This is a genomic window from Nonomuraea lactucae (genome assembly GCF_003313395.1).
GTDB lineage: Bacteria > Actinomycetota > Actinomycetes > Streptosporangiales > Streptosporangiaceae > Nonomuraea > Nonomuraea lactucae.
In genome coordinates, this window is sequence record NZ_QNFZ01000288.1 from 1 (window position 1) to 51,461 (window position 51,461).

A 51,461-nucleotide genomic window follows, 5' to 3' on the forward strand; every position below is an offset into this window, starting at 1 on the left:
CGCGGCCGGGGCGGCGGCGTGGCTGGCGGCTCGCCAGGTGCTGCCGCCGCGCCGGGCCCGCGAGCTGCACACTGCGTTCACTCGCTGGTGAGGTCCGTGAGCAAGACCTCGCCACGATGAGCGGTCAGGCGACCAGGAGTGCGGCGCTCCCGTAGCTCCCGCCGAACCCGGTCACGAGCGCCACCTCGCGGCCCGCGCGCAGCTCCCGCACGGCCTGCGCCACGTTGTTGAGGCCGTGCACGTACCCCTCCGACAGCAGCCCGCCGTGCGGGTTCACCCATTCGTGCCGCCGCTCCAGCAGGTACGGGCCGAGGTCGGCCCGCTCGACCAACCCGAAGTCCTCGAGCTGCCGTGGCACCAGCCAGGAGTAGGCGTCGTACGGCAGCGCCACGTCCACGTCCGCCGGTCGCATGCCTGAGGCCTCCCAGAGCATGGGCGCGACATGCGAGGAGAAGATCGCAGTGACGTCGGGCGCGCGGTCCATCGCCGAGCAGCCCGCCCCTCCGCCGCGCACCACGGCCCGCACGCGGGGGCCGTCCAGCACCCCGCTGACCACCAGCGCGCACGCGCCGTCGGTCTCCTGGCAGCAGTCGGCCGTGCGCAGCGGCGTGCACACGAACGGCCTGGCCAGGTAGTCGGCGAGCTCCAGCGGCCCCCGGCGCTGGGCACGGGGGTTGGTCCTGGCGTTGTCGCGCGACTGGGCGACCACGGCGTGCAGGTGCCGCTCGGTGAGCCCGGTGTCGTGCAGGTAGCGGGTGGCGGCCAGGGCGAACAGCGGGATGGGCCCGGCCATGCCGTAGGTGAACCTCTCCTGCGGCCCGGTGGAGACGGTGTTCATGCGCCGCCCGGAGCGGCCGTTGAGCGCGCGGAAGACGAGGACGTGCCTGGCCAGCCCGGCGTGGACCAGCATCGCCGCGTCGCCGAGGATGGACGCGGCCTGCGTGCCGCCGCCCGCGATGTCGTTGTGCCAGCCGAGCCGCTCGACGCGCAGCGCGCCGGCCACCTGGGTGACCGGCACGGAGTCGTTCATGTGGTAGCTGAGCACCGCGTCCACCTCGGAGGGCGCGACTCCCGCGTCCGCGCACGCGGCGCGGCACGCCTCCACCGCGAGTTCCAGCACCGTGCGGCCGGACTCGCGGGTGAGCGCGGTCATCCCCACCCCGGCCACGGCGGCCCGCCCGGCGAAGGGCTGCATGGCGACCTCCCGTGGGCGCGGTCGCCCGCCGGGGCGGGGCGCGATCCATCCCGGCGGGCGACGTCTGCGGTGTTCGCCCGTCACGGTAACGCTCCGTCGCCTTGCACACAAGCGCTTGCTCGGTAATCAATCGTTCGACTATGCACTGGATAGCGCTATTATCCAATGATGCGCATCTCGGAGCTGAGCGAGCGATCCGGCGTGGCCATCGCGACGATCAAGTACTACCTGCGCGAGGGCCTCCTCCACCAGGGCGAGCAGGTCGCCGCGACCCGCGCCGCGTACGACGACTCCCACCTGCGCAGGCTCCGCCTCATCAGGGCCCTGCTGGAGGTGGGCAGGCTGCCGGTCGCCGCCATCAAGCAGGTCATCGAGGCCGTCGAGGACGAGTCGCTCCCCGTCCACCGCATGCTCGGCACCGCCCACCACGCCCTCGGCCCGGCGGTCGAGCCGGAGCCCGGCGACGACTGGGAGGCGGCCGGCGCCCAGGTCGACCGGCTCATCGGCGAGCAGGGCTGGACGATCACCCCCGAGGCCCCCACCCGCGACGAGCTCGCCCAGACCATCGTCCGGCTCCGCCAGCTCGGCCTGCCCACCGACCTGACCCGCTACGCCGAGGCGGCGCGGCGGCTCGCCGAGGCCGAGATGGACGCCATCCCGTTCGACGGCCCCCGCGAGAGCGCCGTCGAGGCCGTGGTGCTCGGCACGGTCCTGTACGGCAGGGCGCTCGACACGCTCCGCCGCCTGGCCCACGAGTCGGAGTCGGCCCGCCGCCTCGCCGGAGCCGGAGAGGACTCTCCGGGGGAGAGACCCTAGTCCCTCACGGTCACCGGGCGTTTCAGCAGCCAGAGCGCGGCGCGTTGCAGCAGTGTCCGGTGAACCTCATTGTCGTAGGACCTGGTGTCGTGGCCGAGCGCGTCGTACAGGACGCGTCCCCGCCGTACCGGGCGGGCCCAGATCACCGGCTGGCCGTTGGAAGTGGCGAGCGGCCGCACGTCGGGCAGCACCTCCAGATCGCTGTAGACCTCGTCCACCACGTCGAAGTCGCGCAGCCCCTCGACCACCGGGTGGTCGCCGCGCACCCGCACCCCGGTCCAGCCGAGCTGCGTGTGGTGCGACTTGGGCCACGCCCAGCAGCCGCCCAGCACGCGCGGCCACCCTTGCCAGTCGTCGAAGCAGATCGAGGCCGAGTGCATGGCCAGCAGCCCGCCGCCCCGGTCGAGATGGTCCAGCAGCGTCGTGCGGGCCTGGGCGGGCAGTTCGAAGCGCCACCCGCCGCGCAGGTCGGCGAAGCGGTCGTGGTGCATCTGCCAGCGCAGCGCGTTGACGGTGATGAGCTGCACCTCCGTGGGCTCGCTCAGCGCTCCCGCGATGTCCTCGGTGATCTCGGACTCGATGCCCACCTCGGAGAGCACATCGGCAAGGGCGTTCGACGTGGCGTCGAAGTCGTGGAACAGGCCTCCTGACAGGATCAGATTTCTCGCCATCCGCCAAGCCCATCACGCTTGTCCCAGCTACGCCACCCGTCACCTGTCACATCCGGAGGCGGTGTCCCGTCCTTGTCACGGAACGCCTATTTCCGAAGGAGTGACCATGCGAGTGCTCGTCGCCGGGGCCACCGGAGTCGTCGGACGCCAGCTGGTGCCGCTGCTCGCGGCCGTGGGACACGACGTGATCGCGCTGTCGCGGTCAGGCCGGAGCAGCCCCGCGCCGGCCACGGCGTCGGCCTCAGTGTCGCCCACTGTGTCGCCCACGGTGTCGCCCACTCTGTCGCCCACGGTGTCGCCCACTCTGTCGCCCACTCTGTCGCCCACGGTGTCGGCCGCGGCGCCCCCCGGCGCGGTGGCGGACGTGGTGGCCGACGCCCTCGACCGGGACGCGGTCGTCCAGGTGGTACGGCAGGCCGCCCCCGACGCGGTCGTCCACCTGCTCACCGCGATCCCCAGGACCATCGACCCCAGGAGGTTCGCCAAGCAGTTCGAGACGACCAACCGGCTGCGGGTCGAGGGCACCCGCAATCTCCTGGAGGCCGCGCCCGGCGCGAGGTTCGTCGCCCAGGGCCTGGCCTTCGCCTACCGGCCCGGGGAGGGACTCGCGGACGAGGACGTGCCGCTGTGGACGGACGGGCCCAGGCCGTTCAGGCCGGTCGTCGGGGCGGTGGCCGAGCTGGAGCGGCAGACCACGCGGGCGGGCGGCCTGGTGCTGCGCTTCGGCCACCTGACGGGGCCGGGCACGGTCTTCGCCGAGGACGGCTCCACGACCGAGGCCGTACGCGCGGGCAGGATGCCGCTCGTCGGTGACAGCGGCTCGGTGATGTCGTTCACCCACGCGCACGACGCGGCCACCGCGATCGTCGCCGCGCTCGACAGGGACGTCACCGGCGCGCTGAACGTGGTCGACGACACGCCCGTCCTCATGCGCGACTGGCTGCCCGCCTACGCTCGGCGGCTCGGCGCCCCCGCTCCCCGTCGGGTGCCCGCCTTCCTGGCCCGGCTCGCTGCCGGCCCCTTCGGCGTGGCGTACATGACCATGCTGCGCGGCGCCGACAACAGCCGGGCACGGCTGCGGCTCAACTGGCGCCCCCGCCACGCGGCCATGCTCGGCGTGGAGGGATGATCGGATGGTGGACTTCGAGGAGCACCGCCCGACGCTGCTCGGGCTGGCCTACCGGCTGCTCGGCAGCATGTGGGACGCGGAGGACGTGGTGCAGGAGGCGTGGCTGCGCTGGCAGGCGGCCGACCGCGGGGAGGTGCGGGATCCCCGGGCGTTCCTGGTGACCGTCGTGTCGCGGCTGGCGCTCGACCAGCTCCGCTCGGCCAGGGTCAAGCGCGAGGCCTACACCGGTCCCTGGCTGCCCGAGCCGGTCCCCACCGCGGAGGCGGGGCCGCTCGACACGGCCGAGCTGCGCGACACGGTGTCGTACGCGACGCTGCACATGATGGAGCGGCTCTCGCCGCCCGAGCGCGCGGTGTTCGTGCTGAGGGAGGCGTTCGAGTTCCCGTACGACGAGATCGCCCGCATCGCCGGCCTGTCCGTCGCCAACGCACGCCAGCTCCACCACCGTGCCTCGGTCCGGCTGGCGGACGGACGCGACAGGTTCCGGCCGACGGACGAGGAGCACGGCAAGCTCCTGACGAGGTTCATGGAGGCGGCGGCGGGCGGCGACCTGGAGGCGCTCACCGAGATCCTGCACGAGGACGTCGTCTCCTGGAACGACGGCGGCGGCCGGGTCAGGGCGGCGCTCCGCCCGATCCTGGGCAGGCGCAAGGTGGCGGCGTTCCTGCACGCGCTGACCTCGCGCTGCGGCGTCGAAGTGGTCGTCACCGAGGCGAACGGCGGCCCCGCCCTCTGGTCCACCGTCGAAGGTGAGAGCCAGCTCACCCTGATCACCGTCCGCGACGGCCGGATCAGCGAGATCTTCACCATGCGCAATCCCGACAAGCTCCGGCGTATGCGGCCCGCGGACCTATAGTCGCCCTTATGGATCTCGGCATCTCGGGCAAGGTCGCCCTCGTCACCGGAGGCAGCGCGGGCATCGGGCTCGCCGCCGCCAAGAGCCTGGCGCGGGAGGGCTGCGACGTCTGCGTGAGCGCGCGCGACCCCGAACGGCTGGCCGACGCGGTGGTGGAGCTCCAGGAGTTCGGGGGCGTGGTGCACGCCGTGCTGGCCGACGTGGAGGACCCGCGGTCCGCGGCGCGCGTCGCGGCCGAGACGCGCGACGTGCTCGGCCCGGTCGACATCCTGGTGGCCAACGCGGGCGGGCCGCCCGCGGGCGGCTTCGTCGACGTGGGCCCGGACGAGTGGGATGCGGCGATCCAGCGCAACCTGCTGGGCACGGTACGGCTGATCCACGCCGTGCTGCCGGAGATGCGCTCGCGCGGCTGGGGCCGCATCGTCACGGTCACCGGCCGGTCGGCGCGAGAGGCGATCGACGGCCTGGTGCTGTCCAACGCCACCCGTTCCGCGGTGGCCGGGGTCGTGCGGACGCTGGCGCGCGAGGTGGGCGGCGACGGGGTGCTGGTCACGAACGTGATGCCGGGCCAGATCGACACCGACCGGCTGCGCGAGCTGGCCGGCGGCGACGAGAGGCTCGCCGCCCGCGGCGTCGAGGTGCCCGTGGGGCGCATCGGGCGGCCCGAGGAGGTGGGCGACGTGGTCGCGTTCCTGGCCAGCGAGCGGACCTCGTTCGTGACCGGGGTCTCGCTGCTGGTCGACGGTGGGGAGAGCCACGTCATCGCCTGACCGGCCCGCGGGCCCGGCTCGGGAACCATCCCGGGGACCATCTCGAAGACAATTCGGTCGGCTGCGCATGACATGCTTCCCGTAGGACCTCGTGGGGAAGGCAGGGCCATGGACAAGCCGGTCATCGTGACGGTGGACGACGACCCTGGGGTGTCGCGGGCGGTCGCCCGTGACCTCCGACGACGCTACGGCCAGCACTACAGGATCGTCCGCGCGGAAGCCGCGGACCAGGGGCTCGACGCCGTCAGGGAGATGCGGCTGCGCGGGGACGAGGTGGCCGCGATCCTCGCCGACTACCGCATGCCGCAGATGAACGGGGTGGAGTTCCTCGAGTCCGCGATGGACATGTACCCGTACGCGCGCAGGGTGCTGCTGACCGCCTACGCCGACACCGACGCGGCCATCCAGGCGATCAACGTGGTGGACCTCGACCACTACATGCTCAAGCCGTGGGACCCGCCGGAGGAGAAGTTCTACCCGGTGATCGACGGGCAGCTCGACGCCTGGCAGCGCACCGACCGGGTCGAGGTGGCCGAGCTGCGGGTGGTGGGCGACCGCTGGTCGGCGCCGTCCTACAAGGTGCGCGAGTTCCTGGCCCGCAACCACGTGCCCTACCAGTGGATGCTCGCCGAGGAGCCGGAGGGGGCACAGCTGGTCGCGGCCGTCGGTGACGACTGCCACCTGCCGCTGGTGGTCACCGCCGACGGCGCGTCGCTGCAGGCCCCCGACCAGTCCACGCTGGCCACGGCTGTGGGGCTGTCCACCACGCCGGCGACCGACTTCTACGACCTGATCGTGGTCGGCGGCGGCCCGGCCGGGCTGGGCGCCGCGGTCTACGGCGCCTCGGAGGGGCTCAACACGGTGCTGGTCGAGGCGCACGCGTCGGGCGGGCAGGCGGGCCAGAGCTCCCGCATCGAGAACTACCTGGGCTTCCCCGACGGCGTCTCCGGCCAGCAGCTCGCCGACCGGGCCCGCAGGCAGGCGCTGAGGTTCGGCGCCGAGCTGCTGGCCACGCGCAAGGTGACCCTTCTGGAGCCGCGCGGGCAGGCGCGGGTCGTCGGTTTCAAGGACGGCGGCGAGATCGCGGCGCACGCGGTGATCCTCGCGACCGGCGTCACCTATCGGCGCCTGGACGCGCCCGGACTCGACGACTTCGTCGGCAGGGGCGTCTTCTACGGCGCCGCGCTGACCGAGGCGCCGGCCTGCCGGGGCGCCGAGGTCCACATCGTCGGCGCGGCCAACTCGGCCGGCCAGGCGGCGGTCTACCTGGCGGGATTCGCGAGCAAGGTCCATTTGTTGGTGAGAGGTGATGGTTTGGAGAGATCCATGTCGCACTATCTCATCGAGCAGATCCACGCGATCCCCAACATCGAGGTGCACGTCCAGACCCGCGTGAGCGGCGGGCACGGCGACGCGCACCTGGAGAGGCTCACGCTCACCACCAAGGGCGAGGAGCGCACGGTCGACACGCAGTGGCTGTTCGTGTTCATCGGCGCCGAGCCCTACACCTCGTGGCTCGGCGACACCGTCGAACGCGACGCCAAGGGGTTCGTGCTCACCGGTCCTGACCTGGTGCAGGGTGGGCGGCGGCCGCGCAACTGGCCGCTGCGGCGCGAGCCGTACTACCTGGAGACCAACGTGCCGGGAGTCCTGGCTGCGGGCGACGTGCGCGCCGAGTCGATCAAGAGGGTCGCCTCCGCCGTCGGCGAGGGCGCGATGGCCGTCGCGCTCGTGCACCGCTATCTGGAGAAGCAATGAGCGCCACCACCGACAGTGTCCCGTTCGAGGTCCCGATCGACATCGACGAGCTGCGCAAGCTGTTCCTGTTCGAACGGCTGACCGACGAGCAGCTCGCCAAGCTGGCCGCCAGCGGCGCGGTGCGCTCCTACGCGCAGGACGAGATCATCATCCGGCAGGGCGACCCCGCCGAGTGCTTCGCGGTGCTGATCGAGGGCGAGGTGCAGATGTTCCAGGAGACGGTCAGCGCCGGCACCGTCGCGCTGCCCCGCGCCTCCCAGCCCGGCGTCTACGCCGGGGCGACCTCCGCCTATCTCGGCGACCGGGGCCCGCAGACCTACCAGCACTCGCTGCGGGCCTGCGCGCCCTCCCGGATGTTCCTGCTGCCCGCCAGGAAGTTCGCGCACATCATCGCCGAGTGGTTCCCCATGGCCATGCACCTGCTCGACGGCATCTGGACCGGCGGGCGGATGCAGCGGGAGATCATCGACAGGCGGCAGCGGCTGACCGCGCTCGGCACGATCACCGCCGGGCTCACCCACGAGCTCAACAACCCGGCCGCCGCGGCCGTCCGGGCCGTCGGCGAGCTCCGCACGCTGCTCAGGACCTCCCGCATGCAGCTCGCCCAGCTCGCCGAGGACGGCATCCCGCCCGAGCGGCTGCGCGCGCTCATCGAGACGCAGGAGAGCTGCGCCGAGGCCGTGGGCAAACTTCCGCCGCGCAGCCCGCTGGAGATCTCCGACGCCGAGGACGACTTGGCCGAGGCGCTCGACGAGCTGGGCGTGGACGACGCCTGGGACCTGGCTCCCGCGCTGGTGGCGTCGGGCTTCGGCCGCCAGCACCTCGACAAGGTGCGCCGGAAGGCGGGCGAGGAGCACGTGACCGGCGCGATCCGCTGGCTGTCGAAGGCGGTCGAGATCTCCCAGATGCTGGGCGAGGTCACCGACGCCACCGAGCGGATCTCCACACTGATCCGGTCCGCCAAGCAATACTCCCAGATGGACCGCGCCCCGTTCCAGATCTGCGACGTGCACGAGCTCCTCGACAGCACGGTCGCGATCTTCCGCGGCAAGATCCCGCCGGGCATCACCGTGGTCACCGACTACGACCGGAGCCTGCCGCCGATCCCCGCCTACGGCGGCGAACTCAACCAGGTCTGGACCAACCTCATTCACAACGCGCTCGACGCGATGGGCGAGGAGGGCACGCTGACGATCCGCACCGCGTACGACGAGGACGAGGCGATCATCGAGGTCGGCGACACCGGGCCCGGCGTGCCTGACGCCATCAAGGACCGGATCTTCGAGCCGTTCTTCACCACCAAGAGCGTCGGCCAAGGCACGGGGCTCGGGCTCGACATCTCCTATCGGATCATCGCCGGACGGCACGGTGGCGAGATCAAGGTGCGGTCGGTGCCCGGGCAGACCTGGTTCGAGGTCCGCCTGCCCCTGCGCGAGCCGGCCGCGGCCCCCGCCCCGGAGTCCTGAGCGGGCCCGCGCGGCCCACCACCGGGCACCCCTGGCGGTCCCCGGCGTCCCCCGTCCACCCTGTCGCCGCCAGGCGGTCCCGAGGCGCGCTCGTCCGCCATCCGGTCCCCTGAAGTCCCTCACCCGCTGGACAGTTTCCCAGGCATGCCCGTCCGCAAGAGAGGAACCCCCGTGTCGATCTCCGACTGGACCCGACAGGCCCTGCCCGCCATGCTCGACGACATCCGGACCCTCGTCGAACTGGAGACCCACAGCTACGACAAGACCAGGCTGGCGCTCGGGTTCGACCGAGTACGCGCACTGGTCACCGAGCGGCTCGGCGCACCCGACGCGGCGGTCGTGCGCGACGGCGACCAGCACGGCGACACACTGGAGGTGACCTACCAGGGCACCGCTCCCGGCACCGTCCTCCTGCTCTGCCACTACGACACCGTCTGGCCCACCGGCACCCTGGCCGAGTGGCCGTTCACCCTCGACGGCGGCAGGGCCAGCGGACCGGGGATCTTCGACATGAAGACCGGGCTCGTGCAGGCGGTGTGGGCGGTGCGCGGGCTGCGCGAGCTCGGCCTGCCGCATCCGGCGCTCAAGCTGCTGCTCAACGGCGACGAGGAGGTGGGCAGCCCGTTCTCGCGCCCGTACATCGAGGCGGCGAGCGCCGGCACGCTGGCCACGCTGGTGTTCGAGGCGTCCGCCGACGGCGGCAGGCTCAAGACGGCGCGCAAGGGCGTGGGGCTGTTCGACGTCACCGTCACCGGCGTCGAGTCGCACGCGGGACTCGATCCCGAGTCGGGCGCGAGCGCGATCCACGCCCTGGCCGAGATCATCACCAAGGCCGCCGCCTCCGGCGCTCCCGAACGCGGCACCACCGTGAACGTCGGCCTCCTCAGCGGGGGGACGGGCCGCAACGTGGTCGCCGGGCGGGCGTGGGCGGGCATCGACGTGCGGGTGGCGGAGCCGGCCGAGGTGACGCGCATCGACGAGGCGTTAGCCGGGCTGCGGGCCTCCGACCCGCGGGTCACGGTGTCGGTCACCGGCAGGTGGAACCGGCCTCCCATGTCACCGAACCCTGGGTCGCGGCGGCTGTTCACCGACGCGCGGGAGGTCGCGGCGCGGCTCGGGCTGGCGCTGGAGGAGATCACGGTCGGCGGCGCCAGCGACGGCAACTTCGTGTCGGCGCTGGGGCGTCCCGTGCTGGACGGGATGGGCGCGGTCGGCGGCGGCGCGCACGCGCGGCACGAGCACGTCCTGGTGGAGCACATCCCGGTGCGCACGGCGCTGACCATCGGCCTGATCACCGGCCTCGCCTAGGCCCGTGGCGGGTCCTGCCACGGGCCTTCGGCCGGGAAACCTTCGGGTGGCGGGGGTCTCAAGCGGGGGCGGACCTGATACGCTCCCAAGCGAGCGCTTGGTTTATACCCTGCGAGAGGCCGCCGCATGAAGTTCTCAACCTTCCACCTCTTCCACCGGTTCGACGGGCAGAGCTTCAAGGACGTCTACGACTACCACCTGGAGCTCATCGGGCTGGCCGAGGAGCTGGGATTCGACGGGGTGCGGCTGGCCGAGCACCACTTCCGCGACTACGGCGTGGTGCCCAACCTCTTCACGATGCTGGCCCACGCCGCCGCCCGCACCTCGCGCGTCCGCCTCGGCACCGGCATCGTGGTGCTGCCCCTGCACAACCCCATCCACGTGGCCGAGGAGGCCGCCCAGGTCGACGTGCTGTCGGGCGGGCGCCTGGACCTGGGGATCGGGCGGGGCTACCAGAGCTTCGAGTTCGAGGGCTTCGGCATCGACCTGGCCGAGGCGCGCGACCGCTTCAACGAGGCGCTGGAGGTCGTACTCGGGCTGTGGACTCGGGAGACGTTCCAGCACGAGGGCAAGTTCTACCGGACCGGGACCGAGGTCTCGCTCGCCCCCCGCCCGCTCCAGGACCCGCACCCGCCCCTGCACGTGGCCGCGGTGTCCCCCGAGACCGTGACGATGTACGCCGAGCGCGGGCTGCCGATCCTCGCCGACCCCGCCGCGCCGTTCCGCAAGGTCGTCAAGGCGGCCGAGACGTGGCGCGAGACCGCCGCCCGCGCCGGCCACCGGCCTGAGACGGACCTGGTGGTGGCGCGCAGCGTCTACGTCGCGCCGACGGCGGAGCAGGCGCGGGAGGACCAGGCCAGGTTCGAGGCGGCGTTCGACCGCTCGCGCATCTTCAACGAGCGCAGCGCGCCGATCGACCCCCGGACCGGCAGGGCCGCGCAGGGCTTCGAGTACTACCAGGACCGCTACCTCAAGGGCGGGAGCGTCTCGGCCGACTTCCGGTGGGAGCAGCTGGAGGTCATCGGGGACCCGGAACGGGTGATCGAACAGATCTCGCTGCTGCGGGACGCCGGGTTCGCCAACCTGCTCTGCGACTTCGGCAGCACCCGGCCGATGCCGCTGGCGGAGATGAAGAAGGTCATGCGCTTCTTCGCCGCCGAGGTCATGCCCGCTTTCTCATGACTTGCACGATGGAGGCGCGATGATCCAGAGCCCGATCCAGAGCCCGATCCACAGCCTGACCCTCTCTGACGTCCTCGCCGAGCACGCCCGCAGCCGGCCGCAGGGCACGGCGGTCGTGGACGGGGACGTCCGGCTCACCTACCCGGAGCTGGACGCCCGCGTCTCCCGCCTGGCCGACGCCCTGTCGTCGCGCGGGGTGACCTCCGGCGAGCGGGTGCTGTGGCTGGGGCAGAACTCCCACGCCGTACTGGAACTCCTGCTCGCCTGCTCTCGGCTGGGGGCGATCCTCTGCCCGGCGAACTGGCGGCAGTCGGCGGACGAGCTGCGCTTCGTGGTGGAGGACCTGACACCGAGAGTCGTGGTCTGGGAGCCCTCGGAGGCGACCACCGCCGTTCGGGGCGCGGTGGCGGCCGGGACCTGGGTGCGCGCCGGCGACGAGTACCAGGAACTGGTCGCCGGCGGGACGGTCAGGGAGTTCCCCCAGGTGGCCGATGCCGAGCCGGTGCTGGCGCTCTACACGGCCGCCTTCGACGGGCGCCCCGGCGCGGCCCTGCTCAGCAGCGCGGCGCTGATCGCCCACAGCACCTGCCTGCTGGTGGTGCGGCAGATGGAACCGGACTTCACCTTCCTCAACAGCGGCCCGCTGTTCCACGTGGGCACGATGATGTTCTGCCTGGCCACGCTGCAGATCGGCGGCACGAACGTGTTCACCCCGGCGTTCGACGCCGAAGAAGTCTGCCGGCTGATCGACGCCGAGCGGGTCACACAGGCGTTCCTGTTCGGGCCGATGATCGACGCGGTGGTGGGGATCCGGCCGCAGGGCAAGTACGACCTGTCCTCGCTCAGGTTCGTCTCCCACTCGCAGGAGTGGGACAAGCTGATCACCGTGGACGACTCGCCGTGGTGCCGGTCGAAGATGGGCGGCTACGGGCAGACGGAGGTGGGCGGCATGCTGACCTTCCTCGGGCTGGCCCCGGGCGCGGCCGGATTCGCGGGGCGGCCCTCGCCACTGGTGCAGGTGCGCATCCTGGCGCCGGACGGCACGGAACTGCCGCCCGGGGAGGTGGGCGAGATCTGCGCCCGCGGCAAGAGCCTCTTCTCCGGATATTTCGCCCGGCCCGACTTAAACACAGCGAAGTTCGCCCACGGGTGGCACCACACCGGCGACCTCGGCCGCCGCGAACCGGACGGCACCATCACCTTCATCGGCCCCAAGCTGCGCATGATCAAGTCCGGCGCCGAGAACGTCTACCCGGCCGAGGTCGAACGCGCCCTCAAGAGCCACCCCGCCGTGGCCGACGCGGCGGTGATCGGCGTGCCCGACGACCGATGGCACCAGGCGGTGAAGGCCGTGGTGACCCTCGAACCCGGAGCCACGGCCACGGCCGACGACCTGATCGACCATGTCAAGGGCATGCTGGCCTCATACAAGAAGCCCAGGGAGGTGGTGTTCGTGGACGCCATCCCGAAACGCGGCTTCACCCCCGACTACGACACCCTCGACCAGACCCACGGCGGCGGCAACTACCCCGGCACCTGAGACGGCCTGCCCTGCCTCCATAGGGGCGGAACCGCCCGGGGGCCAAGGGCCGGGCACGCCCCAGGTCGGAGTCGGCGGAGGCGACCGCCCACATCTCACCTCGTCTCCTCGGACGCGGCCTCCAGCAACTCGTCCAGGCGGGGAAAGTCGTCCGGTAGCGGTTCGCCCGTGAGCTCTCCCCGCCACCCGTAGTCGTCCCGGAACAGCCGAATCACGCACAGCCCGGGCACCGCACCCATGTCGAACGTGCGCCTGACGCCCTGCGGCACCGACACGAGATCCCCCGGCTCGCACACCAGGACATGGACCTGAGGGCCGATGTGCAGGTAGAAGCAGCACCGGCCCTCCAAGACAAGGCGGATCTCCCTCCTCGACGTGCCGGTGCTCGGCCCTGAACTTCTCACCGGCCTCGCGTACCCGCTCCAGCCAGTGGGGGGCGTCGGCGGGCGGTACAGACGGATGGCGTCAACCCTGCGGTATCCGTGTTCGTCGGCGAGTGGCTGCACCACATTGCGATACGCGTTGATCACCGCTGCCGACTCGGTATCGGCGGCAAACCGGCGGTGGGCCGCGATGCGCTCGTAGCGAACCCCGACGGCAAGCCGTTCACCGATCACGTGGGGATCACACGTCCGGAAGAGGACGGACGAACCGTCCTGCGGCATGATGTGCAGCTCTATCATGACTATCGCATCTCGAGCGCGAGCGATCCGGTCCCAAACGGCACGTCGCTTTCAACGGCAGGGGTCATCGTGTGAGTCTCTGCGTGAAACCGCCAAATGACCCTTAGAAGTGACACGTAGAGGAGAAGCCACGCGATGACCCCTTGACCAGTCCGCTGGGTGATGAACTTGCACGCCTGGCGACGACGTCAGCTGATCACATTGGGCGGGGTACTGCCTTCGCGTTCCGTGACCGTACTAAGTGCAGTTCATCGTGGGCTTTTTGGCGACCGGTCCATAGATGTCACACATATTTGCCCGGAGGATATCGAGCCTGATGATGTTGTGCTTGTAGTCCGTGCTCCCGACCACGTTGATGTCGAGCCAGACCATGTCCCCCGGGTCGTGTGAAACGGTGATGGAGAACTTCGTCACCCCTTTGTTTCCGCTGCATTGGGCCTTCACGTTCGTCTTGAAGCCCGTGCCGGACAGAAGACAGTAGTCGGCGACGAATCCCACGCCATAAGTATTTATGGTCAGGGTGTAGGTACCGGCCGCGGCGGCATTCGCGGTACTCGTGGCCGCCGACATCGCAATGCCGGCCGCTGCGACTACCGCCAGGGCAGTCCTGGTAACTGTGCGCATTTGAAGCCTCTCACTTCGCGGGCAAAGGCCGATGGTGGACAGGGCACCGCTACCGGCAAGTGATCGACGGGCGGCTGTTGATCGGACCAGTGACCTTGCAGCTCTGTTCCTTGAGTGTTTCCGGTTTGATTATGTTGCGTTTGTAGTCCTTGCCCGCCACCACGTTGATGTCGAGCCAGAAGATGTCTCCGTCGTTGTACGGCACCGTGATGGTGAAGCTTTCCCATTCGATACCGGTCCCCGGTTTGTTTCCGCTGCACTGGGCTTTCACCCCGGTATCGAAGTCACGCCCGGACAGCAAGCAGTAGTCAGCGGTGAATCCTGCCCAGAGGGGGCGGATTTTGAGGGTGTAGTATTTTTGGGTGTGGGAACTGCCCGCCGTGGCGCTCTTGGTGTCGGTAGCCGCCGATTTTGCGACCGAAGGTGCGGCGGCACTCGCCGCGCCAGCGGCCGACATCGCGATGCCCGCTGCCGCGACGATCGCCAATGCCGACTTGACCATTCCGCGCATTACGTCCTCTCTCCTGCGACTCGTTGCTGGGAATGTCGAGATGGAGTAAACACCTCAGCAAACACGGTAGGTGTGCGTTCTACTCATTTTTTAGGCCATTCGATATCCAACTGGAGACTCCCGGCGTCTCGCGTGCACGCCTGCAAGCCGTCCCAATGACATCTCCCCCGCGGCCTGTGGCGTTGGGCGGGCCGCCCCAGCCTGGCCTGGGCTTACAGCACCAACGGCCGGCCTGGCGAAGCGGGCCCCGTGTCTGACGACCGGGCAGGCCGGGTCCGTCGCCCGGCCGAGGGCGCGACCTGTTCCTGAACTATCCACTGGCATATCGAGCACCGGCCGCGTGAGGGCGCCGGGCGGCACCCACTTGCTGTCTGACCGCCGGCGGCGTGTCACGCCGGCGTTCTGCCCCAGGGGATCAAAGCTGGTATCACATGTGGCGCAGCATGACCCGCAACCGGCGCGCGATCTGCGCCGCGGTCACCTCCTCCTCATGCTGGAGGAGGACGAACCCGATCGAGCTGGACAGGATGTCCTGATTGACGCTCGGATCGGTGTCCGGAGGGAAGCGGGCCGGCGTCGATTGCCCGCTGCGCGACATCCGCAAGGGCGTCCAACCGTGGCCGCGGACGGGCGGCCTCGACCCCACCTCGGACGGCGCGGCTCGCAGCGCTGCCACGAACGACGAGGATCGGTCGACAACAGATCTTCCTTGGCCGGGAAGCAGCGGAACAGCGTGCTGTACCACCTCCGCCGCCTGAGCGATCTGCTCGACCGTTGTCGCGGCGTACCCCGCTCGCGGAACAGACGCAGCGCCTCGCTCTGGATCAGCTCCCTGATCCTGGTCTTCTTCCGCTCGCGCAGGCCCGGCGAGGGTCGCTCGCTCATGCGCCCGATTGTCGAACGCCACCGGAACGACCGTCCAGTTGCAGCCCGCGCCATGCGGCGGTGATCGGCGTGCTTGAGGATCGCTGGCACCAGGCGGTGAAAGCCCTGGTGACCCTCGAACCGGCGCCACAGCCACGGCCGATGCCGCCGACGGGGATGGGACCACGGGTGAACGGCGTGGCCTGGACGAGCAAGTCCCAAGTCGTTCGGAGTGCGGGAGCGACACGCGCACGCTCACGGACGTGATCGCCGCTCACGCCGAGAAGCCGACGAGATCGCCCTCGCGCGGACGAACGGACCGCACCAACCAGAGCCCCGGAGCGGACGTCTCCGCGCGAGGAGTCGGCGTATCCGCCGCCGAAGGCCATCCCCATGTGTCGGAGCGACGTGTATGTCAGCAGTTACCCCTGTTCTCCCTACGACTGGCCCGGGGACGGGGTGGCGGGATTGAACCCATGACCTCTTCATCTTCGTCCCGCGCCCGCACGCGCTCAGGTGATGATCAGCAGACCTGCCGCCGAGGCGAGGAAGGCTCATTCAGCCCCACCGCCGGCTTCAGGTAGCCCTGAGGGAAAATTGCGGCTTTCTTAAGAACCTTCAGATATTGTGCACCCAGCTTGCAGGTTCAGCCTGGGGCCATTCGGGTTTGCATGCGTGTAATGTTCTGCAAAAACATAATCCCCACTTGTGGGGGCTTGTTTTGTGTGCATGCGCTACGGCGAGCGGCTAGCGTGTTTACGAGAAAGGTCGATGATCGATAGGGAAGGAGGGACGTCATGGCGTATGGCATGATCCCATTCGCCGCGCTGTTCAGCGCGGTCCCGCACCCGCCGCCCCATCCGCCCGGCCAGCACCCACCCGGCCAAAAGAAGAAGAAGCACCGCAAGTAGGACTGATGAGAGGGCAAGAACGATAAGCGACGGGTGGGGGCCGACGCATATTTCGTCGGCCCCCACCTTTCGGTGAGCTTCATATGAGCGAATGGCGCATTGTTGTGCACGCGTAGTCGCCGGAATAGCGTTCGTAGCGGCGGCCTAATCGACTGCTGGACTCGACTCCCTTGCGTGATGAGACACCGACCACGACGGGCAGTCCCTACCTGTCGGATCCGCGTCCCAACCCCTCCGCTCTCTTAGAGCCTGCTGACAATGGATTTGGTCGCTGAGGTCCGGACCAGGGATGCCCTGGTCGGGGGCTTCTTCGAGTGATGCGCCTGCGGACAGGAGCGGACTCCTGGTAGCTGAGGTGTTGTCTACGCAACTCGGCGGCCAGGAGCCCGTGGTTGTCTGTTTACACGCCTACGTCCGTGGGCGCCAGTGGTTGTGCTTCGCCGGGGTGCCGTCGTCATGGCCGCAAGCCGTCATATCCGTCGGATCTGACCGATGCCGAGTGGACGGTGCTGGAAGGCGAGGCGCGGGCGGTGATGGCCGAGCTGGTCGCGGCCACGGGCAGGCCGATGGTCCATGACCTGCGGGCGGTGCTGGACGCGATCCACTACGTGACCAGGTACGGGATCGAGTGGCGGGCCCTGCCGGTCGACTTCCCCCCACACGAGGCGGTGTACGCCTTCTTCCTGCGCTGGTCCCGGCGCGGTCTGCCCGAACGGCTCGCCGGGCGGCTACGCGGCCGTCTGCGGGTCATGGCCGGACGCGGCGAGCTGCCCACGGCCGGGTGCATCGATTCGCAGACGGTCAAAGCGGCTGAGACCGTCGGGGCTGCGGCCTGCGGTTTTGACGCAGGCAAGAAGCTGAAGGGGCAGAAGCGGCATATCGCGGTCGACACGCTCGGGCTGCTGTTGTGCGTGATCGTCACCGCCGCGTCGGTCCAAGGCCGTGACGGCGCACACCGGTTGCTGGCCCTGCTGCGGGAGAAGTTCTCCACCATCGCGCTGGTGTGGGCGGACGGCGGCTACGCCGGACGGCTGCTCGCCTGGGCACGCGACGTGCTCCACCTGACCGTCACGATCGTCAAGCGCTCTGATGACCTGCGCGGCTTCGTCGTGTTGCCGCGCAGGTGGGTGGCAGAACGAACATTCGCCTGGCTGACTCGTTACCGCCGGCTGGTGCGGATCTACGAACGCAAGCCCGAGCACCACGAAGCCATGATCTGGTGGGCCACCGTGCACCAGACAACCCGCCGCCTGACCCGCGAACTGGCAGGCCAACCGCCCCATAGCCGCTGGAGCGACCCGCCGCCGCTTGCGGAGCTGTCCAGTCCCGACCGCCGCGGCATGGTCCTGCAACTGTTGGCCGCTCAGCCCTGGCGCGCCTGGAAGGGAAGCGAACTGGCCGCCATCCTCGGAATCGAGAACGTCAACAGCTTCCGCGTCCAACTGTCCCAATGGTCTCATCAGGGCTACATCAACAAGATCGGACCGGCACTCTACAGCCCCATACCCACCAGCACTTAAGCCTTTGTCAGCAGGCTCTTAATGGGCGTTCTGAACGCCCAACTCGTCCAGGCGGGGAAAGCGGTCCGGTAGCGGTTCACCCGTGAACGCTCCCCGCCAGCCGTGCTCGTCCCGGAACAGCCGGATCACGCACAGCTCGGGCACCGCACCCATGTCGAACCAGTGCCTGACGCCCTGCGGCACCGACACGAGATCCCCCGCCTCGCACACCAGGACATGGACCCGATCGCCGATGTGCAGGTAGAAGCAGCACCTCCCCTCCACGACCAGGCGGATCTCCTCCTCCGCGTGCCAGTGCTCGGCCCTGAACGTCTCTCCGGCCTGGCGCACCTGCTCCAGCCACAGGGGGTCGTCGGCGCGCGGTACGAGGCGGACGGCGTCCACCCGGCGATACCCGTACTCGTCGACGAGCGGCTGCACCACATCGCGATACGCGTCGATCACCGCCGGCGGCTCCGTGTCGGCGCCAAACCGGCGGCGGGCCGCGAAGCGCTCGTAGCGAACCCCGACCGCGGCAAGCCGTTCACCGATGTCCTGGGGATCGCGCGTACAGGCCAGGACCGAAGAACCGTCCTGCGGCATGATGCGGAGCTCTGTCATGGCTGTGCCTCTCGCGTGTCGAATGGTCGCCGCGAGAATGAGGCATGCGGCTTCTCACCCACCAGCCCGGACCGTTCTCACGGGCTGCTCAGCCCCCGCGCAGGATCTCTTGGAGCGCCCCGACGTCCTGTTGAATAAATCAACACGGAATGGTTGCCCCAAGAGCCGGTACCACCTGGCCGGAGGCCGGGGACGGGGGTTGCAGGCTCACGCCGGCCGATCTTCGACAGGGGGGCCGCAGACTCTCTCCGCGTACTTGCCCACCGCATGCCACCGGACCTGAAGGCCCAGCGTCGCCATGGTGGACGCCCGCCTCTGCGGCTGACTCGCGGACGTGTCACGGCACCACCGCGCAGGAGTGACCCGGGTGCTGTGTTGACAAGTACAACACTCTCGGGAGACCCTCCTTCCGTCGGCACAGGAGGGCGACCTTGGAGGGAGGATCGTGCGCCAGGCGCCGGGGCGCCTGTGTATGGCCTTCCGGCCAGAGGTGCACGCGTAGGAGCGAGCCGCGCCTTGTCGCGTTCGCTTCCGTGGCGCCGCAGAAGTTGCAGGTTCGGGGGCTAACAAAGAAAGGTCCTCAATTGAGAAAGTCAATCAGAGGAGCGGCCACGGCACTTGCCACGGCCGTGATTGTGACGGCGTCGATAAGCGTGCCAGGGTTGACGACTTCCTCACAGGCGCAGGCGGCGCCGACGCCCGAGTCGGTGATCGGCTGGGCTCCCTGCGCGGACAACAAGCTCGCCACCTACGAGCAGATCTCCGCCTACTTCCAGAAGCTCGACGAGGCCAGCAACCGCATGCGCCTCTACGACATCGGTAAGACCACCGAAGGCCGCACGCAGCAGTTGTCGATCATCTCGTCGGAGGAGAACCTCGCGCCTGGAAACCTGGCCCGCTACAAGGACATCGCCCGCCGCCTGGCGCTCGCCAAGGATCTCACGGACGATCAGGCCCGCCAGCTCGCGAAGGACGGTAAGTCGATCGTCTGGCTGAGCTACGGAACGCACAGCAACGAGGTCGCCGCGCATCAGGCGGCGCCGCAGGTGGCGTACGAGCTCGTCACCGGGGAATCCCCTGAGATTCGGGCGATCCGCGACAAAGTGATCACGATCGTCGTCCCGAGCATCAACCCCGACGGCGAGACCCAGATGGCGAACTGGTATCAGCAGCAGTTCGGCAAGCCCTGGTCGTTGACGCTGCCCGACATGTATCACAAGTACGCGGGCCACGACGACAACCGCGACCTCGCGATGTTCAACCTGGCGGAGACGCGCAACGTCGGCGCCCAGCTGTACCGCGAGTGGTTCCCGCAGATCGTGTTCGACGCCCACCAGATCGCCGAGTTCCCGGCGCGTATCTTCATCCCCCCGTACAACGATCCGGTGAACCCGAACATCCAGGCGCTGACGGTACGTGGCACCAACCTGGTCGGTTCGGCCATCACCAACCGGCTCTCCGAGGAGGGCAAGTCGGGAGCCATCTCCCACGGCACGTACGACATGTGGTCGAACAGCGGGATGGTCAACACTCCGCGCTACCACAACATGGTGGGCATCCTCGCGGAGGTCGCGCACTCCAACCCGGCTCCGACGACCTACGACCCCAAGAACTTCCCAGCCACCTTCAGGAACGGCGACTCCACCAGCGAGCCCTCGGTGTTCTATCCCCACCCCTACAAGGGCGGTGAGTGGCACCTGAGCGACAGCTGCGACTACCTCAGCAGCGTCAACGTGGGCATGCTCGAGCTGGCGGCCAAGAGGGCGAGCGACTTCCTCTACGACATCTACCAGATGGGCCGTGACGCGATCCAGGCGGGCAAGGACGAGACGTACGTGATCCCGGCGGATCAGGCCGACTACCCGACCGCGGTCAAGTTCGTGAACACCCTGCGGCGAGGCGGGATCGAGGTCGAGCAGGCCACCGCCCCGTTCACCGCGAAGGGTCGCGACTATCCGGCCGGCAGCTTCCTGGCGAGGGGCGCCCAGGCGTTCCGGCCGCACCTGACGGACCTGACGAACCCGCAGAGGTATCCGGACATCCGGCGCTACCCCGGTGGTCCGCTTCAACTCCCGTATGACGTCGCCGGCACCACGCTCGCCATGCAGATGGGCGTCAAGGTCGACAAGATCGGCAGCCGCGTCGAGGCGGCCACCACGCCGGTCGAGCTGGCGACCCCCGCTGCCGGGCAGGTGAGCGGCCAAGGTCCGATCTACGCGCTGGACCCGCGCGTGAACGACTCGTTCATCGCGGTCAACCGGTTGCTCGCGGCGGGCGAGAAGGTGTCCCGCACCAGCTCGCCGGTGACGACGGATCGCGGCTCATGGCCGGCCGGCACGTTCCTGGTCAAGGCCGGAGCGCAGACCCGTGACCTCCTGACCAAGTCCGCCAACGAACTCGGGATCGCCGTCGCCAGTGTGAGCGACGTCCCCGACGCCACGCACGAGCTCAAGGCGCCGCGTGTCGCGCTCTATCAGGCATATGACAACAATGCCGACCGCGGCTGGAACCGATACATCTTCGACACGTTCGAGTTCCCCTACACCCTGCTCAACAACGCCGAGATCCGGACCGGCGGCCTCAAGGACAAGTACGATGTGATCGTCTTGCCGGACGCGTCATTCACGAGCATGCGGGACGGAGTGCGCGCCGGCGGGCTTCCGCCCGAGTTCACCGGTGGCATCACGGACGCCGGCATGGCGAACCTCAAGAAGTTCGTCGAGGACGGTGGCGTCACGGTCGGCATGGACACAGCCTCCCTCCTCCCGGGGAGGGCGTTCGGAGTGCAGGCCACGGATGTCACCGCGGGCCAGCCGGACACCAAGCTGAACATCCCGGGCTCGATCCTGAAGATCAAGGTCGACAACACCCAGCCGCTCGGCTACGGCATGCCGGAGGAGGCCGGGGCGTTCTTCACCGACAGTCCCGCCTTCAGCGTGCCGGAAGGCTCGAACCTGAAGACCGTCGCCCGCTATCCGGCCAACGGGACGCTCCTCAGCGGCTTCCTGCTTGGCGAGGAGATCATCGCCAATACCTCGGCCGTCCTCGACGCGCCGATCGGAAAGGGCCACGCCGTGCTGCTCGGATTCCGCACACAGAACCGCGCTCAGTCCCACGGCACGTACAAATTCCTCTTCAACTCCCTCTACCTGGGTGCCATGAGCTGACCCGGATCGGTGTGAGCGGCAAATGAAGACGCTCGGCTGGGAAATCCCAGCCGAGCGTCTTTTCGTGCCCGCGCCCGCGCCGTCGTCGAACTGTGTGGCTCAGGCCTGCGCGATCGGGGGCAGGCCGGCGATGGCGGCGGCGTACTCCGCGACGAGTTGTCGAACGATGTCGCCCGCCGACCGGACGTCGTCGATCAGGCCGGCGGACTGGCCGGCCTCCACCTTGCCGTTGGCCACGTCGCCGTCGAGGGCCGCCATCTTGAGGGTGGATCCGGTGAACTCGGCACGCCGCCGATCCAGGTCGGCCCCGCCTGCTTCGAGCTCGGCCATCCGCGCGGCGAAGTCATTGGTCAGGGTGCGGATCAGGCCGAGGCCGTGGCCCACCATGCGAGTGTCCTCGACCCCAGCCCTGAGCACGGCGTCCTTGTAGGCGGGGTGGACGTTCGCCTCGATACTGGCGAGGAACCGGGTGCCGAATTGGACCGCACCGGCGCCGAGGCTCAGTGCCGCGGCGAGTCCGGCTCCATCGGCGAATCCACCCGCGGCGATGAGCGGGATCCGCGGTGTCGCCCGCGCCACGGCGCGGAGCATGACCAGGGTGGAGACTCCGGACACCGGGGGATGCCCGCCCGCCTCGCCACCGACGACGACGAGTCCGTCCACTCCTGCCGCGGCGGCCTTGGCTGCGTGCTCCTCCCCCGCCACCACGTGCAGGCAGATGGTTCCGGCGTCCTGGAAACGCCGCAGGTAGCGCTGCGGCCCGCCCTGTGAGGCGATCAGCACGGGTGGGGGCTTGGCCAGCAGGAGTTCGATGACCTCGTCGGCTCCCTTGCGGTACAGGGGCAGGTTCACCGCGAACGGAGCGTCGGTGCCCGCTCGGACGGTGTCGACGGCGCGTTCGAGATCGGGCAGGCGCATCGGCCCGGCCGCGATCACCCCGAGGCCACCCCCGCGGGACACCGCCAGCGGCAGGTCCGCGCTCGATGACGCCCAGGACATGCCGGCCTGCACGATCGGGAGGTCGATGCCCAGCAGTTCCGTGACGGCCGTGTGGATCCTCATCCGGCGCTTTCGCCCATCAGCCGCTCCGCGTAGGACGCGAGCTGCCTCTTCTGGACCTTGGAACTGGCGGTCATGCCGAAGCCCTCGAAGTCCTCGACGATACGCAGGTATCGGGGAACCTTGAAACCGGCCATGTGCCGGCGCGCCCATGCCAGGAGGTCGTCCGGCTCGGCGCGGCAATCCTGGTTGAGGACCACGAAGGCGAACGGGACCTCGATGAGCCGCTCGTCGGGCACTCCCACGACGGCGGCTTGGCGGATCTCGGGATGCCGGTGGAGGATGTCCTCGACCTCGGCCGGCGCGACGTTCTCGCCGCCGACCCGGATCAGGTCCTTCGCCCGTTCGACGAACTCCAGCCGGCCACTGTCATCCAGGCGGCCGAGATCACCGGTGGACAGCCAGCCGTCGGCGCTGAGCGCGTCGGCTGTCTCCTCCGGCCGGTCGAAGTAGCCGAGCATCACGTTCCAGCCCCGGACCAGGATCTCGCCGATGTGACCCGGTGGGAGATCCGCGCCGGTCTGGCGGTCGCGGATCCGCACCTCGACGCCGGGCTGGGGCCGCATGCGGGCCGTCACCCGTACTTCCTCCGGTTCCCACCAGCAGGACTGGGCGACGTTGGGCGAAGCCTCGGACAGGCCGTAACCGGTCACGCACTCGCGCGCGCCCAGTTCGTCGATGACCCGCTGGACGATGGTCGGCGAGGCGGCCACCCAGGCTCCACGGAGCGCGAGCCTGCGCCCGCGGCGATCCGGGTGGTTGAGCAGCATCAGGGCGATGGTGTCATTGCCGGAGAAGTGCGTGCAACGCTCCTCCTCCATGAGTCGCAGCGCCTCGCCCGGTTCGAACCGATCCATGGTCACCAGAGTGGCGACATGCTGGAGGCAGGACAGGACGGACAGGGTGCTGCCGGCCGCGTGGAAGAACGGCCGGGCGCTGTGGTAGCGGTCCGCCGGCCGCAGGCCCATGCGCCCCCCCGAGAAGAAGGCGTCGGCGCACATGCCGCGGTGGGTGAGCAGCACTCCCTTGGGGGTGGAGGTGGTGCCGGAGGTGTACTGGATCAGCAGCACGTCCTCCGGGGAGCAACTCGGCGCCACCCGATGCCGCGCGGCCGCGAGGAAGTCCTGCCACGACCGCGCGGCGCCGGGAACGTCCTCACCGGTCACGATCACGGATCTCAGGTCGGGCAGGGCGGGGTCGGGCAGCGCGTGGTCGACACCGGGGCAGACCTCGCGGAGCATCCGGACGAAGTCGACCCGCAGGAACCGGTCGGCGACGAAGAGGAGCGTGGCACGGGACTGCCGCAGCACGTGGACCACCTCCGCGGCGCGGAAACGGGTGTTCACGGGCACCGTGACAGCGCCCAGGGAGCCGATCGCGAGGAAGAGGGAGACCCATTGAGGTCCGTTGCCGAGGCATACGGCCACATGGTCCCCGTGCCCCACGCCTGCGGCGGCGAGGGCGGCGCGAACACGGGCGACCTCATCGGCCAGCTCCGCGTAGGTGATCCGGCCGCGGGTGGTCACGACGGCCTCGACATCAGGGCCGATGGCGGCCGCGCGGCGCAGGGCGTCCTCGGTGGTGAGGGGGCACAGCCCGGTCAGTTCCATGCCTGCTCCTCCGGTGTGTGGTGGCCGTCGGATTCCTGGACGAACGTCTCGATGCCGCGCTGCCAGTCGCCGTCGGCCAGGCAGCGTTCGATCGCGGCGAGTTCGATGCGGATGCCACGGGACAGATCCGTCTCCTCACCGAGGTCCACGGCCTGCTTGGTGAGGGCGAGGGCGAGAGCCGGCACCTTGGCGATGGTCTCGGCGATCTCCTGGCCGGCCGCCTGCAACTGCTCGGCATCGATGACCCGGGCCACCAGGCCCAGGCCGAGTGCCTCCTGAACGGACATCGCCCGGTTGGTGAACAGCAACTCCTTGGCGCGCCGCTTGCCGATCACCCGCTGCAGGCGCTGGGTGGCGCCGACCGTTCCCCAGTGCGCCTCGGGGAAGCGGAAGGTGGTCTCGGTGGCGGCGATGATGAAGTCGCACGACATGGCGATCTCGCCGCCGGATCCCACGACGGACCCGTGGACCAGGGCGACGACGGGCTTGGCGCAGCGCTCGATCGCTTCGTACGCGGCGAAGGAGGCGAGCCGCCGCCGACGGACCCACGCCGCGTCCCGCCCCTGCCGCTCTTTGAGGTCGGCCCCGGCGCAGAAGGCCGGACCGCTGGCGGTGACCAGTACCGCGCGGACACTGCTGTCCGCGTCGAGCCGTTCGAAGGTCTCCCGCAACGCGAGGCACATCGGCAGGTTCAACGCGTTGCGCGCCTCCGGCCGGTTCAGCACGACGCGGGCGATGCCATCGGTACGGTGGAGCAGGACCGGTGGTTCCTCGGACATGACTAGATCACCCCTGCCGTGCGAAGTTCCGCGATCTGAGCCTCGTCAAGGCCGAGATCCTCCTTGAGGACGCGCTCGGTGTCCGCTCCGATCAGCGGCGGGGTGGAGATCTCCGGTATCTCCGCTCCGATGACCCGCAGTGGCGTCCGCAGCGCGGGGAAGGACCCTTCGGTGGGGTGCGTGAAACGGCCTACCAGGTCCCTGGCGGTCGTATGAGGATCGTGCAGCACCTCACGGACGGTGTTCACCTCACCGGCCGGGACATCCGCCAGCCGCAGCGCCTCCGCGAGCGAGGCACGGTCGCGGAGCGAGATGGCCTGGCGCAGCGCGTCGCTGATCCGGACCCGCGCGGCGAGCCGTCCGGCGTTGCTGAGAAGGGACTCGTCGGCGGCCAGCTCGTCCAGTCGCAGGACGCGGCAGAGGGGGATCCAGTGCTGGTCCCCGGCGCTGATGTGCAGCCAGCGGCCGTCGGCGCACTGGAACGCCTCGGACGGCACTCGCCCGGGATGCGCGGTGCCGGCACGGCCGGTGTCCTCGTCATGGACGAAGAGGCGAGCCGCGGCGAGAGCGAGCAGGCTGACCTGCACGTCCATCATCGCCACGTCCAGGTGGCAGCCTCGTCCATCTCGTCCGGCGGAACGCCCCGCGAGGCCCGCCAGCGAGGCGATGACGGCCCACAGCCCGGAGGTCAGGTCGGAGACCGGTACGCCGGCCTTGGCGGGCGGGCCGTCGGGATGACCGGTGAGCGCGATGATGCCGGAAAGTGCCTGAAAGATCGTGTCGTATCCCTTGCGGGCGCTGTAAGGGCCCGCCTGGCCGAACCCTGTGAGGGACACGTATACCAGGCCGGGATTGTCGAAGGCGAGGGTCTCGTAGCCGAGGCCCATCTTCTCCATCGTGCCCGGGAGGAAGTTCTCCATCACCACGTCGGCCCGGCGGGCGAGTTCGCGGGCCATCTTCTGGCCACGGTGGTCCTTGAGGTTCAAGGTGACGGATCGCTTGCCCCGGTTGAAGGCGAAGAAGTAGGCGCTCTCTCCGTGCGGCAGACGGGGCTCGAAGCGGCGCGTCTCGTCACCGACGGACGGGCGCTCGATCTTGATCACCGTGGCGCCGAGCTCCGCGAGGATCTGGGTCGCCATCGGCCCGGCCAGCACGCGCGTGAAGTCGAGGACGGTGATGCCGTCAAGCGGCTTGATCGCCATCACCCCCGGAAGCCGCGCATGATCGCGTTGACGTCGCGTCCGGCCTGCATCGCCTGCTCGTACGGGAGGTCGGCCACCCGGTAGTACAGGTCCTTGGTGGCGGCCATGGCTCTCGGATTCACCGCCGCCCAGGCGGAAGCGATCTCCAGGCCCGCGTCCAGCGCCAGCTTCCGCTCGGTCACGCGGTTGGCCAGGCCGGCGGCCTGCGCCTCGGCGGCGTTGAGCAGGCGGCCGGTGCTGATCATCTCGAAGGCCAGCTTGCGGCCGATCTGCCGCTGCAGACCGGTCATCACCACGGCGGGGACGAGCGAGTGGCGCAGCTCGGGATAGCCGAAGACCAGATCGTCGGCGGCCACCATCATGTCGCAGCCGATGGCCAGTCCAGCGCCGCCGCCGACGGCCGCGCCTTGGACGACCGAGACGATGGGTTTGCGCAGCCGCTGGAGCAGCATCTGGGTCCGGGTGGTCAGGTCGGCGCGCCGCACTACCGCGTGCCGGCTCTCCGGGGTCAGCTGGGCGAACTCCGACAGGTCGGCGCCGGCGCAGAAGGCGCGCCCCTCGCCGGCCAGGACCACGGCACGAACCGTGTCGTCCTCGTCGGCGGCGCGCAGGGCGTCGTACAGGGCGCGCGTGAGCGCGGTGTTCAGGGCGTTGAGCTTGTCCGGCCGGTTCAAGCGCATGATCCGGACCGCGTCGAGGTCCTCGACCAGCAGGACCGTCTCGCTCGTCGTCTCCTCAGGCGTCGGGGCCTCAGGCATGGGTCGCCACCGCCCGGGGCCCGGCCGCGAAACCGGCGCGGGCCACCATGCTGTGCAACGGGCGGCCCAGCGCTTCCTCGCACATCCGGGAAGCGTTCATCACCGCGTCGAGGTCCAGTCCCGTGTCCTCCCCCATGGCCTCAAGCAGGTTCACCAGATCCTCGGTCGCCACGTTGCCGGTGAGGCCCTGGCCGTACTGGATCCGCGCGGGGTGGCCGCCGACGCCCCCGAAGGAGCTGTCGAAGTGGCGGCAGCCGGCGTCCAGCGCTGCGACGCAGTTCGCCAGAGCCGAACCCCGGGTGTTGTGAAAATGCGCCACCAGGGGCAGGCCGGGGTTCTCGAAGGTCAGGCGGCGGAAGAGCGCGTCCACCGCCGGTGGGGTCGCCATGCCGGTGGTGTCGCCCAGCGTCACCACGTCGATGCCCAGTTCCGCGAAGCGCGTCACGTCCTCGGCGACGCGACCGGGGTCGACCGCGCCCTCGAACGGGCACCCGAAGGCGACCGAGATGACACCGACCAGCCGGAAGCGTCCCGCGGCCAGCCGCACCATCTCACCGATGTTCTCCCACTGCCGCACCCGATTGGTGCGCAGGTTGCGCTCGGTGTGGGATTCGGTGGCCGAGACCAGCAGGCTGAGTTCGTCCGCGCCGTGCCCGGCGTCCAGGTCGTCGATCGCGCGCCGCACCGCACGCGGGTTGGGGCAGGTCGCCTTGAACGCCACCCCGTCGGACCGGTGGAGGCCCGCCAGAACGTCGCTCGCGTCGCGGAAGGCCGGAACATGCGCCGGATTGCTGTAGCTGGTCGCCTCGATGCGCCGGAACCCGGCTGCGGTGAAGGCGTCAAACAACGCCAGTTTGGTTTCGGTCGGCACGAAAACGTCTTCATGCTGTAGCCCGTCACGGGCAAAGCACTCGCATATCGTGACCCGATCGGCCATGCTCACACCACCTCCAGGTTGTCACCTACAGGTGTACCCGCCAGTGTTGATTAAGTCAACACAGGTCGTGATCGGCGACCGGGAGAGTGATCAGCGCTGTTCGGCCCGCTCAAGGGCGCGAGCGAGCGTCGCCAGCTTGGTGAGCGCGGAGTCGAGAACCTCCTGCTCCTGCGGCGTGAGACAGGTGAGAAAGGCGTCGTTGCGCTCGTTCGCGGCTGCGATCAGACCCCCGTACAGAGTCAGCCCACGCCGGGTGAGGGCCAGCTGGGTGGTCCGGCCGGCACCGTTCGCGCGCTGCACCACACCACGTTCGACCAGCTTGGTCACCATGCGGCTCATCTGGCCCTTGTCCAGCGCGGCGCGCCGGGCGAGCTGGTTGAGCGTCAGCGGAGCCTCCGCCCCCAGCAGCGCGATGGTCCGCCACTCGCCCAAGCTCACGTCGAACTCGCGGCGATAGTGCAGCGCGGCGCTCCGCGACATCGAATTCGCGACGCTGTGCAGGCGATACGACAGGATCTCGCTGATCGGCAGGATCGTTCGCGTCTCACCCGCGGGCGCTGCGACCGCGCGCCGTCCGCTCATGGTCACGGCTCACCCCCATTGGCATCCGTTGACTTGACTTCGTCATCGTAACCGAGCCGCTCCGCCCGTCCGCCAACCAGCGGAAGTACGGACTATCCACCGAATCAAGGGCCTTAAGTGGACAATCCGCCACATTGCCCGGCATTCTCCCAGCATGGTCCACTCAATCCACCGGCCAAACGTACTGGACGACGGCTCGGCTGTTGACATTTACAACACCCAGCCGGACACTCATCCAAGGAGCAGGGTAGCCACCGTACGGCGCGCAGCCTTGGAGTGGAAGTGAGAACGTGAGCCATCAGACAGTCCCCAGCCGGAGCTCCGCCGACGGGCGGCCACCCGCGACTCTGCTTGTCGACGGCACCTGGCGCTCGGCCGACACATGCTTCGACGTGGTCGACCCCGCCACGCTGGAGGTCATCGGCCGGGCGGCCGACGCGGCACCGCCGGATGCGCGGGAGGCGCTTGACGCCGCGAGCGCGGCCTTCCCGGGATGGCGGTCGGTGCCGGCCGAGGAACGAGCGGCCCACCTGCGCATCGCCGCGGGGGAGATCCGGAACCGGGCCGATCACCTGGCCGACCTGCTCACCCGGGAGAACGGCAAGCCACTTGCCGAGGCCCGGGGTGAGGTCCTGGCCAGTGCCCGCATGCTGGACTGGAGCGCCGAGGAAGGGCGCAGGACGTACGGACGGGTGACACCACCGGCCGCGAACGGCCCCGGACTCGTCCTGAAGGCCCCGGTAGGCCCCACACTCGCGATCACCCCGTGGAACTTCCCGGCGAGCATGCTGGCGCGCAAGCTCGGCCTCGCGCTCGCCGCCGGCGCGCCGATCATCGCCAAGCCCGCCGAGCAGACGCCGCTGATCGCCGCCGCCCTCGTCCATATCCTCCAGGAGACCGGCCTGCCCACCGGCGTCCTCCAGCTCCTCACCACTTCCCGGCCGGCCGAGGTCGTGGGAGCGCTGCTGGAGGACAGGCGGTTGCGCAAGCTCAGCTTCACCGGCTCGACCGAGGTAGGTCTCGGCCTCGTCCGCGGCACCGGCGGGTGGCTACGCCGGATCTCCTTGGAGATGGGCGGCCACTCTCCGGCGATCGTGTGCGCCGACGCCGACCTGGCAGCCGCCGCGGCGGGCGTGGCAGCGGCCAAGTTCACCAACGCGGGCCAGAGTTGCACGGCGATCAACCGCCTCTACGTGCATCGCGAGGTCCACGACGAGTTCCTGTCCCTGCTCCTGGACAAGGTGGCCGCCCTCAAGCTGGGACACGGCGCCGCGCCGGGCACCACCACCGGGCCGTTGATCGACCAGTACGGGCTGGCCAAGGTCGAGCGCCACGTGCGCGACGCGGTCGCCCACGGCGCGAGGGCTCAGACCGGTGGACGGCAGTGGATCCCGGACCGGGCCGAGCTCAAAGGCGCCTTCTACGAGCCGACCATCCTCACCGGCGTCGACGACACCATGCAGATCTGCCGCGAGGAGACTTTCGGACCGGTGCTGCCCGTCCACGTCGTCGACGACGACCAGGAGGCCGTCGACCGGGCCAACGACACCGACTACGGTCTGGCCGCCTACGCCTTCGCCACGGACTTCCGGCGGATCTGGAAGATCGTCGATGGCTTGAACTTCGGAATCATCGGAATCAACGAACCCGCCCCGGTCCGCCCGGAGCTGCCCTTCGGCGGGATGAAGAACAGCGGCCAGGAACGTGAGGGCGGCAGTGAGGGCATCGAGGCGTACCTGGAGACCAAGTCGGTCGCCTTCAAGCTGTAGCCCCCTGCGACGTGACGGCGCCGATCATGCCCCGCCAGAGCTCCTCATCACCCGGCTCGTCGAGAACGACCGGCAACACGACAGAGGTCACCGACATGAGGACCGCAAGACCCGCGTCGGACCGGGCACGAGCCCTCTCCGAGAGCGACACCCGCTGCCTTATCCACCCGCACACCACGATCGGCGCGCCCACCGCTCCCTTGATCTTCGAGCGGGGCGAAGGCGCGCTCCTGTGGGACGTCGACGGCAACGAGTACCTCGACGGGACCGGCGGGCTGTGGCAGTGCCCGGTCGGGCACGGACGCCGAGAGCTCGCCGAAGTCGCGGCGGAGCAGATCGCGCGGCTGGAGTTCTACTCATCGTTCGGCGACTACTCCAACGAGCCTTCGATCCGGTTGGCGGAACGGCTCCTGCGACTCGCGCCCGCCGGCATGGAACGGGTCTTCTACACCAACGGCGGATCGGAGGGAACCGAGACCGCGATCAAGCTGGCTCGGCTCGCCCAGCACCACGCGGGCACGCCTGAGCGGAACATCATCCTGGCCCGCACCGGCGGGTACCACGGGATGGGCGGCGGCTCGCTCGCCGCCACCGGCATCGACCGGCTCCGCGAGGGATACGGCCCGTTGCTGCCCGGCATCGAGTTCCTGGCCAAGCCGCACGGCCTCGCGCACGGCGAGCGCGCGGCTGACGTGCTCATCGCCGAGCTCGAGGAACGCGTCGAGCGGATCGGCCCGGAGCGGATCGCCGCGTTCATCGGCGAGCCGGTCCTCGGCGTCGGCGGCATGGTGCCGCCGCCGGAGGGCTACTGGCCCCGAGTGCGTGAGCTGCTGCGCAAGCACGACATCCTGCTGATCGCGGACGAGATCGTCACAGCCTTCGGCCGCACCGGCGACTGGTTCGCCTCCCAGCGCTACGGCATCGAGCCCGACCTCATCGTCACCGCCAAGGGCATCTCCAGCGGGTACATCCCGATGGGCGCCGTCCTGGTCGGCCGGCGCGTCCTGGACCTCGCCGACGGGGCCCTGTTCCTGCACGGCTTCACCTACAACGGCCACCCGGTGGGCGCGGCGGTCGCCCTGGCCAACCTCGACATCCTGGAGCGCGAAGGGCTGCTGGAACGGGCCAAGACGGTCGGCCGGCGGATCCTGGACGCTCTCAAGCCCCTTGAGGCTCTGGACCACGTCCTGGAGGTCCGAGGCGTGGGGATGATGCTAGGCGTCGAACTCACCCCCGGTCACGACTCCTCCGGAGTGCAGGCCGGCGCCCGCGCCGACGGCGTGATCGTCCGCGCCACGGGCACCGGCATCGTGCTCTCCCCACCTTTGGTGATCACCGACGAGCAGGTGGACACCCTCATCCACGTCGTGACGGCGCGGATCAAGGCGGTCGGGAGCTGATCCCGCCCCTCCCCTCGCCTTGCGACCGGCGAAGTCAACCCGGCCGTTCTTCCTCGGACGCGGACCGGAAACGCATCCAGCACCTGTGGAGGCAGTCATGCAACGAACAAAACTCCTCGCGATCCCACTCGTCGGGACCGTCATGTCCCTTCTCGCGGCCTGTGGTGGCTCGGCCGGCACCACCGCCACCCCCCAAGCGCTGACGTTCGTGTCGTACGGGGCGGGGGCCTACCAGAACGGCCAGCAGCAGGCGTGGGTCGACCCGTTCCAGAAGCAGAAGGGTGTCAAGATCACCATCGACGCCCCCTCGGACAACGCGAAGCTCAAGACCATGGTCGAGGCCGGCAAGGTCACCTGGGACGTGGTGGACACCGACCCGTTCTTCGCCATGAAGTACTGCGGGAAGTACACCGACACCATCGACGTCGGCGATCTGAAGCCGAACTTCCCGCCCGGAACGCTGAGCGACTGCGCTGTCCCGGCGGCCTTCTTCGGGCTGATCTTCATGTACAACACCAATACCTACGGCACGAACCCGCCGACCAGACTCGCCGACTTCTTCGACGCGAAGAAGTTCCCCGGCAAGCGGTCCATCAGCGGTTCGATTCCCACCAACGGCCGCCTTGAGGCGGCCCTCCTGGCCGACGGGGTCGCGCCTGACCAGCTCTACCCGCTGGACATCAAGCGCGCCCTGGAGGTCTACGGCCGGGTCAAGCCCGACATCGCCTTCGCGCAGACCTATGGCCAGCAGCAACAGACCATGGTCGGAAACCAGGCCGACCTCGCGCTGCTGCCGAGCGCGCGGGCCTACTCGGTGCTGAAGGCCGGCGGCACCTCCTGGAAGCCGGTGTGGGACAAGGTGCCGGTGACCTGGGACGCCCTGGTCATCCCCAAGGGCAGCCCGCACAAGGACCTTGCCCAGCAGTTCATCCAGTTCGCCTCACAGCCCGCGCAGGCGCAGGGCTTCGCCAACCTGTCCGGCATCGGCGCGGCGAACACCGCCGCCACCGGGAGCAGCACGGGGCTGATGGCGGAGGTCGACCCGTTCACCGCCGAGCGCAAGCCCAAGCAGGTGCTCCTCAACGCCGACTGGTGGGCGCAGAACATCGACAACGTCACGGCGGCCTGGACCAACTGGATGTCGGGCTGAGTCGCCGATGGCTACCACCATGGCAACGGCGTCGTCGGACACGATCCGTGTCCGACGCACCGCCGTGCGAGCCTGGGTCGGCTGGTTCGTCCTGCCCGCGACGGCCCTGCTCCTCGTGTTCTTCTTCTATCCGCTCGTCATCATCATCTGGCGCAGCTTCAGCGATCCGCAGGTGGGGCTGAGTAACTACACCGCCCTGCTCAACGACGACGTCTCGGTCAGGGTGCTGGCGCGCACGCTCTACACGGCGCTGATCGTCGCCTTGTGCACGCTGCTCATCTCCTACCCGTACGCGTACGCGATGACCAAGGCGGGCCGCCGGGCACGCGGGGTCATGACCGTGCTGGTGCTGCTGCCGTTCTGGACCAGCCTCATGGCCCGGAACTTCGCCTGGTACCTGCTGGAGCAGCGTGGTGGCCTGATCGAGCAACTGCTCGCCGCTGTGGGCATACCCGGGGTCGTCCTGCTCGGCTCGGTCACAGGAGCCGCCGTGGCGATGGTCCAGGTCATGCTGCCCTACATGGTGCTGTCGCTCTACAGTTCGATGGAGAACATCGACCGGCGACTGCTTGACGCGGCCTGCAGCCTCGGCGCACCACGCCTGACCGCCTTCCGGAAGGTGTACCTGCCGCTGTCCCTGCCAGGCGTGCTCTCCGGTTTCTCCCTGGTGTTCATCATGACACTCGGCTTCTACATCACCCCGACCCTGCTCGGCTCCCCTCAGCAGGCGCTGGTCTCACAGCTGATCGCGAGCCGGGTGAACGGCCTGCTGGACTTCGGCGGGGGCGGGGCACTGGGCGCGGTGCTTCTCGTGATCACGCTGCTGGTGCTGTTCACGGTCGGCAGGACCGTGCGGCCGGCGGCCGCGCTGCCCCAGGCGGTCGACCGTGGCTAGGCCGAGCGCGCGAAGCGCGAGCGAGCCGGGCGTGGGCTGGGGCCTGCGCGTCTGGTCCGCAGGGGTGATCGTGCTGCTGCTCGCCCCTACCGTCGTGGTCATCCCGATGAGCTTCTCCGCCTCGGAGACCTTCCAGTTTCCTCCTGAGCACTGGTCGCTCCGCTGGTACCAGGAGTTCTTCACCTCCCCGGCGTGGATGTCCTCGTTGGTCACCTCACTGGAGGTCGGCCTGCTGGTCGCCGCGCTGGCGACCGTGCTCGGAGTGCTGGCGGCGTTCGGCCTGGACCGGGCCCGGTTCAACGGCCGGGAGGCGATCCGATCCCTGATCATGGCACCGATGATCATGCCGGGCATCGTGGTCGCGATCGCCGTGTACGCGGTGTTCCTGCGCTGGCATCTCACCGGCACGCTGAGCGGTTTCGTGATGGCCCACACCGCGCTGGCCGTGCCATTCGTGATCACCACGGTGACCACCAGCCTGTCGGGTTACGACCGGACCGTCGAGGCCGCGGCGGCCAGCCTGGGCGCCGGCCCCGTGGCGACCTTCCATCGGATCACGCTGCCGCTCCTGCTGCCCGGCGTGCTGTCCGGGTTCGTTTTCGCCTTCGTCACCTCGCTGGACGAGGTCGTCGTCGCACTGTTCCTGCAAACACCCGACGTCCGTACCATCCCCGTCCAGATGTACGACAGCATCATGCTGCAGATCGATCCGACCATCGCCGCGGCATCCAGCCTGATCGTCCTGGTCACCACCATCGTCCTGCTGATCCCGCTATTCGTGAGACGCCGGAGTCACTCATGACCCCCCAGCCCACACCGCCCACCGATGCTCACGGCATCCGGATCAAAGGCGTGACCAAGGTCTACCCCGGCCAGCCGAGCCCTGCCGCCGATGACATCTCCCTGGACATCGCGCCAGGTGAGTTCATGACCTTCCTCGGGCCAAGCGGCTCAGGCAAGACCACCATGCTGTCCATGATCGCCGGTCTGACCTCTCTCTCCTCGGGCGGCATCTGGATCGACGGCCAGGACATCAGCCGGCTCAAGCCGCACAAGCGCAACCTCGGCGTCGTGTTCCAGCAGTACGCGCTCTTTCCGCACCTGAGCGTGGCCAAGAACGTCGCCTTCCCGCTTGAGCAGCGCCGTGTGCCCAAGGACGAGATTCACCGAAGGGTGCGCGAGGTGCTCGACCTCGTCCACCTCGGACCGTTCGCCGAACGCCTGCCCCGGCAGCTGTCCGGCGGGCAACAGCAGCGGGTCGCGCTCGCCCGCGCCGTGGTCTACGAACCGCGTGCCCTGCTGATGGACGAGCCGCTCGGCGCCCTCGACAAGAAGCTCCGCGACCAGCTTCGCGGTGAGATCGCGCGGATGCACCGCGAGCTCAAGATGACCTTCATCTTCGTCACTCACGACCAGGAGGAGGCGCTCACCCTCTCCGACCGCATCGCGGTCTTCAACGAGGGTCGGGTCGAGCAGCTCGGAACCCCCACCGAGCTCTACGAGCACCCGGCGACCCTGTTCGTCGCGCAGTTCATCGGCGAGTCCAACACGTTCACCGGCACTCTCAACCGCGCCGACGCCGTACTCGACTGCGGCGCGTTCACCCTTCGAGCCGACCCCGGTGACACCCCTGTGAGCGGCACCTCCAGCGTCGTGGTGGTGCGGCCCGAACGGCTCACCCTGCACCCGGGCGACACCCCCGTCCGCCCGGATCACAACGTGGTCGACGCGGTCGTCACCGAGATCCTCTATGTCGGCGACCATCACCGGATCGGCCTGCGCTTTCCCGACGGCGGCAGCGGGTCGGCCGTGTGCTCGGTCGCCGAGCAGCTCCCCGCCCTGCCCGGCCGGCCTGTCCAGGCGAGCTGGGACCCGGAGCACCAGACCGTGGTGCCCGCGCACGGCGCCGACCGGGAATCGTCCGGCCCCGAGCTCGCGGAACAACCCGTGGACGCCATTCATGGTCTTCACGACCAGGGCGTCCGTCCGACCTACGGAGGAGTCGTCTGATGGAAGCGTCGAATCAGCACGCCGCGGACTCACTGGGCCTCGAACCGTCGGAGATGCGGCGCCTGGGATACCGGGTCGTGGACCTGGTGGTGGACCACTTCGAGCGTAAGGCGCTGGGGCCGGCTGTTCACACCGGCACGCCCGACGGCCTGTGGGCCGCCCTGGGTGGGCCGGTGCCTGACCTGCCCGGGGATCCCGAGAAGGCGATCACGACGCTCGCCGAGGTCGCCATGGCCCACATGCAGCACGGCGACCACCCGCGTTTCTTCGCGCGGGTTCCCGGTCCGTCCTCTTTCGCGGCCGTGCTGGGTGAATGGCTGGGGATCGGGCACAATGCGATCGCGTCGTCGTGGGCCACGGGCTCCGGTCCCACGACCGTGGAGCTCGTCGTCATCGACTGGCTTCGCACCCTTCTCGGCATGCCGGAGGAGACCGAAGGGGTGCTGCTCAGCGGTGGCTCGATGGCGAACCTCACTGCGTTCGGCGCGGCGCGCGCCGTGTGCGGTGACGGTGTCGCCTACCTGACCGACCAGACACACGCGGCCCTCACCCGCGACCTGCAGGCACTCGGCTTCCCGCCGGAGCACGTGCGCGTGCTGCCCAGCGACGAGAGTTTCCGGTTCTCGATGCCGGTGTTGGCGGCGGCGGTGGCGGAGGACAGAGCTGCCGGGCGACGTCCCCTCATGGTCGTCGCCACGGCCGGCACGACCAACACCGGAACCGTCGACCCGTTGCCGGAGATCGCGGACTTCTGCGCGTCGGAGGATCTCTGGTTCCATGTCGATGGCGCCTATGGCGCTCCTGCCGCTCTGAGCGAGCCGGGACGCGCGGTCCTGCGCGGCATCGAACGCGCGGACTCACTCGTGCTTGATCCGCACAAGTGGCTGTTCCAGCCGTACGACGTGGGTTGCGTCCTCGTCAGACGTCCTGGCGCCCTGAGACGGGCATTCTCCATCAACGCCGAGTACATCAAGGACGTGCAGTCCGTGAACGGCGAGGTGGACTTCCGTGACCGGTCGCTGGAGCTCACCCGCCGCTCGCGGGCGCTCAAGCTGTGGCTGACCTTCCGGATCCACGGGTCGGACAGGATCCGGGCCGCGATCACGCGCTGCATCGAGCTGGCGGAGTTCGCGGAGGAGGTGCTCCGCGGCAGCGATGACTGGGAGATCGTCACGCCGGCCCAGGTCGGCATCGTGACCTTCGCGCTGCGTGGGGCCGACGAAGAAACGCAGGCGGCCCGCGCCGCCGCGCTCGTCGCCAGCGGTTATGCCGCTGTCACCCCCACGACGCTGAGGGGACGCAGCGTTCTGCGGCTCTGCACCATCAACCCGACCACTACGGAGGACGACATCGTCGGCACCCTTGACCGGCTTGCCGGCCGGAGCTGACGTCCGGCCGGAGCTGACGTGAGGACCCAGTCGAATTCGGACGACTGTTGACGGCGAAGGTGAGAAAGCAGCAACTCCCTCTTGACATATTGCCCTCCACATGCCGCATGGCGATTATCGGTAGTTATCTGAGCTCTCATGCCGATATGTCCGGGAGGCGATCATGCTCGGTGGAAGGATGCCCGTGGCGCAACTGGTCACGATGGTGCACGGCCTTCCCGCACGGCAGGCGGCCGATCTCTTGATGTCGCTCCCCGCCGATCGGCTGGACGCCACGCTCGCCGCGATGAGGCTCGCGGACATCGTCAAGGTGCTGGAAGCGGTGCAGCCGGACCGCCAGGACGGGATTCTGGCGAAGTTGTCCCCTGAGCAGATCGCCGGCCTGCTGCGGTCAGTGCCGGCCGGGCAAGCGGCCCGGCTGTTGTCGTCGCTGCCCCGTGACCGGATCGTCGCGGTGGCGAAAGGCCTGCCCGCCTCAGAGGTTCCGATGCTGCTGGAGGTCCTGCGCCCGGAGCACCAAGAGGCGGTGCTGGAGGCGATGGATCCACAGTGGGCCGGCAAGGTGGTGGCGAGGAGGTACGAGCGCGGCGTCGCGCAGGCTCTCGCTCGCACCAACGTCAAGGTCGCGTCCCTCGACGGGGGGCAGAGTGACGCTCTGCTCGTGGAGGTTCTCGACAGGTTCATCGTGGTCACCGTCCATCACCACGAGCACGGACTGCTCACGCTGCACGACCTGCGAAAAGCGGAGGAGACGGCCCACCGGACACAGGCCAGGGGCGCGCTCGCGGTCAGCAACGTGCCACTCTCAAGGGAGGTCGTCGAATACCACCGCGAAGCCCTCCGCTGGGGCAGGCTCATCAACGCGGTCACCTGGGTGGATCCGAGCCACGACGGCCTCCTCGCGCGCATGCTGGTCGGGCTCGTCCGCTGACCGACCCGGGTGTGTCGGTCAGCGCGCATCATACGGTGAGCCACCCGCAGCCTCCGCGTCGAAGTCGATGCCAGCCGTATGAGGCATCGACAGCGGACAACGGGGCCTTCAGCCGATGTACGGCTCAGTCGCCGCAAGACGGCTGTGGGCTGTTCGCACAGGTCACGGTCTGTGTCGCCGCTGATCCAGACTCTCCCCGGATTGCCTTACGAGCGAGGGGTCACGCCGCCATCACAGCCACCGACACCGTGGCCTACCTCCACAACGGCCACCCGGCCACCTAGTGCTCGTCTCGCATCGTTGGCTGGGTTATCGAAGAGTGGCCCGCTGCTTGCTGTAGCGTCGGCAGGACCGCGTCAGCGGTTGCCGTTAACCAGTGGCGTCCCCGCGGACGAGTCTCATAGCCTGTGCGCCCGTGGCTGATGATCCGAAGATGCGCCCGGAGCGACGTGACCTCGGCCAGGTTTTCAACGAGGTGCCGGAGCTCTACGACCGGGTCCGGCCTGGATACCCCGACGAGTTGTTCGCGGACCTTGGCAGCGTCACCGGGATGGACGAAAGGTCGTCGGTGCTGGAGGTGGGCTGCGGTACCGGTCAGGCGACGCGCTCGCTGGCAGCGCTCGGATGCTCGGTGACCGCGGTCGAGCCGGGCGGGGAAATGGCCGCACTCGCGTGCCAGCGGCTCGCCGGCTTCCCCAATGTCGGAGTCGAGAGATCGACGTTTGAGGAGTGGGACGACCGCGGTGGACGCTTCGATGTCCTCGTGGCTGCATCCTCGTGGCACTGGGTCGACCCGTCGATTGGCTGGCAGCGAGCGCACGACCTGCTCCATCCCGGAGGCTGGGTGGCGCTGCTCGGCAACGTCGTCGTCCGCCGGCCGGGAGAGCCCGAGGTGTACGCCGAGACCGCCGATCTCCACGAGCGGTTCTGCCCCGGGAACCCTGGTTGGGGTCATCCGCCACTGGAGGACGACGTTCGCACCACCGACGAGGGTTGGGGTCTGGCCGACGATCCCGGCGGCTTGTTCGGCCCGACGATCGTGCGCTGGTACCCGACCGTTCAGTGGTTCAACGGGGACGGCTTCGCCGATCTCCTTCGCTCGACGTCGCTGTACCGCAGGCTCGACCGCGACGTCCGTGAGTCCCTGCTCGACGCCATCGCCGAGCGCATTCGCACGCGGATGGACGACCGAGTATCACGCCGTTATCTGAGCGTCCTCCGTGTCGGACAGCGCGCCGAGTGAGTCCAGGATGGTCGCCAGTGGCTTGTCATGCAGCCTTGGCCCGGTAGCCGGTCCATGATCGGCTCGGTGAGCCCGGGGGGCAACGAGGCCCGCTGACGGCGGGCGGGCATCAACCAGCCAACCCGTCAACGGGTGGGCGGCCAGAGTGCCCCACGCGCCGGTGCTCCCGGTCCACGGGCAACTCGCAGGCACGAGTATAGGAACACCCACTTCCAGGTGGGCAAACCACACCACCAGGCAACCGGCCAAAGGGGCGGGTCACGGCATGTCGCCCGCAGTGGAGGGGAGGTTCTCTCTGGTAGACGGCGGCTACCCGCAGCAACATCCCTTGCTCGACGGCCTCCCGCTCCGTGGTGGCCATGGCAGTGTCCCCGCTGACCTTATGACGGAGGCGGATCGTGCCATCGTCGTCCACGCTCACATGGCATTCAGGGATCTCGGGGGCGTCGCGGAGGGGCATGCTCGGAGGGTAAGACGCACCTTGGCGCATCGTGAACGAAGGTGCTTCAAGATGCTTCTGTACCCGAGCTGCAAGCGGCACCGAGCATCTCAGAGCATCTTGCTGGCTAGCCGTCTGGCGAGGTGCCTGCCAGGGCGTTCTCGATGAGGTTGCGGGCTTGGCGTCCATACACGGCCGCATCGGCGAGGCGGGCGAAGATCTTCAGGTACGTGCCGACTTCGCCCGCCTGCGTGATGGTCAACGCTGCGGTGAACGTTTCGACGGAAACCCACCGGTCATCGAAGACCCAGAAGCCGTGAACCCGGGCAACCGGGTGAACGACGTCGAACGGGATGACGCCGACATGGATGGCGCGCATCGTGGACGACACCGCCAGCTTCTCCAACTGCCCCATGTGCACCTCGGCAGGGCATAGACGTAGCCGCAAGGCACCCTCACCCCCCACCAGGCCGCCGCCGTCCACGTCACCGACCCTGAGCTCGCCGCGTTCGCGTTCTGCGCCCCGGACGAGGCACAGGTCCGGCTACGGCCGTAGGTATGGACGAGGCTGGCCGCCGCCATCACAGCCACCGACACCGGCACCGTGGCCTACCTCCACAACGGCCACCCCGCCACCTAGCCCTCGGCATGGCCCCTCACGTAACCGGCCTGACCGGGCTAAACCCACCCTTCAAAACGGCCCGCTCACGTGTCGCGTGATCGCGAACCCTGCCCAATCCCGAGGTTGCCGCCATCAACGATCTTTTGCGGGGCTGGGCTATCTCCGATGCTCGTGCCCCCGTCGGGCCTCGGACCTAGACTGGGGTCATGAGCGCTATGCGCGAGGAACTGCACTATCTCGTGGACCAGTTGCCGGAGTCGGAGCTACGGCCCGCTCTGGAGTTGATCCGCGGGCGGCTGGACGAGCCCATCCCGGCGGAGCGTGATCTCCCCTTCTTCGCGTCGTTCGAGGCTGAGCCGGACCTCGCGGAACGCCATGAGGAGATTCTGCGCTCCGAGATGGGCCGCTGACGTGCTCCTGTGCGATACCGGCGTCCTTCTCGCTGCCGGCAACTCCAAGGACAAGCACCACCAGGCCTGTCTCAGGCTGCTCCGCCAGGCGGAGGGACCACTGCTCGTGCCGTCCCCGGTGATGGGAGAGGTCGGCTATCGCCTGGAGTAGCGTGTCGGCCCACAAGCCGAGGTCACCTTCCTGAAGTCGTTCGGGGGCAGTGGGTTTCATGTAGCCGAGTTGGAGGACGAACACCTCCCTCGTATGGCTGAATTGGTCGAGAAATACATCGACCTTCCTCTCGGACTGGTAGACGCCGCCGTCATCGCGATCGCCGAGCGACTTGAGCTTAGTGAGGTCGCGACCGTTGACCACCGGCATTTCAGCGTTGTCCGCCCACGCCACGTCGAGGCGTTCACGCTGCTTCCCGGCTGATCGCAGGCGGGGCTGTAGGCCGACCGCTACGGCATAGTCTTCTCTTCCTCAATGGTCGAAGGTCCACGGGCAACTCGCAGGCACGGGTATTGGAACACCCACTTCCAGGTGGGCAAACCCACACCACCAGGCAACCAGCCAAATCTGAACGCGCGGGCGAAGCCCGCCCAGGCAAAACAGCCCGAGCGCAGCGAGGCCCGCTGTGGGCGGGCATCAGACGGTCAACCCTCAGGCGGGCAACGGGTGGGGCGGTCGGGGTTGCCCTGCCCCCACGTCCCTCCAGAGCCAGAGGTCAGGGCCATGATGGATGCCCGGCCGCTGCAACCCCGCAGCAGGAAACAGAGGCCGGGCCGTCTATTGGTCGGCCCGCTGCTTCTGGACGCTCAGGTCATCCAGCGGGCCGAACTCCTTGGACACCCACCCGAGTGCCCCCGACGCTTCACCATTGAGGAGCTGGATGATCGGTTCCCGGCTTTGAGAGCTGACTCTGCCGCTGTCCATCCACACGCGCCCCTGGCGGTCTACCCAGGCGCGGATGACGGGGCGGGTCACGGCATGTCGTCCGCGGTGAAGAGGAGTTCTCTCTGGTAGACGGCGGCTACCCGCAGCAACATCCCTAGCTCGACGGCTTCCCGCTCCGTGGTGGCCACGGCAGGGTCCCCGCTGACCTTATGACGGAGGCGGATCGTGCCGTCGTCGTCCACGCTCACATGGCATTCAGGGATCTCAGGGGCGTCGTGGAGGGACATGCCTCGGACGGTAGAGACGGCGCCGGAGAAGATCAAGGATTATTCTTGAATATTCGAATTCTGTTTCCCCAGGTCAGAGCGCAAGAATTCTTCGACTAGCCCAGGTCATCCAGGACCTGGGTGATCAGGCGTCGAGCCTCTGCTCCATAGCTCGCACTGGCCGCGAGCCGGTCGAAGACCTGGCCGTACAGGGCGATCTCCTGCGGCTGCGTCAACGTCAACTCCGCACCGATGGTCTCAACCAGCACGCGCTGATCATCGAAGATCCAGAATCCGTGCTTGGGAGACTCGCTCAGCTCAGCGCCGAACCCGATGATGCCGACGTGGATGGTGCTCATCGAGCACAGCGCCACGAGACGGTCGAGCTGGCCGACCATCACCTCAGGCGGGCACAAGCGGTATCGCAGCACAGCCTCGGTCATCACAAAGTGCAGCCGCTTCCTCGGCCGGTACAGCACCTCCTGGCGCTGCATGCGGACACGGACACCCTCGTCAACGTCATCCAGTACGCCATGGCGGGCGATCGACTGGGCGAGCCGGTTCCGGGCATAGTCGGGCGTCTGCAGCAGGCCGGGGATCACCGTGGTCTCGAACGCCCGTATGTGGCTGGCGTTGGCTTCCAGGGCGATGCTGGCTCGCTGGCGCGCCGAGGTACCGGCGCCGAGCTGGCGCCGCCACTCGGCGTACATCGTCTCCAGGACCTCCAGACGGGCCAGCAGTGGTGTCGCCGCCGGCCCGTCGCCGACCGCGGATGTCCAGGCGCGGATGTCTGCCGCGGTGGGCGTCTGCCGTCCCGTCTCCAGCTTGCTTACCTTGGACTGTGGCCAGCCGAGCAGTTCTGCGAGCGCCGTCCCGGTGAACCCGGCGTGCTGGCGGAGCTGGCGAAGCTGTCGGCCGAGGTCCTCTCGGGCCTCTTGTAGTCGGGGCACGGGCGCTGTTTCTACCCTCCGGCGTACTGCTCGTACGGCGTGGCGTAGTGCCAGGCCACGTCCCGCCACTGACAGTGCTGCAGCACGACCTCCGGGTCAGTCACCAGCTCGTGCTGGAGCGGCCGGTCGTCGGCGTCGAAGTTGAGCAGCACGAGCCGGGCAGAGTCGAAGAGCGCGAAGTCGCGGTCGGGGAGACCGAGGTCAACGGCGCGTGGGCGAGCCAGATACCGGATGTCCTCGCCTGCGGCGGCGTTGAGTGGAGTGCCTGCCAGAAGCCAACGCACGTAGTCGCTGTGGGGCTCGGAGACGACCCGCACTCGCTCAACGCGCTTGCCCTCGCCGGTTGATCCCCTCATCTTGGCCAGCCACGGCCTGGTGGCCCGTTCCGGGTCCGGCTGCCCGGCCAGGAACTTCCGCAGCGACTCATGCTCGGAGGGCACGTCGTATCGGTCGCGGAACTCGAACTTGAACGCGGTGTGCTGGAAGGTGTCCCACAACGCGCCGAACTCCGCAGGGGCGAGCAGGGGCACTAAGCCCCCTCTGCAAAGCGCAGCAGCTCCTTGGGGATCTCCACGCAGGTCTCTCCTGGCAGTACGTTGCGCAGCTCAGCGAGAGCCTCAGGGTCGGTAACCGCGTCGCCCTGCACGACGTAGGTGTCACGGTCGGTCTCGTACAAGGTGGGGCACTGGCCGTCGTCCGACGTGCTGCCGAGGAACCGCAACTTCATTCTCGGGAGCCTCCCTGTATTCGGGAATTTGCTGACCACCCGATCGTGGATGGCGAATACTGCTGGGTCAATGGGCATACCCAACCTGTCCGTCTCCGGCGCCCCCGGCCGAGGCACTGGCCTTCGGGAAAGCCCTGTACGACCGCCGTAACGCCCTCGGGCTAAGCGTCCCCGAGTTGGCAGATCGGGCGGGCATGACGCAGGACGAGATCGAATGTATCGAAGAAGGTGGAACCACCCCCACCGTCGCTCTCTTGCGCCACCTGGCGGCGGCGTTGAACGCCGATGTACGCCTCACCTCTGGCCATGATCTGGGCTCGGTGTGGTTTGAGCCTCACGCGGCCTGATTGAAAGGCACACTGCAGCGGCACAGCCTCTGAGGGTGGACGGTCGAGGCCGTGCAGCGCTCGCCGTGCAGGTGCCCACAGGTCGAGCGTCTTCTCGTGCGCTGGCTCGGCGTCGCGCCTGGTGGTGAATTGTCAAATTCTGTGGATCGGCCGGACAGTATCTCCGTGGCTTCGGTTCGGCAGGGTTGCTGGCGGCAGCGTCCGGAAATGGTTCGCTGACTACCGGCCTGCCTGGCGAGAATGAGCGGATGATTGCCACGTCGCCTCAAGGACACGTCGAGTTGCCACGTATCGTCACCGAGCTCGCGGCGGGGCGGCCGACACGGGCCGTATGGAAGAACGAACTCGGCGGACTGACGTTTCAATTCGGCCTGGGTGATCGGCGGCAGTTTGTGAAGTGGACACCGGCCAGCAGCGGCATCGACCTTGCGGCCGAGGTGGCACGCCTGCGGTGGGCGGGGAGGTTCACTGTGGTGCCGCGCGTACTCGATGAGGGCGCCGACGAAACAGGGTCCTGGATCGTCACATGCGGCCTGCCCGGACGCATGGGGGTGGACGATCACTGGAAGCGCGACCCCGGCACCGCAGTCCGCGCGATCGGCTCTGGGCTGCGCGCACTCCATGACGCACTGCCCGTCGCTGAATGCCCGTTCGACTGGTCCGCCGAAAAGCGCCTGGAGACTGCGCGGTCACGAGCGGCGGCGGGCCGGGTCGATCCGGCGGATTGGCATCAAGACCTTCAGCACTTCGGCACGGTTGAGCGCGCGCTCGGCGTGCTCACTGACATGCCCCCAGTCGACCGGCTCGTCGTCTGCCATGGCGACGCCTGTGCTCCCAACACCCTGGTCGGTGAGGACGGCACGTGTACCGGACATGTCGACCTTGGCGCGCTCGGTGTCGCGGACCGCTGGGCCGACCTCGCCATTGCCACATGGAGTGCGCAGTGGAATTACGGTCCGGAATGGGAAGAGCCGCTACTCGACGCCTACGGAGTCGAGCCGGACCTGGAACGTATCATGTACTACCGGCTGCTGTGGGAACTGTCAGACTGAGCATCGCAAGCCGCGGTGGCGGTTCAAGCTGCCTGAGCCTCGGGGCCGTTCGACAAGGTGACAGTTTTCGAAACGTGCGCCGCTGCGGACGAGGGCGACGAGGTGGGGTGCGATGATCGCTCGGCCCGTTTGAAAGGCGCCGAAGAGGGTTGGCGGGCCATCAGCGCGGAGTTCCGGTTTCTCGGTGCGCGAGTGGACGAGCCAGAAAAGTCGCGCACTCTCTTGAGGAAATCGGCCAAGCGGGAACGCGCGGGCGAAGCCCGCCTGGGCAAAACAGCCCGAGCGCAGCGAGGCCCGCTGTGGGCGGGCGGGCATCAGACGGTCAACCCTTCAGGGGGTCAACGGGTGGGCGGCGCGGGGTCTCAAGACGGTCCCGGCTCACAGGATCGCCAGGGGGTTGATCGGGCTGCCCGTGCCTCCCTCGATCCTGAGCGGAGCCGCGACGAAGACGAAGTCCGTACGGCGGGCCGCGCTCAGTTCCTCCAGCCAGAGCATCTCGATCAGGTGGATGCCGTGCCGGTGGAGGAGGATGAGGTGCAGGTCGTCGTCGAGGCCCTCGGCGGCGCGCTGGCTGGAGTCGAGGCCGCCGATCGCGGCGTTGTCGGCGGCCACGACCGACACGTCGTGGGCGGCGAGCCACCGTCCCGCGCCGGCCGACAGCCCCGGCTGGCCGGACCAGTAGTCGGCGGGCGAGCGGCGCCACACGGCGGGCCAGCCGGTACGGATGACCGCGACGTCCCCCGGCCGCAGGTCCGGCCCCATCTCCTCCAGCAGCTCCGGCTCGACGCGGTGATCCGCGGGCAGGTGGTCCAGGCCCAGATGCCTGGGCACGTCGAAGAGAACTCCCCTGGCGACCACACCGCCCACGTGCTCGATGCCGCACCGGGTGGCGCCGTAGGAGCGGACGCGGGCGGCGGGATGGGCGTTGTAGAGCTCCTCGCCCGACCACATGTGGCAGAGCGCGTCCATGTGGGTGGTGGTGCCGTGGTGGCTCACGATCAGCGCGTCGTCGGCCACCCGCAGGCCCGCGCCCACCGGCCGCGCGCCGGCCGCGTAGTCTCCGCCGTCCACGGACATGAAGTGCTGCGGCAGCGGCCGTCCCTTCAGGTGCGGCACGGTCGTGGGGGCGGGCGAGGAGGTGGCGCCCCTGATCGGCATGGCGAGGCTGAGCACCTCGCCCGTGGCGGCCGACTTCAGCGCCTGGAGGACCAGCTCGGGGGTGAGCAGGTTCAGGGTTCCGCGTTGGTCGTCTGGGCCGAACCGGCCCCAGTTGTTAGGCTCGGCAACCAAGTAAGCGCTTCCTTTCTACTGGAGGTCCGATGCGCTGCGATCCCCGCTTCTCGCGCGTGCGTGAGGTGTTCGAGCGGCACTTCGCCGACGGTGACGAGCTGGGCGCCGCGTTCGCGGTGTACCTCGACGGGGAGCTGGTGGTGGACCTCTGGGGCGGGGTGGCCGACCGGCACACCGGCCGGCCCTGGGAGCGGGACACTCCGGCGTTCGCGTACTCGTGCACCAAGGCGATCACCGCCACGGTGCTGCTGCAGCTCGCCGAGCGGGGGCTGGTGGACGTGGCCGGGCCGGTGGCGGAGGTGTGGCCGGAGTTCGCGGCCGAGGGCAAGCAGGCCGTCACCGTCGCCCAGCTGCTCACGCACGAGGCCGGGCTGCCGGTGGTGGAGGACCCGGTGCCGGTGGAGGAGTTCGGCGACCACGCGGCCATCGCGGCCCGGCTCGCCGGCCAGCGCCCGCTCTGGGAGCCGGGGTCGGCGCACGGCTACCACGCGCTGACGTACGGGTTCCTGGTGGGCGAGGTGGTGCGGCGGGTGACCGGGAAGTCGGTGGGCGAGCTGGCGGCAGCGGAGATCGCGGAGCCGCTCGGCCTGGACCTGTGGGTCGGCGCCCCCGACCCGGTGATCGCCCGTACGGCCCGCCTCACGGCCGGCGAGCGCGCCCAGCCCACGGGCACCCCAGCCGGTACGGCGGGCGGGGCGCGCACATCCGGCCACACCGCCGCGTCCACGGATACCCCGGCCGGTACGGTGGATCCGCTGGCCCGGATGGCGCGGGACTCCCGTGACCCCGGCAGCCTGATGAACCGGGCCCTCGGCAACCCGGGCATGCAGCGGCTCAAGGGCGGCGCCAACCACCCGGTCGTGCTGCGCGCCGGCTGGCCCGCCGCCGGGGTCGTCACCACGGCCACCGGCCTGGCCGGTTTCTACCGGTCGCTGATCGCGGGCGACATCCTGCGTCCGGATACGCTCGCCGACGCGATCAGGGCGCGGGCGACCGGCCCGGACCGGGTGCTGCACGTGGAGAGCTCGTTCGGGCTCGGCTACATGCGTCCGGCGATGACCTTCTTCGTCCCGTCGGCGAGCGCGTTCGGCCACACGGGGCTGGGCGGCTTCCTGGGTCTCGGCGACGTCGAGCGCGGCCTGGCCATCGGCTACGTGATGAACAGGATGTCCGACGCCGTCTCCGGCGGCCTGCGCGCGTACCGCCTGGCGGAGGCCGTCTACCGGTCGCTCTGAAGCGGGCCCGCGTGACGGCGGGCCGGGCGGGAAGAGGCGGCGGGCGGGCACGGCGGTCAGTGCATGGTCACGCCGCCGCTCACCGACAGGGTCTGCCCTGTCACGTAGGCGGCGCGTTCCGTGCAGAGGTAGGCGACGAGCCCCGCCACGTCGGCCGGCGTGCCGAGGCGGCGCAGCGGGATGGTCCTGGCGATCCGTTCGACGAGGCCGGGCTCGGCGGCCGACACGCGCTGCAGCATCGGGGTGTCGGTCGGACCGGGGCAGACCACGTTGGAGGTGACGTTCGCGCGTGCGGCCTCCCTGGCGAGCGTCTTGGCCAGCCCGAACAGCCCCGCCTTGGTCGCCGCGTACGCACCCTCGCCCCCCGACCCCGCCCTTGCCCCGTCGGACGAGACGAACACCAGCCGCCCCCACCCCCTGGCCATCATTCCCGGCAGGAGCAGCTTGGTCATCAGCATCGGCCCGCGCAGGTTGACCTGCCACATGAGGTCCCAGTTCGCGGGATCGCTCGAGGTGAACAGCTCGACGATCGAGACTCCGGCGTTGTGCACGAGGATGTCCACGCCGCCGGCGGCGTCCCGGCAGGCGGCGCAGAACCGTTCGACCGACTCCGGCGCGGCGAGATCGACGGCCTGCGGGACGCTCCCGGGCAGCCCGGCGGCGACCTTCTCCGCGCCGCGCAGGTCCACGTCCGCGACCACCACGCGGGCGCCGAGAGCGGTCAGGTCGGCGGCGATGGCCGAGCCGATGGCGCCCGCTCCCCCGGTCACGACGGCCACCCGCCCGTCCAGCCGCATCCCGTCCATCACCGGCCGCTCCCGGCCTTCCACCGGCCGACGAGTTCCGACGCCGTGGTGCGGGTGGCGAGCAGGCTGATGGTGTGCTTCAGTACGGCCCGCGCGTACTCCTCCGGGATGCCCGCGACCGCGTCCGTGACGACGGTGACCCGGTAGCCGAGGTTCACGGCCTCCAGGGCGAGCCCGGGGATGCCCAGGTTGAGCGAGACCCCCACCCCGACGACGGCCGAGACGCCGAGCGAGCGCAGCGTCATGTCCAGCGAGGTGCCCGTGAACGGGGAGAAGCCGTGGTAGCGCCTGCTCTCCAGGTCACCCGCGTCCCGCAGCTCGGGCAGCACGTCCACGGCGGGGGTGCCGTCCAGCATGTGGGCGGGGTCGTCGAGCAGCGAGACGATGAACGGGCAGTTGGCGGCGTGCGACCCCGCCCGGTCGGAGCGGAACGCGGCGGTGCAGTGGATCACCGGGATGCCCGCCGCGCGGGCCGCCGCCAGCACGGAGCCCGTGTTGGCGACCACGCCGCGCAACCGGCACGCGGTCACCAGATCCGGAAATTTCGTGAGATCGCCGACGACGCCTCTCTGCATCTCCATGACGAGCACGGCCGTCCGCTCCACCGGGACTCCATTCAGCCGAGCGCGCCCGGCCGAACTCATTTAGCCGAGCGCTTGCTTGGTGTAAGCGTACACGACCACCCCTCCCACCCGGCGGCCCCGGATCGGCGGTCCGCAGCGGAGCGGCCCCACCCTCCCGCTCAACGCTCGCCACACGCGTGGACCTGCATCGCCGGGTTCACGCGTGAGATCGGGGCCGCCGTCCCGTGCAGGGCAGAAGTCAGCGTCCCATCTGGTGGGGTCCCGTCCGACGCGGAGGCTGCCGTCCCGTGCAGGGCAGAAGTCAGCGTCCCATCTGGTGGGGTCCCGTCCGACGCGGAGGCTGCCGTCCCATGCGGGGCGGTGGTCAGCGCGGGCAGGAGGGTGGTCGGCGGTTCGCCCTGATCCGTCCAGGAGCCGACCTCCTCCGCCCAGGAGCCGACCTCCTCCATCCAGGAGGCGATCGCGAGCCGCCGCACCGGCACCCGCTGGTGGCGCATGCCCGAGAAGGGATTGCGCCAGACGCGGGCGCGTGGCGTCCGCCACCGGTAGCGGCCCGCGAGGCGGCCCAGGCCGAACGCCCCCACGGCGACGCCCGAGGCGGTCGCGCCGTTCAGCACACCCACGGCGTCCAGCACGGCCGCGACACCCGCGCCGGCCAGGGCGGGCAGGATGTACAGGTCCTGCTCGCTGCGGAGCAGGGCCGGCACCTCGATGGCGAGGACGCTGCACAGGACACCCCCGCCCACCGCGCTGGCCACACCCAGCGTCAGAGCCGCGACCGGGCCGAAGTCGTGACCGAACGCCTTCATCGTTCCGGTGACGCTGAAGAGCGCCAGCGCGGCCGTGTCGAACACGGTGACGACGGTGACAATCCGGACATGGCGGTGGACGCGGGAGCTGAGGAAGACGATCAGAGCCGCGGCGATGGGCGGCAGGTAGTAGCCGGGGTCGGTGAACGCCACGGGCGTGACTCCGATGACCAGATCCCTCAGCAACCCTCCGCCGAGCCCCGCCACCTCGGCGAGGATGACCGCTGCGAAGATGTTGAAATCCTTGCGCACCGCCAGGAACGCTCCCGCGAGCGCGAAGGCGAAGATCCCTGTCAGGTCCATCCAGTACACGACGGCGCCAGTCAGCTCGCTGATCGGCATGTGTCTGTTTCCCTCCGGGGCTGCGGCAGAGCGGTGTGGACGCGGGCACGCGCGACGGCGGCCGCCGAGCAGGGGCGGACGCTCAAGGTAGCCCGGCAGGCTGACCGAGGGCATCGGTCCACTGACCTATTCAGCACCGGCGCCCCTGGGTACATAGGGTGAAATTTCGGTAGTCGTGACAACCGGTACCTCGGGTGAGACCGTCGAATTCACGACGGCCGGCGTGATGGGGGTTGGACTTGGTCCCTGGTTACCGCGAAGTTCGACAGCTCGGCGCCGGTCACACCGGCCGCGTGTTCCTCGCCACCTACCAGGCCACCGGCGCCTACGTGGCGATCAAGTACCTGAACGCCACGCTCCGCCGCGACGCCGAGTTCATGGAGCGCTTCCGGGTGGACGCCCCGGCCCTCGTCGAGATCGACGACCCGAACGTGGTCAGGCTCTACGAGTACGTGGAGACGCCGACCAGGGCGGCCGTGGTGATGGAGCTGGTCGACGGGGTGTCGCTGCGCACGCTGCTCGCCGAGCACGGCCGCACCAGTCCGGAGGCGGCGCTCGCGGCGCTCAAGGGCACCCTGCTGGCCCTCGCCGCGGGGCACGAGAAGGGGGTGCCGCACCGGGACGTCAAGCCGGAGAACGTCCTGGTCCAGGCCGACGGCACCACCAAGCTGGCCGACTTCGGCGTCGTGGTGCACGCCGAGGAGCCGGGGGTCCCTGCGGGGAGCCCGCCGTACATGGCGCCGGAGCTGTGGACGCGCGGCGCGGCGGGCCCGCCGGCGGACCTGTACGCGGCGGCGTGCCTGCTGTTCGAGGCGGTCAAGGGGCGCCCGCCGTACCGGGCGGAGGACGTCGCGTCGCTGCGGGACAGGCACCTGAACGAGGCGGTGCCCCTGGAGATCGTCCCCGACTCCCTGCGCGACCTGCTCAGGCGCGGGCTGGCCAAGGATCCGGGGTTCAGGTACGACTCGGCGAGGCGGTTCGCGGCCGAGCTGGAAGAGGACGCCGTGGCGAGCTACGGCCCCGAGTGGGAGCTGCGCGGACGCCGCCACCTGGGAGAGCTGGCCACCCTGCTCGCGCTCCGCTTCCCGCTGGCCAAGGCCCGTGCCGCCGCCGACGGCCCGGCCGCGAGGGTGCGCGACAGGCTGCTCAACGTCCCCAGACTGCCGCCGCACCTGTGGATCGCGGGGGCCGCGGTCGCCATGGTGATGATCGGGGTGGTGCTCTCGGGCGGGCGGTTACCCGGGCCGGGCACGGTGCTGGTGCCGCCGTCCGAGACCGTCGGCGGGGCGGACCCGGCGCCCGCGGACGCGACGACCCCGGCCCGCAGAGATTCCCCCGGCACCCCGGCGAACACCCGGACCGGCCCCCCGACCCGCGTCCCGACCGCTCCCCCGCCAGGCCCTACGTCCGGCCCCCCGCCC

Annotated in this window: 50 protein-coding genes and 2 pseudogenes; 28 read left to right on the forward strand and 24 right to left on the reverse strand. The window is 69.4% G+C overall.

What is annotated here, in order from left to right:
- Positions 1–124 precede the first annotated feature (124 nt).
- Complete coding sequence (locus tag DQW85_RS19945) at positions 125–1,195, reverse strand: thiolase C-terminal domain-containing protein (protein WP_113701808.1); 1,071 nt, start codon at positions 1,193–1,195, stop codon at positions 125–127.
- A gap of 165 nt (positions 1,196–1,360) precedes the next feature.
- Here DQW85_RS19945 and DQW85_RS19950 point away from each other — a divergent pair, with 165 nt between their 5' ends.
- Positions 1,361–2,011 carry a MerR family transcriptional regulator gene (locus DQW85_RS19950; RefSeq protein WP_240197300.1) on the forward strand — a complete coding sequence of 217 codons (651 nt, stop codon included), beginning with the start codon at positions 1,361–1,363 and terminating at the stop codon, positions 2,009–2,011.
- Here the strand turns inward: DQW85_RS19950 and DQW85_RS19955 are convergent.
- Positions 2,008–2,682, reverse strand: a complete 675-nt coding sequence (locus DQW85_RS19955) for a ThuA domain-containing protein (RefSeq protein ID WP_113701809.1) — start codon at positions 2,680–2,682, stop codon at positions 2,008–2,010. The two genes, DQW85_RS19950 and DQW85_RS19955, sit on opposite strands and share 4 nt — an antisense overlap.
- A gap of 106 nt (positions 2,683–2,788) precedes the next feature.
- Between DQW85_RS19955 and DQW85_RS19960 the strand changes: the two genes are divergently transcribed.
- From DQW85_RS19960 to DQW85_RS19995, 8 genes are all read left to right on the forward strand, one after another.
- Positions 2,789–3,811, forward strand: a complete 1,023-nt coding sequence (locus tag DQW85_RS19960) for an NAD-dependent epimerase/dehydratase family protein (protein ID WP_162795146.1) — start codon at positions 2,789–2,791, stop codon at positions 3,809–3,811.
- A gap of 4 nt (positions 3,812–3,815) precedes the next feature.
- Entirely contained in the window at positions 3,816–4,667 is an 852-nt protein-coding gene (locus tag DQW85_RS19965) for an RNA polymerase sigma-70 factor (RefSeq protein ID WP_113701810.1), read from the forward strand.
- Between the two features lie 8 nt (positions 4,668–4,675).
- Positions 4,676–5,437, forward strand: coding sequence for an SDR family oxidoreductase (locus DQW85_RS19970; RefSeq protein ID WP_113701811.1), 762 nt, complete (start codon positions 4,676–4,678; stop codon positions 5,435–5,437).
- Between the two features lie 108 nt (positions 5,438–5,545).
- Entirely contained in the window at positions 5,546–7,195 is a 1,650-nt protein-coding gene (locus tag DQW85_RS19975) for an NAD(P)/FAD-dependent oxidoreductase (RefSeq protein ID WP_205315255.1), read from the forward strand.
- Positions 7,192–8,661, forward strand: coding sequence for an ATP-binding protein (locus DQW85_RS19980; RefSeq protein WP_113701813.1), 1,470 nt, complete (start codon positions 7,192–7,194; stop codon positions 8,659–8,661). Before DQW85_RS19975 ends, DQW85_RS19980 begins: the two co-directional genes overlap by 4 nt.
- 144 nt (positions 8,662–8,805) lie before the next feature.
- Complete coding sequence (locus DQW85_RS19985) at positions 8,806–9,969, forward strand: M20 family metallopeptidase (protein ID WP_205315256.1); 1,164 nt, start codon at positions 8,806–8,808, stop codon at positions 9,967–9,969.
- A 126-nt stretch (positions 9,970–10,095) separates the two neighbouring features.
- Complete coding sequence (locus DQW85_RS19990; protein ID WP_113701815.1) at positions 10,096–11,151, forward strand: LLM class flavin-dependent oxidoreductase; 1,056 nt, start codon at positions 10,096–10,098, stop codon at positions 11,149–11,151.
- Positions 11,152–11,170: 19 nt separating this feature from the next.
- Positions 11,171–12,691, forward strand: coding sequence for an AMP-binding protein (locus tag DQW85_RS19995; protein ID WP_113701816.1), 1,521 nt, complete (start codon positions 11,171–11,173; stop codon positions 12,689–12,691).
- Positions 12,692–12,786: 95 nt separating this feature from the next.
- On the opposite strand, the gene DQW85_RS44650 is transcribed toward DQW85_RS19995, so the two are convergent.
- On the reverse strand, positions 12,787–13,095 hold the full coding sequence (locus DQW85_RS44650; protein WP_162795147.1) for a hypothetical protein: 309 nt from the start codon (positions 13,093–13,095) through the stop codon (positions 12,787–12,789).
- Positions 13,096–13,173: 78 nt separating this feature from the next.
- Here DQW85_RS44650 and DQW85_RS44655 point away from each other — a divergent pair, with 78 nt between their 5' ends.
- Positions 13,174–13,449, forward strand: coding sequence for a hypothetical protein (locus DQW85_RS44655; protein ID WP_162795148.1), 276 nt, complete (start codon positions 13,174–13,176; stop codon positions 13,447–13,449).
- 162 nt (positions 13,450–13,611) lie between these two features.
- Here DQW85_RS44655 and DQW85_RS20005 read toward each other — a convergent pair whose 3' ends face one another.
- From DQW85_RS20005 to DQW85_RS20020, 3 genes are all read right to left on the reverse strand, one after another.
- Positions 13,612–13,998, reverse strand: coding sequence for a hypothetical protein (locus tag DQW85_RS20005; RefSeq protein ID WP_113701818.1), 387 nt, complete (start codon positions 13,996–13,998; stop codon positions 13,612–13,614).
- Between the two features lie 49 nt (positions 13,999–14,047).
- Positions 14,048–14,509 (reverse strand): hypothetical protein, encoded by a 462-nt coding sequence (locus DQW85_RS44660; RefSeq protein ID WP_162795149.1) that lies wholly within the window; start codon positions 14,507–14,509, stop codon positions 14,048–14,050.
- Between the two features lie 427 nt (positions 14,510–14,936).
- Positions 14,937–15,185, reverse strand: a complete 249-nt coding sequence (locus DQW85_RS20020; protein ID WP_113701821.1) for a hypothetical protein — start codon at positions 15,183–15,185, stop codon at positions 14,937–14,939.
- Positions 15,186–16,700: 1,515 nt separating this feature from the next.
- Here DQW85_RS20020 and DQW85_RS20025 point away from each other — a divergent pair.
- Positions 16,701–17,543, forward strand: a pseudogene (locus DQW85_RS20025) (IS5 family transposase); the annotation flags it as partial.
- A gap of 279 nt (positions 17,544–17,822) precedes the next feature.
- Here DQW85_RS20025 and DQW85_RS20030 read toward each other — a convergent pair.
- A complete protein-coding gene (locus tag DQW85_RS20030) occupies positions 17,823–18,404 on the reverse strand; it encodes a cupin domain-containing protein (protein WP_113701822.1) in 582 nt (193 codons plus the stop codon).
- A gap of 662 nt (positions 18,405–19,066) precedes the next feature.
- Here DQW85_RS20030 and DQW85_RS20035 point away from each other — a divergent pair.
- Positions 19,067–21,571 carry a M14 family metallopeptidase gene (locus DQW85_RS20035; protein WP_113701823.1) on the forward strand — a complete coding sequence of 835 codons (2,505 nt, stop codon included), beginning with the start codon at positions 19,067–19,069 and terminating at the stop codon, positions 21,569–21,571.
- Positions 21,572–21,670: 99 nt separating this feature from the next.
- On the opposite strand, the gene DQW85_RS20040 is transcribed toward DQW85_RS20035, so the two are convergent.
- From DQW85_RS20040 to DQW85_RS20070, 7 genes are all read right to left on the reverse strand, one after another.
- A complete protein-coding gene (locus DQW85_RS20040) occupies positions 21,671–22,633 on the reverse strand; it encodes an NAD(P)H-dependent flavin oxidoreductase (protein ID WP_113701824.1) in 963 nt (320 codons plus the stop codon).
- Positions 22,630–24,240: an AMP-binding protein gene (locus DQW85_RS20045; RefSeq protein WP_113701825.1), complete on the reverse strand. Its 1,611-nt coding sequence runs from the start codon at positions 24,238–24,240 to the stop codon at positions 22,630–22,632. Before DQW85_RS20045 ends, DQW85_RS20040 begins: the two co-directional genes overlap by 4 nt.
- Complete coding sequence (locus DQW85_RS20050) at positions 24,231–25,019, reverse strand: enoyl-CoA hydratase/isomerase family protein (protein ID WP_113701826.1); 789 nt, start codon at positions 25,017–25,019, stop codon at positions 24,231–24,233. The genes DQW85_RS20045 and DQW85_RS20050 overlap by 10 nt, the downstream gene beginning before the upstream one ends.
- Before the next feature lie 2 nt (positions 25,020–25,021).
- Positions 25,022–26,221 carry a CaiB/BaiF CoA transferase family protein gene (locus tag DQW85_RS20055; protein ID WP_113701852.1) on the reverse strand — a complete coding sequence of 400 codons (1,200 nt, stop codon included), beginning with the start codon at positions 26,219–26,221 and terminating at the stop codon, positions 25,022–25,024.
- On the reverse strand, positions 26,221–26,979 hold the full coding sequence (locus DQW85_RS20060) for an enoyl-CoA hydratase/isomerase family protein (protein WP_113701827.1): 759 nt from the start codon (positions 26,977–26,979) through the stop codon (positions 26,221–26,223). Before DQW85_RS20060 ends, DQW85_RS20055 begins: the two co-directional genes overlap by 1 nt.
- Positions 26,972–27,916, reverse strand: a complete 945-nt coding sequence (locus tag DQW85_RS20065) for a hydroxymethylglutaryl-CoA lyase (protein WP_113701828.1) — start codon at positions 27,914–27,916, stop codon at positions 26,972–26,974. The genes DQW85_RS20060 and DQW85_RS20065 overlap by 8 nt, the downstream gene beginning before the upstream one ends.
- 90 nt (positions 27,917–28,006) lie before the next feature.
- Complete coding sequence (locus tag DQW85_RS20070) at positions 28,007–28,498, reverse strand: MarR family winged helix-turn-helix transcriptional regulator (protein ID WP_113701829.1); 492 nt, start codon at positions 28,496–28,498, stop codon at positions 28,007–28,009.
- A gap of 290 nt (positions 28,499–28,788) precedes the next feature.
- On the opposite strand from DQW85_RS20070, the gene DQW85_RS20075 reads away from it, so the two are divergent.
- From DQW85_RS20075 to DQW85_RS20115, 9 genes are all read left to right on the forward strand, one after another.
- Positions 28,789–30,267: an NAD-dependent succinate-semialdehyde dehydrogenase gene (locus tag DQW85_RS20075; RefSeq protein ID WP_113701830.1), complete on the forward strand. Its 1,479-nt coding sequence runs from the start codon at positions 28,789–28,791 to the stop codon at positions 30,265–30,267.
- A 95-nt stretch (positions 30,268–30,362) separates the two neighbouring features.
- Positions 30,363–31,667, forward strand: a complete 1,305-nt coding sequence (locus DQW85_RS20080) for an aminotransferase family protein (protein WP_113701831.1) — start codon at positions 30,363–30,365, stop codon at positions 31,665–31,667.
- Positions 31,668–31,764: 97 nt separating this feature from the next.
- Positions 31,765–32,817 (forward strand): extracellular solute-binding protein, encoded by a 1,053-nt coding sequence (locus DQW85_RS20085; protein WP_113701832.1) that lies wholly within the window; start codon positions 31,765–31,767, stop codon positions 32,815–32,817.
- 19 nt (positions 32,818–32,836) lie between these two features.
- A complete protein-coding gene (locus DQW85_RS20090) occupies positions 32,837–33,712 on the forward strand; it encodes an ABC transporter permease (RefSeq protein WP_113701853.1) in 876 nt (291 codons plus the stop codon).
- Complete coding sequence (locus DQW85_RS20095; protein WP_205315258.1) at positions 33,705–34,514, forward strand: ABC transporter permease; 810 nt, start codon at positions 33,705–33,707, stop codon at positions 34,512–34,514. The genes DQW85_RS20090 and DQW85_RS20095 overlap by 8 nt, the downstream gene beginning before the upstream one ends.
- The gene (locus tag DQW85_RS20100; protein WP_113701833.1) at positions 34,511–35,722 is read left to right on the forward strand and encodes an ABC transporter ATP-binding protein; all 1,212 of its coding nucleotides are present in this window, start codon (positions 34,511–34,513) and stop codon (positions 35,720–35,722) included. The genes DQW85_RS20095 and DQW85_RS20100 overlap by 4 nt, the downstream gene beginning before the upstream one ends.
- Positions 35,722–37,110, forward strand: coding sequence for a pyridoxal phosphate-dependent decarboxylase family protein (locus tag DQW85_RS20105; RefSeq protein WP_113701834.1), 1,389 nt, complete (start codon positions 35,722–35,724; stop codon positions 37,108–37,110). The genes DQW85_RS20100 and DQW85_RS20105 overlap by 1 nt, the downstream gene beginning before the upstream one ends.
- Before the next feature lie 163 nt (positions 37,111–37,273).
- On the forward strand, positions 37,274–38,041 hold the full coding sequence (locus DQW85_RS20110; protein ID WP_113701835.1) for a magnesium transporter MgtE N-terminal domain-containing protein: 768 nt from the start codon (positions 37,274–37,276) through the stop codon (positions 38,039–38,041).
- A gap of 475 nt (positions 38,042–38,516) precedes the next feature.
- Complete coding sequence (locus DQW85_RS20115) at positions 38,517–39,284, forward strand: class I SAM-dependent methyltransferase (RefSeq protein ID WP_205315259.1); 768 nt, start codon at positions 38,517–38,519, stop codon at positions 39,282–39,284.
- A 566-nt stretch (positions 39,285–39,850) separates the two neighbouring features.
- Here the strand turns inward: DQW85_RS20115 and DQW85_RS20120 are convergent.
- Entirely contained in the window at positions 39,851–40,138 is a 288-nt protein-coding gene (locus tag DQW85_RS20120) for a Scr1 family TA system antitoxin-like transcriptional regulator (protein ID WP_162795150.1), read from the reverse strand.
- Between the two features lie 413 nt (positions 40,139–40,551).
- Here DQW85_RS20120 and DQW85_RS20125 point away from each other — a divergent pair, with 413 nt between their 5' ends.
- The 3 genes from DQW85_RS20125 to DQW85_RS46970 all read left to right on the forward strand — a co-directional run bounded on the left by DQW85_RS20125 (position 40,552) and on the right by DQW85_RS46970 (position 41,170).
- Positions 40,552–40,755, forward strand: coding sequence for a hypothetical protein (locus DQW85_RS20125; RefSeq protein ID WP_113701838.1), 204 nt, complete (start codon positions 40,552–40,554; stop codon positions 40,753–40,755).
- A 1-nt stretch (position 40,756) separates the two neighbouring features.
- Positions 40,757–40,906: a hypothetical protein gene (locus DQW85_RS46965; RefSeq protein ID WP_240197301.1), complete on the forward strand. Its 150-nt coding sequence runs from the start codon at positions 40,757–40,759 to the stop codon at positions 40,904–40,906.
- A 93-nt stretch (positions 40,907–40,999) separates the two neighbouring features.
- Positions 41,000–41,170: a hypothetical protein gene (locus tag DQW85_RS46970; RefSeq protein ID WP_240197302.1), complete on the forward strand. Its 171-nt coding sequence runs from the start codon at positions 41,000–41,002 to the stop codon at positions 41,168–41,170.
- Positions 41,171–41,718: 548 nt separating this feature from the next.
- Here the strand turns inward: DQW85_RS46970 and DQW85_RS20140 are convergent.
- From DQW85_RS20140 to DQW85_RS20155, 5 genes and pseudogenes are all read right to left on the reverse strand, one after another.
- Complete coding sequence (locus DQW85_RS20140) at positions 41,719–41,919, reverse strand: hypothetical protein (protein WP_162795151.1); 201 nt, start codon at positions 41,917–41,919, stop codon at positions 41,719–41,721.
- A 95-nt stretch (positions 41,920–42,014) separates the two neighbouring features.
- Complete coding sequence (locus DQW85_RS20145) at positions 42,015–42,608, reverse strand: DUF5753 domain-containing protein (protein WP_240197305.1); 594 nt, start codon at positions 42,606–42,608, stop codon at positions 42,015–42,017.
- A gap of 63 nt (positions 42,609–42,671) precedes the next feature.
- Positions 42,672–42,917: pseudogene (locus DQW85_RS46975) on the reverse strand (helix-turn-helix domain-containing protein); the annotation flags it as partial.
- The gene (locus DQW85_RS20150; RefSeq protein WP_113701842.1) at positions 42,860–43,378 is read right to left on the reverse strand and encodes a DUF6879 family protein; all 519 of its coding nucleotides are present in this window, start codon (positions 43,376–43,378) and stop codon (positions 42,860–42,862) included. The gene DQW85_RS20150 and the pseudogene DQW85_RS46975, both read right to left, overlap by 58 nt.
- Positions 43,378–43,575 (reverse strand): hypothetical protein, encoded by a 198-nt coding sequence (locus DQW85_RS20155; protein WP_113701843.1) that lies wholly within the window; start codon positions 43,573–43,575, stop codon positions 43,378–43,380. Before DQW85_RS20155 ends, DQW85_RS20150 begins: the two co-directional genes overlap by 1 nt.
- 134 nt (positions 43,576–43,709) lie before the next feature.
- Between DQW85_RS20155 and DQW85_RS20160 the strand changes: the two genes are divergently transcribed.
- Both DQW85_RS20160 and DQW85_RS20165 read left to right on the forward strand, forming a co-directional pair.
- The gene (locus tag DQW85_RS20160; protein WP_420819167.1) at positions 43,710–43,922 is read left to right on the forward strand and encodes a helix-turn-helix domain-containing protein; all 213 of its coding nucleotides are present in this window, start codon (positions 43,710–43,712) and stop codon (positions 43,920–43,922) included.
- Between the two features lie 248 nt (positions 43,923–44,170).
- A complete protein-coding gene (locus DQW85_RS20165) occupies positions 44,171–44,974 on the forward strand; it encodes an aminoglycoside 3'-phosphotransferase (RefSeq protein ID WP_113701844.1) in 804 nt (267 codons plus the stop codon).
- A gap of 378 nt (positions 44,975–45,352) precedes the next feature.
- Here DQW85_RS20165 and DQW85_RS20175 read toward each other — a convergent pair whose 3' ends face one another.
- Positions 45,353–46,264, reverse strand: coding sequence for a cyclase family protein (locus DQW85_RS20175; RefSeq protein WP_113701846.1), 912 nt, complete (start codon positions 46,262–46,264; stop codon positions 45,353–45,355).
- Positions 46,265–46,293: 29 nt separating this feature from the next.
- Here DQW85_RS20175 and DQW85_RS20180 point away from each other — a divergent pair, with 29 nt between their 5' ends.
- Entirely contained in the window at positions 46,294–47,499 is a 1,206-nt protein-coding gene (locus tag DQW85_RS20180; protein WP_113701847.1) for a serine hydrolase domain-containing protein, read from the forward strand.
- 56 nt (positions 47,500–47,555) lie between these two features.
- Here DQW85_RS20180 and DQW85_RS20185 read toward each other — a convergent pair whose 3' ends face one another.
- The 3 genes from DQW85_RS20185 to DQW85_RS20195 form a co-directional block, all read right to left on the reverse strand.
- A complete protein-coding gene (locus DQW85_RS20185; protein WP_113701855.1) occupies positions 47,556–48,305 on the reverse strand; it encodes an SDR family NAD(P)-dependent oxidoreductase in 750 nt (249 codons plus the stop codon).
- Entirely contained in the window at positions 48,305–48,910 is a 606-nt protein-coding gene (locus DQW85_RS20190; protein ID WP_240197304.1) for a cysteine hydrolase family protein, read from the reverse strand. The genes DQW85_RS20185 and DQW85_RS20190 overlap by 1 nt, the downstream gene beginning before the upstream one ends.
- Positions 48,911–49,047: 137 nt before the next feature.
- Complete coding sequence (locus DQW85_RS20195) at positions 49,048–50,040, reverse strand: trimeric intracellular cation channel family protein (protein ID WP_113701849.1); 993 nt, start codon at positions 50,038–50,040, stop codon at positions 49,048–49,050.
- Positions 50,041–50,279: 239 nt separating this feature from the next.
- Here DQW85_RS20195 and DQW85_RS20200 point away from each other — a divergent pair.
- A partial coding sequence (locus tag DQW85_RS20200; protein ID WP_162795152.1) for a serine/threonine-protein kinase occupies positions 50,280–51,461 on the forward strand: 1,182 nt, incomplete at its 3' end.

Excerpts from the sequence above, each read along its gene's own strand:
- DQW85_RS19945 (WP_113701808.1), bottom strand. The coding sequence starts at position 1,195 with ATGCAGCCCTTCGCCGGGCGGGCCGCCGTGGCCGGGGTGGGGATGACC.
- DQW85_RS19950 (WP_240197300.1), top strand. The coding sequence starts at position 1,361 with ATGATGCGCATCTCGGAGCTGAGCGAGCGATCCGGCGTGGCCATCGCG.
- DQW85_RS19955 (WP_113701809.1), bottom strand. The coding sequence starts at position 2,682 with ATGGCGAGAAATCTGATCCTGTCAGGAGGCCTGTTCCACGACTTCGAC.
- DQW85_RS19960 (WP_162795146.1), top strand. The coding sequence starts at position 2,789 with ATGCGAGTGCTCGTCGCCGGGGCCACCGGAGTCGTCGGACGCCAGCTG.
- DQW85_RS19965 (WP_113701810.1), top strand. The coding sequence starts at position 3,816 with ATGGTGGACTTCGAGGAGCACCGCCCGACGCTGCTCGGGCTGGCCTAC.
- DQW85_RS19970 (WP_113701811.1), top strand. The coding sequence starts at position 4,676 with ATGGATCTCGGCATCTCGGGCAAGGTCGCCCTCGTCACCGGAGGCAGC.
- DQW85_RS19975 (WP_205315255.1), top strand. The coding sequence starts at position 5,546 with ATGGACAAGCCGGTCATCGTGACGGTGGACGACGACCCTGGGGTGTCG.
- DQW85_RS19980 (WP_113701813.1), top strand. The coding sequence starts at position 7,192 with ATGAGCGCCACCACCGACAGTGTCCCGTTCGAGGTCCCGATCGACATC.
- DQW85_RS19985 (WP_205315256.1), top strand. The coding sequence starts at position 8,806 with ATGCCCGTCCGCAAGAGAGGAACCCCCGTGTCGATCTCCGACTGGACC.
- DQW85_RS19990 (WP_113701815.1), top strand. The coding sequence starts at position 10,096 with ATGAAGTTCTCAACCTTCCACCTCTTCCACCGGTTCGACGGGCAGAGC.
- DQW85_RS19995 (WP_113701816.1), top strand. The coding sequence starts at position 11,171 with ATGATCCAGAGCCCGATCCAGAGCCCGATCCACAGCCTGACCCTCTCT.
- DQW85_RS20005 (WP_113701818.1), bottom strand. The coding sequence starts at position 13,998 with ATGCGCACAGTTACCAGGACTGCCCTGGCGGTAGTCGCAGCGGCCGGC.
- DQW85_RS44660 (WP_162795149.1), bottom strand. The coding sequence starts at position 14,509 with ATGCGCGGAATGGTCAAGTCGGCATTGGCGATCGTCGCGGCAGCGGGC.
- DQW85_RS20030 (WP_113701822.1), bottom strand. The coding sequence starts at position 18,404 with ATGACAGAGCTCCGCATCATGCCGCAGGACGGTTCTTCGGTCCTGGCC.
- DQW85_RS20040 (WP_113701824.1), bottom strand. The coding sequence starts at position 22,633 with ATGAGGATCCACACGGCCGTCACGGAACTGCTGGGCATCGACCTCCCG.
- DQW85_RS20045 (WP_113701825.1), bottom strand. The coding sequence starts at position 24,240 with ATGGAACTGACCGGGCTGTGCCCCCTCACCACCGAGGACGCCCTGCGC.
- DQW85_RS20050 (WP_113701826.1), bottom strand. The coding sequence starts at position 25,019 with ATGTCCGAGGAACCACCGGTCCTGCTCCACCGTACCGATGGCATCGCC.
- DQW85_RS20055 (WP_113701852.1), bottom strand. The coding sequence starts at position 26,221 with ATGGCGATCAAGCCGCTTGACGGCATCACCGTCCTCGACTTCACGCGC.
- DQW85_RS20060 (WP_113701827.1), bottom strand. The coding sequence starts at position 26,979 with ATGCCTGAGGCCCCGACGCCTGAGGAGACGACGAGCGAGACGGTCCTG.
- DQW85_RS20065 (WP_113701828.1), bottom strand. The coding sequence starts at position 27,916 with ATGGCCGATCGGGTCACGATATGCGAGTGCTTTGCCCGTGACGGGCTA.
- DQW85_RS20070 (WP_113701829.1), bottom strand. The coding sequence starts at position 28,498 with ATGAGCGGACGGCGCGCGGTCGCAGCGCCCGCGGGTGAGACGCGAACG.
- DQW85_RS20080 (WP_113701831.1), top strand. The coding sequence starts at position 30,363 with ATGAGGACCGCAAGACCCGCGTCGGACCGGGCACGAGCCCTCTCCGAG.
- DQW85_RS20085 (WP_113701832.1), top strand. The coding sequence starts at position 31,765 with ATGCAACGAACAAAACTCCTCGCGATCCCACTCGTCGGGACCGTCATG.
- DQW85_RS20090 (WP_113701853.1), top strand. The coding sequence starts at position 32,837 with ATGGCAACGGCGTCGTCGGACACGATCCGTGTCCGACGCACCGCCGTG.
- DQW85_RS20100 (WP_113701833.1), top strand. The coding sequence starts at position 34,511 with ATGACCCCCCAGCCCACACCGCCCACCGATGCTCACGGCATCCGGATC.
- DQW85_RS20105 (WP_113701834.1), top strand. The coding sequence starts at position 35,722 with ATGGAAGCGTCGAATCAGCACGCCGCGGACTCACTGGGCCTCGAACCG.
- DQW85_RS20110 (WP_113701835.1), top strand. The coding sequence starts at position 37,274 with ATGCTCGGTGGAAGGATGCCCGTGGCGCAACTGGTCACGATGGTGCAC.
- DQW85_RS20120 (WP_162795150.1), bottom strand. The coding sequence starts at position 40,138 with ATGGGGCAGTTGGAGAAGCTGGCGGTGTCGTCCACGATGCGCGCCATC.
- DQW85_RS20125 (WP_113701838.1), top strand. The coding sequence starts at position 40,552 with ATGAGCGCTATGCGCGAGGAACTGCACTATCTCGTGGACCAGTTGCCG.
- DQW85_RS46970 (WP_240197302.1), top strand. The coding sequence starts at position 41,000 with ATGGCTGAATTGGTCGAGAAATACATCGACCTTCCTCTCGGACTGGTA.
- DQW85_RS20140 (WP_162795151.1), bottom strand. The coding sequence starts at position 41,919 with ATGTCCCTCCACGACGCCCCTGAGATCCCTGAATGCCATGTGAGCGTG.
- DQW85_RS20145 (WP_240197305.1), bottom strand. The coding sequence starts at position 42,608 with ATGTACGCCGAGTGGCGGCGCCAGCTCGGCGCCGGTACCTCGGCGCGC.
- DQW85_RS20155 (WP_113701843.1), bottom strand. The coding sequence starts at position 43,575 with ATGAAGTTGCGGTTCCTCGGCAGCACGTCGGACGACGGCCAGTGCCCC.
- DQW85_RS20165 (WP_113701844.1), top strand. The coding sequence starts at position 44,171 with ATGATTGCCACGTCGCCTCAAGGACACGTCGAGTTGCCACGTATCGTC.
- DQW85_RS20180 (WP_113701847.1), top strand. The coding sequence starts at position 46,294 with ATGCGCTGCGATCCCCGCTTCTCGCGCGTGCGTGAGGTGTTCGAGCGG.
- DQW85_RS20185 (WP_113701855.1), bottom strand. The coding sequence starts at position 48,305 with ATGGACGGGATGCGGCTGGACGGGCGGGTGGCCGTCGTGACCGGGGGA.
- DQW85_RS20195 (WP_113701849.1), bottom strand. The coding sequence starts at position 50,040 with ATGCCGATCAGCGAGCTGACTGGCGCCGTCGTGTACTGGATGGACCTG.